The sequence below is a fragment of the Lacinutrix neustonica genome (assembly GCF_026625145.1).
GTDB classification, from domain to species: Bacteria; Bacteroidota; Bacteroidia; order Flavobacteriales; family Flavobacteriaceae; genus Lacinutrix; species Lacinutrix neustonica.
This window is the reverse complement of the sequence record NZ_CP113088.1, coordinates 3,601,347-3,645,000: the sequence shown is the minus strand read 5'-3', so window position 1 is coordinate 3,645,000 and position 43,654 is coordinate 3,601,347. Positions and strand designations below refer to the sequence as shown.

Below are 43,654 nucleotides of genomic sequence, written 5' to 3'. Positions count from 1 at the left end.
GGAGTTAGCCGATCCTTATTCTTACAGTACCGTCAAGCTCGGACACGTCCGAGTGTTTCTTCCTGTATAAAAGCAGTTTACAACCCATAGGGCAGTCATCCTGCACGCGGCATGGCTGGATCAGAGTTGCCTCCATTGTCCAATATTCCTCACTGCTGCCTCCCGTAGGAGTCCGGTCCGTGTCTCAGTACCAGTGTGGGGGATCCCCCTCTCAGGGCCCCTATCTATCGTTGCCATGGTAAGCCGTTACCTTACCATCTAGCTAATAGAACGCATAGTCATCTTGTACCGTAATCTTTAATGAAATCTTGATGCCAAGGCTTCATACTATGAGGTGTTAATCTTCGTTTCCAAAGGCTATCCCTCAGTACAAGGTAGATTCTATACGCGTTACGCACCCGTGCGCCGGTCGTCGGCGGTGCAAGCACCCCGTTACCCCTCGACTTGCATGTGTTAGGCCTGCCGCTAGCGTTCATCCTGAGCCAGGATCAAACTCTTCATCGTTAAATTTTTAAGTGTTTCCACTAATATGCTTAACAACCAAAGAAATTAATTTTAGTACTCAAAATGGCTTATTCTCTTGTTTGAAAATTATCGTTTCCAATAACTTTCTTACGCTGTCAATTCAATATGTGTATGAACTTTTTTCTGTTTCTCTAAGACCTTTATTGCTTAGCGGGTGCAAATATATAACTTATTTCTAACCCCGCAATACTTTTTGAAAAAAAAATTAATCTTTTTTTTTAATCCGTATTTCAATAAATTTCTGTTGAACGTTTTGAAAAAACATTGCTGTTTTTTCGGATTGCAAACTTACAACCTTTTTTTGTTATCTCAATGCTTATTATTGTAAAAATTTAAATCTTTTTTATAAGCCTTTTAATGAACGTTGCTTTACTTCCCAAGTGTGTACCTGTTTCGCTTAGCGGGTGCAAATATAGATTCCTTTTTAGATATAACCATGACTTTTTTTGCCTTTTTTTAATCTTTTTTAATCCCCTCATCTTAGCCCTTTATTTTTAGGTACTTACAGCCGCAAAAACAACCCGTTTTTTTTGTCGCCTTGTCCTTAATATATACACGCTTTTTATCGCGCTTTAAAAAACACCTTAATCCCTAAACTGAAAAAGAACAGACCACATTACAATCTAATAAAAAACCTCTTGCTATTAACACGCCCCTTTTTGCCCGCATTAGGGATTAATCATCCCTATTCTGTAGAAAGAAATCGTGAATCCTTCGGAATTGCAGCGTCATCCTTTTGCTTTTTTTTGCGAAAAGAGATAGCGAAAACCACACCCGTTAGGGAACGCCCCTTTTCTTATTTTGAGATTTCATATATATGTATTGTCTGTGAATGGGTAAGGTATTATCTTTGCGTCTTTAATTATTATAATATATGATACAAATTACTTTACCCGATGGAAGTGTCAAGCCTTTTGAGGTTAATACAACTCCAATGGATGTGGCCAAAAGCATTAGTGAAGGCTTAGCTAGAAATGTTATTTCTGCTCGTTTTAATGATACAACCGTTGAAACCACGACCCCTTTAACCACTGACGGTAGTTTAATATTGTATACTTGGAATACAGACGAAGGCAAGACCGCCTTTTGGCATTCCAGTGCTCATGTTTTGGCTCAGGCTATTGAAGAATTGTATCCTAATGCTAAATTAACTATTGGTCCTGCCATCGAACGTGGTTTTTACTATGATGTTGATTTTGGAGACACGACCATCTCGGAAAGGGACTTCAAAGCCATTGAAGATAAAATGCTCGAAATCGCTCGTGGAAAACACAACTTTACCATGCGAAGCGCGTCTAAAGCTGAGGCTTTAGAATTATATAAAGACAACCCTTTTAAAACGGAACTCATTGAGAATTTAGAGGATGGCACCATTACTTTTTGTGACCACGCTACCTTTACTGATTTGTGTCGTGGTGGCCATATTCCAAATACTGGAATTATAAAAGCTGCTAAAGTTCTTTCTGTTGCAGGTGCTTACTGGCGGGGTGATGAAAACAAACCACAGTTAACACGCGTTTACGGCATTACCTTCCCTAAGCAAAAAGAACTGACGGAATATTTAGCCCTTTTAGAAGAAGCTAAAAAACGAGATCACAGAAAACTGGGCAAAGAATTAGAACTTTTTACATTTTCTCAAAAAGTTGGTGCTGGTTTGCCGCTATGGTTACCAAAAGGCACCGCGTTACGAGAACGTTTAGAGAATTTTTTAAAGGCCGCACAGAAAAAAGCTGGTTATGAAATGGTTATGACCCCACATATTGGGCAAAAGGAATTGTATGTTACTTCGGTCATTATGAGAAATATGGTGAAGACAGCTTTCAGTCTATAAAAACACCTAAAGAAGGGGAAGAGTTTTTATTGAAACCCATGAATTGCCCGCACCACTGTGAGATTTATAATGCAACACAATGGTCTTACAAAGATTTACCAAAACGTTTTGCTGAATTTGGAACGGTTTATAGATATGAACAAAGTGGTGAATTACATGGTTTAACCCGTGTTCGTGGTTTTACCCAAGATGATGCGCATATCTTTTGTACTCCGCGACCAGTTGGATGCCGAATTTAAAAATGTAATAGACTTAGTTCTATATGTCTTTGGCTCCTTAGGGTTCGAAAACTTTACTGCTCAAGTGTCACTAAGAGATCCTGAAAATCCGAGACAAATATATTGGAAGTGATGAAAATTGGGAAAAAGCTGAACAAGCGATTTTAAATGCCGCCATAGATAAAGGTTTAAATTATGTTGTAGAAACTGGCGAAGCTGCTTTTTACGGTCCGAAATTAGACTTTATGGTAAAAGACGCTTTGGGAAGACAATGGCAACTTGGAACGATTCAAGTAGACTACAACTTACCGTAACGTTTTGACCTTACCTATAAAGGCAGTGATAATGAATTGCACAGACCAGTAATGATTCACCGCGCTCCTTTTGGAAGTATGGAACGTTTTATTGCTATTTTGTTAGAGCATACGGGGGGTAATTTCCCGCTTTGGCTCATGCCAATTCAGGTTTCTATATTAACTCTTAGTGAGAAATATGAGAAATACGGTGAAAAAGTTTTAAATTTGCTAGAAAATCACGAAATTCGCGCTCTTGTAGATAACCGCAGTGAGACTATTGGCAAGAAAATTAGAGAGGCCGAAATGAACAAAACGCCTTATATGATTATCATTGGCGAGAATGAAGAGCAAGAAAACATGATATCTGTAAGACAACATGGCGGGGAAGATTTAGGCACGATTAGTGTAGAAGTCTTTTCAGAAATTGTTAAAACAGAGATAAATAAAACATTGAAACAATTTTAAAATTAACGTTTAACTAAAATACATAAGTCATAGCAATACGTAGAAAAAGATCGAAAGGGCCTTTAAGAGTCATTAAAGAAGACCAACACAGAATTAATTCAAAAATTAGGGCAGAAAAAGTGCGTCTAGTTGGAGAAAACATCGAAGTTGGTATTTACACCATTAAAGAAGCTTTAGGCTTTGCAGAAGAACAAGAGTTAGATCTTGTAGAAATCTCACCAAAAGCCGATCCGCCAGTATGTAAAGTCATGGACTATAAAAAGTTTCTTTACGAGCAGAAAAAGCGAGATAAGGCTTTAAAGTCTAAGGCTACTAAGGTAATAATTAAAGAAATTCGTTTTGGTCCTCAAACAGATGACCACGATTATGAATTCAAAAGAAAACATGCCGAGAAGTTTTTAAAGGATGGCGCCAAGCTTAAGGCTTTCGTTTTCTTTAAAGGACGTTCAATCGTGTTTAAAGAACAAGGTCAAATATTATTATTGCGTTTAGCGCAAGATCTTGAAGAACTTGGTAAGGTGGAGCAAATGCCAAGATTAGAAGGTAAACGTATGACGATGTTTATCGCTCCAAAAAAATAGATAATACTCCTTTTAAGGATTGAGATATTATAAGTGAAATCATTAAAAAACTAGGAAACAAGATGCCTAAAATGAAAACAAAATCTAGTGCTAAAAAGCGTTTTAAGCTTACAGGTACTGGGAAGATTAAAAGAAAGCACGCGTTTAAGAGTCACATCTTAACAAAGAAGTCTAAAAAACGTAAGCTTGCTCTAACGCATAGTACATTAGTACACCCTGCAGATGAGAATAATATTAAAATAATGATGCGTTTAAAGTAACATTATCTTAATAGGTTACAAATTATTTATAAACCCTGGAGTTAGGCAAACTCAGATTTAGCAAAGTGTCAAGAATGGACCGCCTACTACAAAACACAATTAAATTATGCCAAGATCAGTAAATTCTGTTGCCAAAAGAGCCAGGAAGAAAAAAAGTGCTTAAACAAGCCAAAGGTTACTTCGGACGTCGTAAAAACGTTTGGACAGTAGCAAAAAATGCGGTTGATAAAGCGATGCAATATTCGTATAGAGATCGTAGAGTAAAAAAGAGAACATTCCGTGCCTTATGGATTACGCGTATTAACGCAGGAGCCCGTTTACATGGTATGACTTACTCACAATTTATGGGAAAATTAAAAGCTAACAACATCGAATTAAACCGTAAGGTTTTAGCTGATTTAGCAATGAACAGCCCTGTAGCTTTTGAAGCTATTGTGAACAAAGTAAAATAAGGGCATTTTGCCAATTGAATAATATTATTTCACTTATATAATTAAAATCCGATTCACTTGAATCGGATTTTTTTGTTCTTAGTACTTTTATTTTAATAAGAGACCATCGAGAGGTGTTAAAAGGGAAACGGAACGTACGCCCTACGCTCTTTAAACAGAATGCTTTACTTTTAAACCCTAAACCTAATCACCTTTTGAAAGATATAAAATTAGTTGTAACCGATATGGATGGCACTTTATTAAACTCTAAAAATGAAGTAAGCTCGTCTTTTTTTGAGTTATATAGAACCTTAAAAAAGCTTGATGTAAAATTTGTTGCCGCCAGTGGCAGACAGCACAGCAGCATCATTAGTAAATTGCATGCTATAAAAGATGACATCACCATAGTTTCAGAAAATGGTGCGCTCATTCGTGAAGCTGAAAAGGAATTACTTTTTACTAAATTCCCCATGGAAGCTATTCGGAAACTGATTCCGACACTTAGAAAAATCCCAAATACACAAATCATTTTATGCGGAAAAGATGCGGCATATATAGACTCTAATGATGTTCATTTTAATTCTGTTTTCAAAGAATACTATAAAACTCATAAAAAAGTTTCGGATTTAACCACAATTGAAGCCGATGATTTTATGAAAATTGCCCTTTATCACCCTCTTAATTCAGAAAAATACATTTACCCTGCACTGCAACATTTAAAACAAGAGATTACCGTAAAAATATCCGGAACCCATTGGGTCGACTTATCTGTACCCACAGCCAATAAAGGTTATGCTTTAGATTTCCTTCAAAACAAATGGAATATCCAACCAAAACATACTATGGCATTTGGAGATTTTAATAACGATCTAGAAATGTTGGAATTGGCTGATTTTAGTTATGCTATGGCTAATGCGCATCCCAATGTTAAAGCGTTGGCCAATTTTTCAACGAAAAGCAATGATGATTTAGGGGTGGAACATATTTTAAAACAACTTATTGCCGCTAAATCTTAACGGTCATGTTCTGCTTATGGCAGAAATGTTGAGCGTTTCTTCTTTCCCTTTTAAACTTAAATCGCCTATGGCTTTCGTTTTGTATTTACTGGATAAACTTAATTGATTCAACAATTCATCAGAAATTAAGAACCATTCGTTGTATTTATTACACTCGCCTTGAATTCTAGCGGTGGTATTAATGACATCGCCATGGTAAGCAATCTCTTTTTTTACTGTACCAACTTCAGTTACTATAAGTTTACCACCATGGACACCCGCTTTAAATTTAGGCACTAAACCATACTTCTTCTTGTAAATTTTAGATTTTCGTTTGATGGTGTGCTGAAAATGATAATACAAATCGACACAATTATTATTGTGTAACCCTTTTTTAAAAGACCAACTTAATACGGCTTCATCGCCAACATACTGATAAATATCTGCATCATACCTCCTCACGATACGATTTAAATCATTGAAACATTCCTGTATTAAACTGCTGTATTGATAATGACCCAAATCTTCGGCTATTGTTGTGGAGGCTTGTAAATCTACAAACATAAAAATGCGCTTTTCTTCTGTAGGCTTTCGGTATTTTCCAATTAAAAAATTGAAGAAGACCCCTCGCCCAAATTTTTCGTTAGCAATTCTAATAAAAGAATAGATTAAAGAACAAATAATAAAATAACACACAAGGAGCCAGTAAAATCTTACTGTTCTTCCACCACCCTTCTTCCGTGGTAAGGTTTAGTTCTAGTGCAGCCTCAGCTAGTGTGAAAATATAATTTACCGATAAAATGATCCCTAAAAAGTAAATAACAAATTTCTCTATTAAGACTAAGCCCAATGATAAATTCTTAGATAACAATTTATCAAACAGAAATTCAATGATGGCGAACAAGGTTCCTATAAATAACCCCAACAAAACACCATAGTATAAAATTTCGGAAATCGAATAATCGGTAACGATAATTCCCTCTTCTGCACCAATGGCATAGTAACGTATAAAAATAAAAACACAAAAAGCGAGTGACCAAAAAATACAAGTAGAAAGTAAAAGTCGGATAAATTGGAGTGTAGTTGTTTTCAATGTTAAGGATTAAATTAGATATTTAGAAACCGTCTCCGGAGGGACTCTTTTACTCATTACAACAGTTAATTACCGACTACTCTTTATTAAAAATATATAGAAGCGATGTAATGGCGTTGACAATTATAATTAGGTATTGGTATTTAATCTGGGTTGTTTTTCTATATGCCATTAAAATGTATTATGCACTAAGTTAAGAAAAAAGAAATAACTTTTAGTTACATCAAACGAAGTACTAGTACGTGACAGACCTACTGCTTTAAATATAATAATACCCTGTTCTAATTAATTAAAGGGTAATATGATATGTATTCATACTTCTAAATTACTCCTAGTAGTTCCAGTAAACAACAACATTTATGTCTTTTGTTTTTTCTTTTTAGCAGCAGGAAATAAAACATTATTCAAAATAAGTCTATACCCCGGAGACGTTGGATGTAAATCCAGTTCCGTTTTAGGGTCGCCTACTTTGTGTGTATAATCTTCCGGATCGTGACCACCGTAAAAGGTAAAAAACCCTTTGCCCTTGATTCCATGAATATACTTCGCTTCTCCATTGGTTCTGTTTTCTCCCAAAACGAGCACATTACTTTTAATTTGTTCTCTCGTAAAGGATGTGGTTTGGCCCATAAATCCTTTCACAAGTGCTGTATGATTTTGACACAGCATCGTAGGAATTGGATCCCATTTGGCAGAAAAATCCATGAGTGTGAAATAATCTGTTTGTTTTGGTATTTGTCGTTTGGGTGTCATGTCTATACTAGAAAACTCATAAACTAAAGGACTTCGCTCCAAAGTAAAGGCTTTAAATGCAAAAGTTTTGTCAAAGTTGATTTGTGATTGATAATTAGCATCGCTTGCATCTCCATCAAACATGGGTTCACAGATATCAACATTTTCAGCAGATAATGCAATATCAAAACTATCGGTAGCACTACACATGGCGAACATGAACCCCCCGCCTACAACATAATCTCTAATTTTAAGAGCTACGGCTCTTTTCTCTTCAGAAACTTTGGAGAATCCCAGTTTGGTAGCCAAAGCTTCTGCCTCTTTTTTCTCTTCAATATACCACGACGCAGTACGATAGCGGGCATAAAACTTACCATATTGACCTGTAAAATCTTCATGATGTAGGTGTAACCAGTCGTATAATACCAGTTCATCTTTTAAAACATTTTCGTCGTAAATGGTTTCGTATGGAATTTCAGCATAAGTTAACACCATGGTAACCGCGTCATCCCAAGGGAGCTTCCCTTTTGGAGTATACACGGCGATTTTTGGAGCCTTTTCAAGCACAATGGCCTCCATGTTTTTACTTGGGCTGCTAATCTCTTCTAAAATACTTTCTGTTTTACTATCACTGAGCACCTCAAAACTAACGCCTCTAATTTGACATTCTCGCCGTATTCTTTCGGTATCCGGTACTAAGAAGGAGCCGCCTTTATAATTAAGCAGCCATTTCACTTTGGTTCCCTTTTCCGAAGCCAATAGGTTATTCCGTAAGCTTTTAAGTGATTTTTTTGTGCTTCAGCATCCATCGGAATAATAATATACGATGCAAAAGCTTGTGCAAAACACAAAAATAATATAACGGTGATAAGACACTTTTTCAAAAGGATACGATTTAGAAACTAGATTGAAAGATAATCAAAAATTGTTCCTTTTTTAATTCCTTAAGCAATAATATTAGGCAGAAATGACCTTTGCAATGCCGCGAGTACTATCAAATTGTTCGAAAATAATTTTTAGAAAGACGGTAATTGGGATAGCCATGACTAAACCAGACACCCCCCAAATAAAACCCCAAAACATAAGCATCACTAAAACGGTTATGACATTAATAGAAAATGATTTTCCCATAAAAATAGGTTCCAGAATACTGCCGTATAAAATTTGAGTTCCAGTTATGGCAATAATAAAAAACAGTAAAGTGCTTGACGTCTCCAATTCTACAAAAGCGAAAATAGATAACAAAATAACGGTTACAAAAGAACCTACCATTTGAACGAAGTTAATTAAAAAGGCAAATAATCCCCAAAATACAGGAAAGCTTACATCGAATAAATAACAGGCTAATCCAGTAAATACACCTGTTAGAAAACTAACCAAAAATTTAACCTTAATAAAAGTAATCAAGTCATTTTCAATTTTAATAAAAGTTCGAATTGACTGGTGACGTTTCTTTAATATGGTTTTATTAAGAACGTTTTCGATATTAATAGATTCGGCGAGCCAAAGCACAACAAAAAAAACAGTCATTAAAACAGCCGTCAATGTTTTACTTATAAAACTTAACGTGCTTCCAAAATTTTTAAATAGGGCCTCCTTATTTAAAAAGCGTGATAATTTTGTGTTTTCCGGATTTGCATTTTTAATACCAAATATAGATTCGACTTCATAAACCAAGTCATTAATCTTTGACTCCGCTTGTAAAAAAAGTTCGGAATCATTTTCCATGATTTGTTTACTCGAGAGTTTCACTAACTCTATCCCTAATTTAATACCTAAAAAGATAATTAAAATAACGATAAAAATACTAATGATTTTATGGACGCCTCTTCTTTTCAAAAATCGCATCAAAGGTAAAAACAACAATGCAATAAACATTGAAAATACCAATGGAATAAAGATAAAAGACAGTATTTTAAGCAAATAAAAGACTATCGGAATGACAATAATTAGCAATAAATAATTCGTAGTACGGATTTTATCCATTAGAGCATAATTTATAGGGTACAAAAGTAAACTATCGTTGCGTTTCTATGAAGAAGTTTAACAAGAGATTGATTAAAACGGCACGTCATCATCTTCTCGTGCATCAAAGGCATCTTGTGGAGACGCTGTAAAACCGTCTGATTTTAAGGTGTCGTCATTGGCAGAAGCATTCATTTTAGAATGAAATTCTTGACCAAACGGCGTATCAAAATCATCTAGATTGTCAAATTTACCTAAGTTTCCAATAAATTTTAAACGAATGTTTTCCGAGACCTCCATTTCTATGTTTTGCAACAATAAATTCTGCTTGTCCCGCTGTAGGTGAGTGTTCATCATCATCCCACTCGTCAATTTTATAATATTCAGGACGGTAGATAAAGGAAACAATATCGGCATCTTGCTCAATGGCTCCGGATTCACGTAAATCTGAAAGTAATGGTCTTTTACTTCCTCCACGCGTTTCTACAGCACGCGATAATTGAGAAAGCGCTATCACGGGTACCGATAATTCTTTGGCTAATGCTTTTAAGTTACGAGAAATAGTGGAAATTTCCTGTTCACGATTTCCTCCGAACCTGCGGCAGTCATTAACTGTAAATAATCAATAATGATCATTTTAATGCCGTGTTGTGAAGCCAAACGTCTTGCTTTTGCCCGTAAGTCGAAAATAGAAAGCGAAGGGGTATCATCGATAAACAATGGGGCTTTCTCTAAAGCTTTTACTTTTACATTAAGCTGTTCCCATTCGTGTTTTTCTAATTTACCTGTTCTCAATTTTTCAGAAGACAATCCGGTTTCACTTGAAATAAGACGGGTAATCAATTGAACAGACGCCATCTCCAAAGAGAAAAAAGCTACAGGAATGTTGTGATTCACTGCAATATTTCGAGCCATTGATAAGGTTAAAGCCGTTTTACCCATACCAGGACGTGCAGCAACAATTATTAAATCACTTTCCTGCCACCCGCAGGTTAATTTGTCAAGTTTATCAAAACCGAAGGAATCCCACTCATGCCTTCTTTCTTAGAAATTTCTTCTATCTTCTTTTTGGCCTGGATGACTAAATCCTGGGCCGTTTCACTGGATTTTTTAATATTCCCTTGTGTAACTTCGTATAATTTAGATTCTGCTCTGTCTAATAAATCGAAAACATCTTGAGTTTCATCATAAGAATCTTCAATAATTTCACTAGATATTTTGATTAAACTACGCTGAATGAATTTTTGAAGTATAATACGCGCATGAAACTCAATATGTGCAGAAGAAGAGACTTTTTGTGTTAAAGAAATAAGATAAAAATCACCGCCTGCTAAATCTAGCTTCGCATTGGTTTTTAATTGTGTGGAAACAGTTAATAAGTCAATAGGTTGGCTCTCTTGAAACAACATAAAGATAGCTTCAAAGATGTGTTGGTGTGATTCTTTATAGAAAGCATCTGGGCTTAAAATATCGATTACTTCATCAACTCCTTTTTTATCAATCATCATCGCGCCAAGCACAACTTCTTCTAAATCAATAGCTTGTGGTGGTATCTTACCTCTTTCAAGGTTGATGATAGTACTTTTATCGACTTTATAGCCTTGTATTTGGTTGGGTTGTTTCATCTATGACGAAAGTAAAAAATTTGTGGAAAAAAAGCGCTGAATAAAGATACTCAATCTTAACACTTCATCAACAATTTAACTGTTAATAACTTCATTTTATTGTTAATAAGCATAAAAAAAACTGAAAGCGATACTTTCAGTTTTAAGGACATGCTTCTTAATCGCTGCTAACCTTTAAAAACTCCCATTTGAGAATATTTATCCATTCGCATATCGACTAATTCTTTTGGTGATAAGTTTTTAAACTCATCAAAAGATTTCAATATCGCTTCTCGAACTATTGAAAATGTTTTTTCACGATCGGTATGTGCGCCACCTAATGGTTCTTTTACAATTTCATCTACTAATTTCATTCTTTTCATATCGCTGGCTGTTAGTTTTAAAGCTTCTGCAGCTTGTTCTTTAAACTCCCAACTGCGCCATAAAATAGACGAGCATGATTCAGGTGAAATTACCGAATACCAAGTGTTTTCAAGCATTAGCACTTTATCTCCTACTCCAATACCCAAAGCACCTCCTGAGGCACCCTCTCCAATGACCACGGTTATTATAGGTACTTTTAAGCGCGTCATCTCTAAAATATTTCTAGCGATGGCTTCCCCTTGTCCGCGTTCTTCTGCTTCCAAACCAGGATACGCTCCTGGAGTATCTAATAAGGTAATCACAGGAATTCCAAATTTTTCTGCTGACTTCATTAAACGTAACGCTTTGCGATAGCCTTCAGGATTGGCCATCCCAAAATTTCTATATTGTCCGGTTTTGGTATTGTACCCTTTTTGCTGGCCAATAATCATAAAACTTTGATCACCAATTTTCCCCAAACCGCCAATCATAGCTTTGTCATCTTTAAAATTGCGATCACCATGTAACTCTAAAAACGAATCTCCACATATGGATTTGATGTAATCTAAAGTGTAAGGTCTATTGGGGTGACGTGACAATTGTACCCGTTGCCACGGCGTCAAATTTTTATAAATTTCCTTTTTAGTAGCAATTAATTTTTTTTCGATTTGCTTACAAGTTTCAGTGACATCGACATCACTTTCTTCTCCAATAACCTGACACTTGTCTAGCTGATCTTCCAGTTCTTTAATAGGTAATTCAAATTCTAAATATTCCATAGGGAATGTTTTTATAATATTTAGTTAGCGTACAAAATTACACTTTTTTTTGGTTTTGATTTTGCCATTTAACACTAAATCCAAAATTCTATGGTGTTGTCTTTTTTAAACGTTTTAGTTTGAACGCTTTTCGGTTTTTTAAAACCCCATTTAAAAGGACTGTGCCTAAAATTATAAAAGCCCCATAGTAAAAATTCGGAGCCATTTTTTCTGATTCCGGAAAAATTATAAGCGCCAATATGATACCATAGATTGGCTCTAGATTATACGTTAACACCACCGTATACGGGCTTATATGCCGCATCACATATATAGAAGCAATAAAGGCGTAGGTGGTACAGACAGACGCTAAAATAAAAAGGTAACCAAAGTCACTACCACTTAGATTGAAAAAATTTTCAGAAAAACCATTTCCAAAAAGCGCAATGAAGAGTGAAATGAAAATGACGCCACTTAAAAATTCGTAAAAAGAAATCTTGGTTGCTGAATGTTTTTCTAGAAATTTTCCATTAAGCACTGCGAATAGTGAAGAAAAAAACGCAGATGAAATTCCTAAAAGAATGCCGTAAATGTATTTCATTTCACTTTGAAGAATAATATAAATCCCAGCAATAACGATAACGCCGAAAATAATTTCGTACCAAATGATCTTCCGCTTATAAATAATGGGCTCTATTAAAGAGGCAAAAAACGCACCGGTGGAAAACATTGCTAAAGCAATGGAAACGTTAGACACATCTATAGACCCAAAGAACGTGATCCAATGCAAAGCAATTATGACACCGGCAGCTGCAAACCTACTCAGGGATTTCCGATCAACTGAAATATTTATCTTGGCTATTTTAATGTAGATAAACATTAAAAATGAAGCGATTAGCATTCGGTACCGAGACCAGGGCTACGGCATCGATACTAATAAGCTTCCCCAATATAGCGGTGAAACCCGCAATAAAAACTAAAATATGTAAGTGAAAATAGTTTTTAAGTTTATCGTTTAGCATGATATAAAAGAATGATAGCTAAAATACCAAATATAAAATTAGGAAACCAAACAGCGATTAAAGGTGAAAAATCAGACTGTGATGCCAACGTACCAAAAATCTTATCAAAAAACACGAAAATCATGGCCGTACATATCCCAAAAGCAAGATTTACCCCCATCCCACCACGTCTTTTAATGGAAGAAACAGCAACCGCGATAATGGTCAAAATGAACACGGAAACAGGCAAACTCCATTTACGATACAATTCTAATTTGTAGCGCCCTATATTAGAAGACCCCCTTTTTTCTTCTTTCTTTATAAAGTTTCTTAATTCCAAATAAGGTAAGGTCTCTGCAATATATTCATCAGGCACTAAATCTTCCAAGTCGAATGCAAATAGTGTATCTTTCTTACGCTCGTTAATGATAACATCATGAGTATCTGTAATGTATCTTTTTTCATAATTACGTAGGCTATACACAGAATCTTCTTCAATATAGCTTATACTACTAGCACTTATTTTATAAGACATTTTATCGTCTTCAAAGTGCTCTAAAGTAAAGTTAAACCCTTGGCTTCGTTTAACATCAAAGCTACTTACATAAATAATATCGTTATCATTAATTTGTTTAAGCAACTTTTGATTACCGGTATTCTTCCTTCCCTTTAAATATTTATACTGAAAATCATTAAAACCTTCACTCGCCTTTGGTGCTAAGTATAAGCCTAAAACAATAGAAACGATACCAACAATTACAGCTCCTATAATATAGGGTCTTAAAAATCTTGAAAAGGATACTCCTGAACTTAAAAAAGCAACAATCTCTGTATTGTTAGCTAATTTAGAAGTAAACCATATGACCGATAGAAACAAAAATAGAGGAAATAATAAGTGCGCAAAATAGATCGTAAAATCTAAAAGATAGAGCATCACTTCATTAAACGGAACTTCTTTCTCTAGAATTTTTCCAATTTTTTCAGCGAGATGTACTGTTATCCCAATAGGAATAAACAGTAAAATCATCATCAAAAAAGTGAGGAGATAGCGCTTTAATATATACCAATCGAGAATTTTCACTAGTTATAATCTGTTATCCATTTGTTTAACCATTTTATCTTTCCACGTTCTAAAATCTCCTGCTATAATGTGCTTTCTAGCTTCACGAACCAACCATAAATAAAACCCTAAATTATGTATGGTTGCAATTTGTTTGCCGAGTAGTTCATTGACAGAAAACAGGTGACGCAAATACGCTTTTGAATATTCTGTATCCACCCAAGTCATAGCCATCTCGTCTATAGGCGAAAAATCGTCACGCCATTTCAGGTTTTTAATATTTATGCTACCGTATGCAGTAAATAACATGCCATTACGTGCATTACGTGTAGGCATAACACAATCGAACATATCGACACCTAATGCAATGTTTTCTAAAATATTTATGGGTGTTCCAACGCCCATTAAATATCGCGGCTTATCTTCCTGGTAAAATATCTGTAACCACTTCTGTCATGGCATACATTTCTTCAGCGGGTTCTCCAACGGAAAGTCCTCCTATGGCATTACCCTGTGCTCCTGCATTGGCAATATACTCCGCAGATTGTTTACGTAAATCTTTATATGTGCTACCTTGAACAATAGGAAAAAATGTTTGTTCATAATCGTACATAAACGGTGTCTTGTCTAGATGGGTCAAACATCGCTCTAACCAACGGTGCGTCATATGCATAGAACGTCTCGCATAGTTGTAATCGCAGGGGTATGGTGTACATTCGTCGAAAGCCATAATGATATCTGCGCCAATACTGCGCTGAATTTCCATGACATTTTCCGGTGTAAACACGTGATAACTCCCATCAATGTGCGATTTGAATTTCACCCCTTCTTCTTTAATTTTTCGTCTTGAAGACAAAGAATAAACTTGGTAGCCTCCAGAATCGGTTAAAATATTACGATCCCAATTCATGAACTTATGTAATCCACCCGCTTTTTCCAATACATCTATTTGTGGTCTTAAGTAGAGGTGGTAGGTGTTTCCTAATATAATATCTCGGGTTTATTTCTTCTTTTAACTCTCGTTGGTGTACCCCTTTTACCGTTCCAACGGTTCCAACAGGCATGAAAATTGGTGTTTCAATAACACCATGATCTGTAGTTAATACTCCTGCTCTAGCGTTACTTTGGGTGTCTTTAGCTTTTATGTCGAATGTCATTCTTACTTATAAATTCAGTGCGTAAAGATAAATAACAAAATCACAATGGTTCTTAAACATTTAATAAAATTGAAAGGATTCTAAATATTGTTAGTAAATCATGGTAATTCGTTAATAAGTGAAGCCCTATGCGTTTTGCAGATGCACCTCAAAAAGTTACTTTTGATGCGATATAAATCAAGCTAAATACAATGGCAAACACACAACAACTAGAAAATATTACAACACAAGTTCGTAGAGATATTTTACGAATGGTACACAAAGTAAATTCGGGGCATCCTGGTGGTTCTTTAGGCTGTGCAGAATTCTTTGTAACCCTGTACAATGAGATTATGGATAGAAAAGAGGGCTTTGATATGGATGGTATTGGAGAAGATCTATTTTTTCTTTCAAACGGTCATATCTCACCTGTATATTATAGTGTTTTGGCTAGAGTTGGTTATTTCCCTGTAGAAGAATTAAATACGTTTCGTTTAATAAATTCCGGATTACAAGGGCATCCAACGACGCACGAAGGTTTACCAGGTATTCGTATAGCCTCCGGCTCTTTAGGTCAAGGCATGAGTGTTGCTCTTGGTGCAGCTCAAGCTAAAAAACTAAATGGTTGTAAGCATTTAATTTACAGTTTACATGGTGATGGTGAATTACAAGAAGGTCAAAATTGGGAAGCTATCATGTATGCCGCTGGAAAAAAAGTTGATAATATCATCTCAACTATAGATTTAAACGGACAGCAAATTGATGGTTCTACAGATACTGTTTTACCAATGGGAGATATTAAACTAAAATTTGAAGCTTTTGGCTGGACTGTTATCGATATTGAAGAAGGGAATAATATAGAGGCTATTTTAAAAGGTATGGCTAAGGCCAAAGCTGAAACCGGTAAAGGAAAACCCGTTTGTGTATTATTAAATACAGTTATGGGTAATGGCGTCGATTTTATGATGCATACGCACGCCTGGCATGGTAAGGCTCCTAATGATGAACAATTAGCAATAGGCTTGGCGCAAAATCCTGAAACTTTAGGAGACTATTAACCCTTCAATTAAAACAAGAGATGAAAACATACACATATACAGAAAAAAAAGATACCCGTTCAGGCTTTGGAGATGGTTTGACAGCATTGGGAAGAACGAACCCCAACGTGGTTGCCCTTTGTGCCGATTTAATTGGTTCTTTAAAAATGGATCAGTTTATTAAAGAAAATCCGAACGCTTTTTTCAAATTGGAATTGCTGAAGCCAACATGATGGGAATAGCAGCAGGTTTAACTATTGGAGGCAAGATTCCGTTTACGGGTACTTTTGCGAACTTCTCTACGGGTCGTGTTTATGATCAAATACGACAAAGTATTGCTTATTCAGACAAGAATGTAAAAATTTGCGCGTCACACGCCGGTTTAACATTAGGAGAAGATGGTGCAACCCACCAAATACTTGAAGACATTGGATTGATGAAAATGCTACCTGGCATGACCGTTATAAACCCTTGTGATTATAATCAAACGAAAGCAGCAACTATAGCCATTGCAGAACATGTTGGTCCGGTGTATTTACGCTTTGGACGCCCTTCGGTTCCAATTTTCACTCCTGACAACCAAAAATTTGAAATCGGGAAAGCCATTCATTTTACTGAAGGCAGCGATGTTACGATTGTGGCAACGGGACACTTAGTCCGGGAAGCTTTAGAAGCTTCAAAAGCCTTGTATGAAAAAGGGATAACTGCTGAAGTAATAAATATTCATACCATAAAACCTTTAGATGCCAAAGCCATTATAGATTCGGTAAGCAAAACCAAATGTATTGTTACTGCTGAAGAACACAACCATTTAGGTGGTCTTGGGGAAAGTGTTGCCCGCGTTTTGTCGCAGCATCAACCAACTCCTCAGGAATTTGTTGCTACTAATGACACTTTTGGCGAATCCGGAACTCCAGCACAGCTAATGGAGAAGTACGGCTTAAATAGCGCCTCTATCGTTAAAGCCTGTGAAAGGGTTATTAAACGGAAATAGTACGTTTATAAATGTAGTTAAAAGGATGAAAAGCTAAATGCTTTCCATCCTTTTTTTGCTTATAACATATTTTGAATCAAGAGTTAAAAAATATATGCCCATTATTTTCGTTTGATAGTACAAAACCATTAAATCGAATAATTATGAGCATTTTACTACATTTTCATCGCGGCTTAGATTATAAAAGTGACGTGAGTAAACACTTCTGTTTTTCATTACTATTTATAATTTCTATAGTCTCATTAACTATGGCACAGGATGGTAGTGGCCTAGGTATTAAAGGAGGTATAAACTATAATGGTAATGGCGATTATTTTAATTCCATTTCTAATACTAGCGAAGACCCTATGCGGGCTGTAGGATATCACTTTGGTCTATTTGGTAAAATTGGAAACATACTGTATTTGAAGCCGGAATTAATATACACCAAAACTAAAAGTGACTATAGTCGGGGTGAGTTAAACTTACAGCGTATTGATGCCCCTATATTATTAGGTCTTAAGGTTTTGGGGCCTTTTAGTGTTTTTGCTGGCCCAGCGTTTCAGTACATTTTAGATTCAGAATTAGTAGGAGCTAATCTTGAGTCGATAGAAAACGATTTTACTATTGGTCTTAATTTTGGGATTGGATTTAATTTAAATAACATAGGCATTGACTTAAGATATGAGCGTAGTTTTAATGAGAACGAAGCTAAGATTGTAACCACTAACAATTCTATAGCTATAGGAAGACTAGATATCCGACCAGAACAATTAATATTAAGTTTTTCTGTAAAACTATAGTGCAAATAAAAAGCCCAACTTAGATTAAGTTGGGCTTTTAAAACTATAATTTTAAATCAATTATTCTAAAACAGTAGTGATATTAGAATTTAAATAGTTAGAAACCAATACTCCATCAACCAGCGTTTGTGGTATCACAGTTGTGTGTAGGGTATACGTTCCATCTAATTTTAATTCCGTTCTTATAAATAATTCATTTTCTCCGTTATTAGCAATATTAGCATCGTAATAGGCTACAGCCTCTGCTTTAGTCATGAACGCATTAGCACCATCATCTTCATACTCTTTTTGTTTCACCTCATCCTCAGTTAATACACCGTCCCCATCATCATCACTGTCAACAAAATTAACAAAAGAATCCCCATCAGTATCGTCATCAGATCCGGAATAGTCACCATCTGGATGCTCCATATGAGAAGGTATTCCGTCTTCGTCCCAATCTGTGTTACTCCTAGAGACCACTCTTAATGTAAAAATTAATGGTGAATATTGAGGTATAACAGTAGATGGTGGTACAGCAAAATAACCCAATCCTGAAGGTATAAAGACAGCACCAATGCCGTGATCGTCGTAAGTAATTTCATTATTTCCATTTTCGGTAAAACCGGTAGAAGCGTTAAACTCAACAATACCTTCTCTAAATCCTGAAACTACCCCAAAAGTAGACCCTACTGTAGTCAAATTTAACGGCTGTCCGGCTCCAATGGTAACCGCACTATCAAAAGATGCGCCTTCAGGAATAGTCCCATTGTATAACACGGCTGCTCTATCTAAGGCGTTTACAGGTTTCCCCAATCCTTGTCTCACCTTTAAAAAATATAATTTATAGTCTACGTCATCCTCCGTAACCGTTTTGAAATCTACTTGATCCATCAATGGTGTTTTATCACTGTTAACTCCCGAAATGGTATCGAAAACGATACTGAAGGTGTCATTCGCTTGAGAATAAGGATCTGCAAAATCAAAGGCCTCATAGTTATAAAAATGAGTTTCTAAATAAGTTTCTATTTCTACAAGATTCTCATCATATACTTCTTGTCTATCACGCAATGCAGGAGCTTCAATAGGAGCATCATCATCTTTTTTACAAGATAAAACTACAAGGCATAGTGATAAAATTGGAAGGATTAACTTTCTTAAATTCATTTTTGCTTATTTTTGGGTGCAAGATAACTTATAATCTAATATTGCACAATATCATTAACGTAGATTTTACAATTATATGCGAATAGACAAGTACTTATGGTGTACCCGATATTTTAAAACTAGAAATATAGCAACTACTGCTTGTAAAAAAGGACACATTAAAGTTAATGATCAAGTCGTTAAACCGAGCAGAGAAGTCTATGCAACAGATAAAATTAGTGTGCGTAAAGATCAAGTAAATTACAGCTTAACCATTTTAGATATCCCTCCCAATAGAATTGGTGCCAAGTTAGTCGACATCTATCGGGTGGATACCACCCCAAAATCTGCGTTTGAAGCGCAGGAATTATTAAAATATTCTAAAGATTATTACCGAAAAAAGGGTACAGGAAGACCAACGAAAAAAGACCGAAGGGATATAGATGATATCTATTTAGAAAATGAAATATAACTTATGACTCCACCAAAAAACAGCATTCTTACGCACGACGAAATAAAACATAAAATTAAGCGTATTGCGTATCAGATTTATGAAAGTAATAGTGATGAAAATGAAGTGATTTTAGCTGGAATTGATAGTAATGGATACTTATTAGCTAAAAAACTAAAAACTATTCTGACCAAAATCTCACCTATTAAACCCATTCTTTGTAAGGTTTCTATAAATAAGAAAAACCCGAGAGCACCAATTACAACCTCTTTAACCGTTGAAGAATACACCAATAAGTCTATTGTTTTAATTGATGATGTATTAAATTCTGGAACCACCTTAGTGTATGGTGTGAAACACTTTTTAGATGTGCCCCTGAAACAGTTTAAAACAGCCGTTTTAGTGAATAGAAACCATAAGAAATATCCCGTAAAAGCCGATTTTAAGGGCATTTCATTGTCGACCTCCTTGCACGAGCACGTCGATGTGGTGTTAGAAGGACATACCTTTGAAGCTTTTTTAAAATAACTTGGCAACAATGTCTTCTAAAATGATATCTGCTGGCTGGTTAGCATCGATGACATAATGCGCTTTATTATAAAAATAAGAGCGCTCAAAGAGGTGTTTACTTACAAACTCTACTAGGGCTTCCTCTGTGACTAAATGTGCAATTAAGGGGCGCTTAGCCGTCTCCTTAGTTACTCTTTTTATTATTTCTTTTATAGATACTTTTAAATACAAGGTTTCTACTGCGCGGTTATTAACTAATTCGTCCATGGTGTCATAGTAACAAGGTGTTCCTCCCCCTAAAGCGATCACTACCTTTTCATCGCGACTTAAAAGCGTGGCTAAGTATTTTTTTTCTGCTTTTCTAAAATACAACTCACCTTTTTCGTCAAACAACTGCTTTACAGTCTTTTGCTCCTTTTTTTCAACATAAGCGTCCAAATCAATAAAATTATAAGATATTCTTTTTGCTAATTTTTTACCAATAAAAGACTTCCCGGAAGCCATGTATCCTAATAAAATTAAATTTTTCATTACTGTTAATGTTTGATTATTAAACGCCTACGTGAAAGCAAGACAAAAAAACAAAAATTTTTTCAAAAACATGCTTGTATTATTAATAAAAGGAATTATATTTGCACCCGCAATAAGACATGACCTGGTAGCTCAGTTGGTAGAGCATCTCCCTTTTAAGGAGAGGGTCCTGGGTTCGAGCCCCAGCCCGGTCACTAAAAAAAAGTTAAGCTATGAATGCTTAACTTTTTTTTTTATCTTTACTTTAAATGCGCACGTGGCGAAATTGGTAGACGCGCTGGCTTGAGGGGCCAGTGACCGCTTTAGGTCGTGGAAGTTCGAGTCTTCTCGTGCGCACTTTTATTAATTATATTAGCTTCTTCAATTTTAATACTTTGTTAAAATTTCAGTTATTAATATTTGTTTAACTATTTTAGCAGAATAATGAACAATATTAAAACGAAATTTAGCATTAGAGATCTTGAAAACCTATCGGGTATCAAGGCGCATACTATTAGGATATGGGAAAAAAGATACAATCTCTTTGAGCCCAATAGGACAGACACCAATATTAGATATTATAGTCTTTCTAGTCTTCAAAAACTTTTAAACATTTCCTTTTTAAATAAAAACGGATATAAAGTCTCCAAGATCGCCAGTCTTGAAAGCCAAGAAATTCCAACTTTAGTCAAGGAAATAGCTTTGAACAAAGATTCTAGTAATCATGCCATTAATTTGTTTAAAGTGGCCATGCTTAATTTCGATAAAGGATTATTCTTAAGTACTTTTAATAATTTAGTACAGAGTAAAAGCATTAGTGAGATATTTTATACCGTCTTTGTGCCTTTGTTAGAAGATATAGGGATTTTATGGCAGACAGACACCATTACTCCTGCCCATGAACACTTTATTTTTGAACTTATAAAGCAGAAAATTCTAGTACATACCGATAACATTTCGAATGCTTCACAAGATAAACATACTGGTGACATTTATGTTTTATTTCTTCCTGATAATGAAATCCATGAATTGGGTCTGCTTTTCATAAATTACGAACTTACATTGAGAGGTCTACATAGTATTTATTTAGGCCAAAGTGTCCCCATAGATAGTTTAAAATATATCACTGATTACTACAATAAAATTATTTATATCTCTTCATTCACCATAAAACCGGAGAAAGAAATTATTAATGACTATTTAATTGAGTTTTCGGAAAAAATTCTTCAAGACTCAAATCATTCATTACATATCTCTCGGTAGGCAAACCACTCATATAGAAATAGCACCTCTCGATGACCGAATACTAATACTAAACTCAGTAAAAGAGATCATGGAAAATCTTGACAATGATAAACAACATGTAGATTACAATGAATAAAAAAATAGCCATTATAGGTTCCGGGTTTTCAGCACTAGCCGCTTCTTGTTATTTAGCAAAGGACGGAAACCAGGTTACTATTTATGAAAAAAACGATACTATAGGAGGACGGGCAAGACAATTAAAAAAGCAGGGCTTTACTTTTGATATCGGACCAACATGGTATTGGATGCCTGATGTTTTTGAACGTTTTTTTGCTGATTTTAATAAAACACCGTCAGACTTCTATACGCTTGAAAAATTAAACCCTGCCTACTCGGTTTACTTTGGTAAAGATGACTACATTACTATTGAAGATACCATTGATAAAATTTATGCTGCTTTTGAAGCCGAAGAACCAGGAAGTTCGGAAAGTTTGAAAACATTCATCGATAATGCAAAGAACAATTATGATGTCGCCATAAAAGATCTGGTGTATAGACCAGGTGTCTCACCATTAGAACTAATCACTCCAGTAACCATAAAAAAGATTAATCAATTTTTAAGTACCATAAAACGGGATGTGAGGAAAGCTTTTAAAAATGACCGGTTGGCTCAGATTTTAGAGTTTCCAGTCCTATTCCTAGGTGCCAAACCCAGCAACACCCCTTCTTTTTATAGTTTTATGAATTATGCCGATTTTGGTATTGGTACCTTTCATCCAAAACAAGGGATGTACGAGGTGATACTGGCCATAGAAAACCTAGCGCTATCTCCGGGAGTTGAAATAAAAACAAATGCTGCTGTAAAGAAAATTAACGTTGATACTAAAGGGACCGCCACCAATTTGCTTATTAATGGAGAATCTGTGCCCTGTGACATTATTTTAAGTGGAGCAGACTACCACCACAGTGAAACGCTTTTAGATATAAAACACAGACAATATTCTGAAAAATACTGGAGTAAAAAGACTTTTGCCCCCTCCTCCTTGCTCTTTTATGTTGGTTTTGATAAAAAATTAAAAAATGTAAATCATCACACATTATTTTTTGATGTCGATTTTGAGGCGCATGCGAAGGACATTTACGATAACCCACAGTGGCCGGAAAACCCATTATTTTACGCGAGTTTCCCAAGTATAACGGATGATAGTGCGGCGCCCTCAGGAAAAGAAGCGGGTATTTTTTTAATACCTTTAGCTCCAGGTATAGAAGATACCGAGGAAATAAGAGTGCAATACTTTGAAAAAATTATTAAGAGATTTGAAAATTTAACCTCACAAAATGTTGAAGAATCTATTATCTTTAAAGAGTCTTTTTGTGTCAACGATTTCATTAAGGATTATAATTCTTATAAAGGCAACGCTTATGGTATGGCTAATACCTTACTGCAAACGGCTTTTTTAAGACCAAAACTAAAAAGTAAAAAAGTAGAAAATTTGTATTTTACAGGACAATTAACTGTTCCTGGCCCTGGTGTTCCGCCAGCGTTAATATCAGGAAAACTAGTCGCAGGATTAATAAAAAAACACCATAGTAACTAATGAAGGCATTATTTGATTCGGTTTCTTATAATTGTAGTAAGCTTGTAACACAATCTTATAGCACCTCTTTTTCAATGGCAACTAAAATGCTAGCGGAAACCATTAGACAGGACATCTATAATATTTATGGATTTGTACGTTTTGCAGATGAGATTGTTGACTCCTTTCATGACTATAATAAAAAAGAATTATTTGAAGCTTTTGAAAAAGATTTAGAATTTGCATTAGAACAAAAAATTAGCTTAAACCCTATTCTAAACTCATTTCAGCACACCTACCATAAGTACCATTTAGAAAAACATATGGTTACCGCGTTTATGAAAAGCATGCGATTAGACCTTCATAAAACGACGTATTTAACCGAGACTGAATATAAAGATTATATTTATGGCTCGGCAGACGTTGTAGGTCTGATGTGCTTAAAGGTCTTTGTTAAAGGAGATCAAGTTAAATATGATGCTTTAAAAGCGTCTGCTATGTCATTAGGATCTGCATTTCAAAAAGTAAATTTTCTAAGAGATTTGAAAGCAGACTTCGACGAATTAGAACGTACCTATTTTCCAAATACAGATTTAAATAATCTAAATGAAGAAGCTAAACAACTCATTATTCAAGACATTGAACATGATTTTGCTGAAGGCTTAAAAGGAATTAAATTACTACCTATAGAAGCCAAATTTGGTGTTTTTATGGCGTATAGATATTATAGTCAGCTACTTAAAAAGCTTAAAAAGACACCCGCTTTAGATATTAAGTCTACTAGAATTAGGGTCCCTAATTATAAAAAAGTAGAACTCTTAACCGAAGCTACGTAAAATATCAACTTAACTTATTATAATGCAAACGATATACTGGATTTTTGTTTTTTTAGGCACGTTCTCCATTATGGAGTTCATGGCCTGGTTCACTCACAAATATGTAATGCATGGTTTTTTATGGTCACTACATAAAGATCACCATCATAAAGATCATGATAGTTGGTTTGAACGCAATGATGCCTTTTTTATATTTTACGCTGTGGTAAGCATGACTTGTTTTTATTTATGGAGCTACGAAGGTGTGTGGTATTGTTTACCAATTGGTTTAGGCATTATGGCTTACGGTGCTGCCTATTTTATAGTACATGATATTTTTATACACCAACGTTTTAAAATTTTTCGCAATGCTAATAATTGGTATGCAAAAGGGGTTAGACGTGCACACAAAATACACCACAAACATTTAGGTAAAGGCGATGGCGAATGCTTTGGAATGTTATTCGTCCCTTTTAAATACTTTAAACGCTCATAAATTTCTTAAAAAGAAATGGTCCTAAATTCACATTTCGATTACATTATTATAGGAAATGGATTGGCAGGATTTCAATTGGCCTTGGCTCTAGCTGAAGACCCTTATTTTGATACCAAACAAATTGCCCTCATCGACAAAGATGATAAAACTCATAATGACAAAACTTGGAGTTTTTGGGAAAGAGGGTCGGGAAAATGGGATAACATCGTTAATCACGTTTGGACGAAGGCCTTATTTTATTCTTCAAATAAAAAATGTGAACTAGACTTAAAGCCTTACACTTATAAGTCTATTCATGCTATTGATTTTTATAATGAAGCCAAAAGACAACTAGCCGCGCAATCCAATATTCATTTTATTTTAGAGGAAGTCCTTTCTGTTGAGGATTGTGGCAATCCTGTAGTGAGAACGGAGACTCGTGAGCTCACTTCAAATCATGTTTTTGACAGTAGGATTGCGCCTGAATTCTACTCGGAAATGGATAACTACACCGGAGTCATTCAACACTTTAAAGGTTGGATTATTGAAACGGATAGCCCTACTTTTAATACAGAAGAATTCACTATGATGGATTATCGATTAAAAGATGGAAATCAAACCACGTTCACCTATGTTCTGCCTTTTTCTCAAACCAAAGCTTTAGTGGAATTTACTTATTTTACACCACATGCGGTTGTAGAATTGGTTTATGATCATTATATCGAGCGGTATATTAAAGAGGTGCTAAAACTCTCTAACTATCGTATTTCCGAAACAGAAAAAGGAAGTATCCCCATGACTAATTTTCCGTTTCAGCAGTATTCTACTAAAAACATTACAAAAATAGGGACTGCTGGCGGTTGGGTTAAAGGAAGTACTGGCTATTCCTTTAAGCATACCGAAAAAAAGGTTGCAAAAATTCTTTTAAATTTAAAACAGAATAAACCCCCTTCAAAAGACCTGTTCAAAACTAAATATGCTTTTTATGACAAAATATTTCTAAAGGTACTCCATGACGAAAATGCCAAAGGAGAATGGATTTTTGAGCAATTCTACACCAAAAATTCTGCCGAAAGCATGTTTAAATTTTTAGACGAAACCTCCTCGTTGAAGGAAGAACTACAAATCATGGGCTCTCTTTTTTCGACCGCTTTTATAAAAGCTTTTTTTAAAACATTATAGTTTTAATAATTGATCTATGGTGGTCCTAACCTTTTCACTATTCCAGTTTGCTGCACCAGATTCGTCTATAATAATATTCCCTAGTTTATCCAATAAAAACGTTCTCGGAATACTGTTCACTTGAAAGGTTTGGGGCGCCTGTGTTTTAGGGGTATAAACTTTCAAATTATAATTTTTCTTCTTCAAAAAGGCCGCAATAATCTCAGGATTTTCATTAGACACTAAAACAATGGATATTTTACCATCATAATCGTTACTTAAAGCTTGAATAGAAGGCATTTCAGCAATACAAGGTGGGCACCAGGTGGCCCGTGAGGTTTATTAAAGTAACTTTACCTTTACTATTATTAAAATCAAAAGAATGGCCCTCTAAATCGGTAAGCATCCAATTGTAATCGCTTACCTTTTCTAAACGATCATCCTTCTCAATACTAGGACTGAACAAAGCAACTCCTTTATGGAGAACAATTTGTATTTGCTGTCTGCTTTGGGGAATCATTAAGAGCACAATGACAAGTAACAGAATACTATTTTTTACAGATAGTCTTTTCATAACAATTTAAAATGAGGATGCGCCAATAAAATAATTGACACTTCAAATCTAATAAAAACAATGGATACGACTCTGCTTCTATAGTCTAATTATTTGGGGCATCTATTCCTTTTAAAAAATTACAGCTTCAGTTTATTAAAAGGAATGCAAATTTACAAGACCAAAAACGCCATAGACCGCAATGAACAAGCATAAAAAAACTCCTGATCATTATATCAGGAGTTCTTCATTTATAGAATAAAAAGTATGTGTTATGCGTTTTCTTTTTTAATCAAATTCAACGCCGATCCTTCGTTATACCAGTCAATTTGAGCCTGATTATAAGTGTGATTCAATGTAATAACGTCTTTACTACCATCTGCATGTACCAGTTCAAGAGTCAATGGCTTATCCGGGGCAAACGCATTTAAATCTAAGAAATTAAAGGTATCATCTTCCTGAATTAAATCGTAATCACTTTCGTTGGCAAAAGTCAACCCTAACATCCCTTGCTTTTTCAAGTTTGTTTCATGAATACGCGCAAATGATTTTACAATGACTGCGGCCACCCCCAAATGTCTTGGTTCCATTGCTGCGTGTTCTCTAGACGAGCCTTCTCCATAGTTATGATCACCAACGACCACTGTTTTAACGCCAGCGGCTTTGTAAGCTCTTGCGGTATCCGGCACCCCTCCAAACTCACCATTTAATTGGTTTTTAACAAAATTAGTCTTCTTTCCAAAGGCATTGACAGCCCCAATTAAACAGTTATTAGAGATGTTATCTAAATGTCCACGGAAACGCAGCCAAGGTCCAGCCATAGAAATATGATCTGTAGTACATTTTCCAAAGGCTTTAATCAATAATTTAGCGCCTTTAATATCACTTCCAATAGGTTCGAAAGGTGTTAATAATTGAATGCGTTCAGAATCTTCATTTACCACGACACTTACACCTGTACCATCTTCAATAGGCTCAACATAACCAGCATCTTCTACCTCAAAGCCTTTAGGTGGCAATTCCCATCCTGTTGGCTCATCGAACATGACCTCTTCTCCATTTTCATTAAGTAAGGTATCTGTCATCGGATTGAAATCTAAGCGACCTGCAATAGCAATTGCTGCAGTAATTTCCGGAGACGCTACAAAAGCATGCGTATTTGGGTTTCCATCTGCGCGCTTGGCGAAGTTTCTATTAAATGAATGCACGATACTGTTTTTTGGCGCATTTTTAGGATCACTATATCTTGCCCATTGCCCAATACATGGTCCACAAGCGTTGGTGAATAGTTTCGCATTTAAATTTTCAAAAATTTGCAACAAACCATCTCGTTCTGCTGTGTAACGTACTTGTTCAGAACCTGGATTAATACCCAATTCAGATTTCATTTTTAAGCCTTTATCAATAGCCTGTTGTGCAATAGATGAGGCGCGTGATAAATCTTCATAAGACGAGTTTGTACAAGACCCTATTAACCCCCATTCTACTTGAATTGGCCACTCATTAGCTTTCGCTTTTTCTGTCATTTTCGCACCAACTGGTGTCGATAAATCGGCGTGAAAGGCCCATTTAACAAAGGTCCCAATTCTGATAGGTTTATTTCTATGACTTGATCGAAATACTCTTCCGGATTAGCATAAACCTCTGCATCACCAGTTAAATATTCCTTTACTTTATTTGCTGCATCTGCAACGTCTGCCCTATCCGTCGCGCGTAAATACCGTTCCATAGATTCGTCGTAACCAAACGTTGAAGTTGTTGCTCCAATTTCGGCTCCCATATTACAAATCGTACCTTTTCCTGTACACGACATTGCGGTTGCTCCAGGACCAAAATATTCAACAATAGCTCCTGTTCCTCCCTTAACGGTCAAAATATCTGCTACTTTTAAAATCACATCTTTAGGAGCTGTCCAACCCGATAATTTTCCTGTTAATTTGACACCAATTAATTTAGGGAATTTCAATTCCCAAGCCATACCAGCCATAACATCTACCGCATCTGCTCCACCAACTCCAATAGCGACCATTCCCAATCCACCAGCATTTACTGTATGAGAATCTGTCCCTATCATCATTCCACCTGGAAAGGCATAATTTTCTAAAACCACTTGATGAATAATACCCGCTCCTGGTTTCCAAAATCCAATACCATATTTATTTGATACAGAGGCCAAGAAGTCGAACACTTCGCTACTCACATCATTGGCACGTTTTAAGTCTGTTGATGCCCCATCTTTTGCTTGAATCAAGTGATCACAGTGCACTGTTGTTGGGACAGCTACTTTGCTTTTACCTGCTTGCATAAATTGCAATAAAGCCATTTGTGCTGTAGCATCCTGACAAGCGATACGATCTGGTGCAAAATCAACATAATCTTTACCTCTAGTAAACGCTTTGGTTGCTTTTCCATCCCAAAGGTGATTATAAAGAATTTTCTCTGAAAGTGTTAATGGTTTACCAACGACTTCACGAGCTGTATCCACGCGTTCTGCCATTTGTGCATAAACCTTTTTGATCATATCAATATCGAATGCCATAAATAATAGTTTAAGGTTGTGTGTTTAATTTAAGTTTTTACCGAAGTTTCGGTCTGCAAATTTACAAAATTCCGAAGTACTTTAAAAATATATAGAGAATGTCTGTAATCTTTGAATTATACTCATTAAAACAACACTAATTCATTTGCAATTTATTAAAATGATAATTTAAATATTGAAAAAACAGTAAATTAACAAGTGATTATGCTCCGTAATAGTTTAAAACTGAAAAAACAAAATAGAATTATCATTAAAAACGATAGCGTTTGCGCAGAAATACGCTAATATCTTAAACTTTTATTTTCTTGCTTATCAAGCTTCAAAAGAAAGATAATAGATACCACAATTGCTAAGTATTGAAACAACATTCCAACAGACCAATGTTGAATTTTTAAAAGTGCTCCAACTATAGTTGCTCTAAACAAATTAGAATTAAAATGAGTGGAATGCCTTAGTTTTGCATTTTTATTCAGAACAGTGATGCGATAATTTGCTCTTCTGTTACGCCTTCTGCTTCAGCCTTATAATTTTTAATAATTCGATGTCTAAGAATGCTTGTTGCTACCGCTTGTACATTCTCTATATCTCGGTGAGAATTTCCCGTTTATGGCCGCATGTGTTTTAGCGGCTAGAATTAAGTTTTGTGACGCTCTTGGTCCCGCGCCCCAATCGATATATTTGTTAACCAGGATCTGCAGCGGCATCTGTATTTGGTCTCGTTTTAGACACTATTGTCACCGCGTATTCAATAACATTATCTGCCACTGGAATTCTTCTAATGAGGTGTTGAAACTCTATAATTTCCTGAGCCGAAAATAACACATTTACAGAAGCCATAACATCTGTCGTTGTTGCTTTAACCACTTGTACTTCTTCATCAAAAGTTGGGTAATCTAAATTAATAGCAAACATAAATCGGTCGAGTTGGGCTTCAGGCAACGGATAAGTACCTTCTTGTTCAATGGGATTTTGGGTTGCTAAAACAAAATAAGGCAAGTCTAATTTATAATGGTGTCCAGCCACCGTCACTGCTCTTTCTTGCATGGCTTCTAATAATGCCGCTTGAGTTTTTGGAGGCGTACGATTGATTTCATCTGCTAAAATAATGTTGGCAAAAATGGGTCCCTTAATAAACTTAAAATTTCGGCTTTCATCGAGAATTTCACTCCCTAAAATATCGCTAGGCATTAAATCCGGTGTAAATTGAATGCGTTTAAAATTTAATCCTAACGTTTGTGCTATGGTATTTACCATTAAGGTCTTTGCCAACCCTGGGACACCTATTAACAAAGCATGTCCGCCGGAAAATATAGAAATCAATATTTGGTTAACGACTTCATCCTGACCAACAATAACTTTAGCTATTTCTTGCCTTAATGCTTTATACTTAGTTACCAGTTGGTTGATAGCGTTTACGTCTGACATGCTTTAAACTATATTATTTTTTTAACCAATTACTATTGAAATCGCAATCTTTGTAGACATCACTAATTTTAATGTAAGTATCCATTATTTTTTCTTCTTGCCATTTTGCAATAACATCAAGTCGTTTTTCACTTAAAGCCAATTCTTTAACTTTCAAATAATCTCTTGAATAATTTGCTTCGTGCTCATCAATCCTGTCGGTAACTGTCATAATTTTAAATTTGACATTTCCTGTTCTATCACGGTCTACAATGATTTCAGAAATCTCATTATTCTCTAAATTTTGCAGATGACCGTATAGTTCCGGATCTATTTTGGTTAACTCAAAATTATAGTCTTGAGTCGCTGGGTTTATTAACTGCCCCCCTTGAAACTTGGTTTCCAATTCATCACTGGATTCTCTTGCCGCCTCTGCAAAAGTAATATGTCCTTCTTCAATATTCTTCTTAACGGCTTCTATGCGGTCTTTAGCGCTCTTTACTGCTTCTTGAGAGACCTCCGGAATTAAGAGAATGTGTCTTACATCGTACTCTTGGCCTCTAATTTTTTCCGGATAAAGAATATGATATCCAAAGTCAGTTTTAAAAGGTTCAGAGATTTCGCCTTCCTGCATAGAAAAAGCAACTTCTCTAAACTCCTTAACCATTTGCGGTTTTTTCCTGTTTAACGTGTATAAGCCTCCATTCTTTTTTGAAGCCATATCGTCTGTATACAATACCACTTTAGAACGAAAATTCGCTCCATTCTCTTGAACATCGCGTTTAAAATCCTTAAGCTGATTAATGACTTTCTGTATGCCTTCCTCTGCCACTTCAGGCTCGATAACAATTTGCGCCACTTTTAATTCTGTACCAAAAGTAGGACGCTGCTCTTTAGTGATTTTATTAAAAAACTGACGCACTTCTTCAGGAGTCACTTCGACATCTTCTATTATTTTCTTTTGCATTTCTGCAGCTAATTTGTTCGCTTTGTTAATTTCGAACATTTCATCCTTAAGGCTTTGTTCGTTCTCTTTTTTATAAAATGTGAGGACTTCTTCTAACGAACCATTAAATTCTTGTTTAAATTGTTCCACCTGTTGATTAACATACGAGCGAATTTCAGCATCGTTAATAACGATACTATCTTGTATGGCATGATGGGCATACAATTTATCTTCTAAAAGTCTTCCAAATAATTCACATCTTGTATAAGTTTCAGCATCTATCCCTTGAGATTTTAATAATCTTGATGTTTTTTCAATATCAGATTCTAAAATAATGTAGTCTCCAATGACTGCAGACACACCATCAATTTTTACATTTACCAATGGCATAACAGAGTCCTTTTCTACTACTTTTGGTGTTTCGTCTATAATTTCTTGCGCTAACATTCCGGTAGCTACAAAAAGTATTAAGCATACTGCTATTAAGTGTTTCAAATTAATTATAAGTTTCAAATTGTTTATTTTTAATTGCATCTGTTGTGATGTCTTTTTCTAATTGTCTTATGAGCTCCAGTTTTCTTTTGTTGATCACGATTTGATCAATTGTGGGCTTTACATACTCTAAAGGCGCTGTTTCGTTTCTTAAAAGCACCTCGTTAATTTGCATCAAATATAGTCCTAATGAATCTTTACGTTGTATAAAATTAGATTTTTTTAACAGTTCATTTTTGTTCTCTGCCGTAATTACAGGAATTTTATTAACCGCTTGGCCTAATCGTATCCATACAGAGTCTTTAAGTGAGTAAGACTTAAACTGAATAGCTATAGAGTCTAACTCATGCTTGTCCTGTGCGGAGTAACGTTTAAATTTCATGGTGATATCCTCTAAATCCGGACGGTTTTCATCCACGTTAATATATCTGAATTTAATTAACTCTTCATTCAATTTAAAGGCTTCCTTATTCTCTTCATAATAAGCAGATGCCTCTTCAAGTGAGACCAAAGTATCTAAACTTTTATACACCAAAGCCTCCAAGTACGTTTTGCTATATAGATCGCTTTTATATTGCTCGACTAATCTGTCGAATTCTTCCTGCGTAGATTCTTCTAAATTTAACTCGGCACCTTGAACTAACAATTGTCGCGTAGCCCAGCGATTTATATAATCGTTTACTAAAATAGTACTATCGGCTTTTGTATAATTTTCCGGAAGAATTTTCAGGATGTCGGCTTCGTACAAATACGTTTCATTGACTCTTGCAACAGCGGCTTCGTCTTGAGCCGGACGAAAATAATCGCATGAAACAAAACTAATAAGCAATAGGATATATAAACTTAAATACTTCACCATTAGTTAAGCCTTCTTTTTACTGATTCTAAAACCTCTTGATTTACTTTAACAGCATATTTAGAAGCCAATTCTTTTAACCAATGCGCTTCTTTATATTCCTGATAATCACTAATAACCTTTCCTTTAGCTTCTTTAAATGTTTTTTGTGTTTTTGGAAGCACCTCCTCCACCTTAACTACAACATAAGCGTCATTGTGCTTATATATTTTAGACATCCCTGGCTTAAACGCTACAGCATCCGGGAGGGCCTGATGAGACGCTTCCATTTCACCTGTGGTAAAACTAACATGTATAATATTGTTGGTGTTTATTACATTTTTTATCTCTTCTATACTTTTATTTTCATCAAAAAGTTTGATTACTTTTTTAAGCGCTCCTTTTTTTGCTGAGGAAGCCACAATGGCCTTCACACGTTCTTTAAAAAAATAATTCGTCTCATGAGCGTGAAAAAAATCTTCTAACGCTAGGCTGTCTTTTTTGGCGGCATTCCAAATTTCACTTTCCATTAAATCAAATATTAGCAAACCATCTCTATACTCCTCAACAATTTGAGAAAATGCTTTATTCTCTATGATTAAGTTATCTTCTTGATATCTCAATAATTCATTATCTAAAAACGCCTTATATTCATTCTCAACTATAGCATCCACTGTATTTGCTGAATTGTTATTGCGCTGACTTTTCATTAAATAATTACCAAAATCTTCATAATACAATTGTTTGTCTTGGATTTTTACTAAGGGTTTTTTAGCTTCAAAACCTGAAGGCAAATTCCATCGCCTATTTAAATAATCTAAAGTCACAATGGTCTTAAAATAATTCAAGCCTTCACTATTTTCAACAATGGAGTAACGCGCTTTCAAATCATTTACTCGAGAATCATTTATAATTTTTGAACGTGAATCTCTTTTAATTTTGGATTCTAATTCTGCCCTCATATCTTTATAAGTCGGCATCGGTTTTTTGTCTATTAATTTAATAATGTGCCATCCAAAATTTGTCTTAAAAGGCTTTGAAATGGCACCAATTGCATTTAAACCAAAGGCCATCTCTTCAAATTCCAATGAACTTAACTCTCCGCCTGAAAAGGGTTTTAGCATTCCCCCCTTGGCAGATGAACTTTTATCTTGGGAAAACTGTTTAGCCAAAGCATCAAAAGCCTCTCCTTGTTTTAAACGTTGGTAAATTTCGTTTATTTTTATTTCGTCATTTGCATCGCTAGATGGGTTGTCTTTTAGCATGATATGGGCTACAGAAACTTCACCTCTCGAGGCTCTCTTGTCTATAACTTTAACAACATGGTATCCAAACCGCGTTCTAAACGGCATTGAAACTTCACCTATTTCTGTGTTATAGGCTGCGTTCTCGAATGGATACACCATTTTAAATGCAGTAAAATAACCCAGGTTTTCTGCAAAAAGGGTTTTACCGTTATGAACATCTTGTTGGACGGCTTCATAACCTTCTTCTAAAACGCGCTTTCTTAATTTCAAGATTTCATTATAAGCCGCTAAAGTATCTTTTGCCATCGCATTTTCATCAACTCTCACTAAAATATGGTCCGCATTTACTTCTAGCTTTAACCTTTCGTAAGCTTCCCTAATCAAAGTATCTGTTACTTTGCTGTCTGTTAAATAATTTTTAGACAATTGCTTTTTATAACTTTCCAGCTCTCTAATATAAGACTGCTTTTGATCTAACTTCATTCGCCTTGCCTCTGTTAGTTTGAGCTTATAATTTATAAACAGTTTTAGATAAGCATCCATCTCTTTTTGGGAGTCGTCCTTTACTAGGTCTAAATTCTTATTATAAACACGGAGAAATTCGTTGGCATAAACGGGTACGTTCTCAACGGTAAATAACACTTGATCTTCCTGGGCTTGCGTAATAAAAAACAGCCCGAAAAATAATGTAAAAAGGAATCCTTTCAATTGCAAATTCATAGATATCTCTCTGTTTAGTCAACATGCTGACCTTAAATAATCATGTATTTCATGTGATTACATGGTTAACATCTTGTTTATAGTGAATTATTTTTCAATGATGCAAAAATAACAATATTAGTCTAGAATACAAGTGTTATGCCAAACGATAAATAATACATTTTATTACTCAAATAATTCCTAAAGGACCGTCTTTATCACTTAATAAAAAAGAAAAGGAAACCACACCACATAACGTTTAATACATTTGGTCCCTAAATAGTGAAAAAACAATTGTTTATTGAAGTCGAGAAAGCTAAAGGTTATTCTCAATTACCCTGGAACTGTTGGAGATCAATTATTAAAAAAGAAGAACAAATTTATAGTGTATCTCTTTTTTTATATATTGCAAAAAAGCGATTATTTCATGAAATACACCTTAGAGATATTAGTTGAAATTCCATTACATGAATTTATTAAAAAATTTGATAATCACACCAACATGAAATATTGGCAACGTGGCTTAGAAAGTTTTGAACATTTACATGGAAATCCAGGACAAGTAGGCGCTCAAATGATTTTGAATTATAAATTTGGAAATCGCAAAATTGCTTTAACCGAAACTATTACTAAATCTAAATTTCCAAATGTGTTTCACGTTAATTATGATACTAAAGGTCTTCACAACATACAGCGAAATTATTTTAAAACAACGCCGGAAAATCATACGCAATGGATTAGTGAAAATGAATTTATACCCATAAGCTTTGCGATGCGTATGATGACCTTAATTATGCCTAGTGCCTTTAAAAAACAGTCCATGACCTATTTAACCGATTTTAAAAACTTTGCCGAGAAAGGCATTACCGTAAAGCATGCGTAAAATTAAACTGATTTGGGATTTTCGCGGGCCGGATGCCCTAAAAATTGCGGAGCATCATGACATTCACTTAAAACAATTTGTTGCAAGTCAAAATCTTGCAGTAGCTATCACTGGCTTTGAGATCATTAACGAACACCACGCCATTGCTTATCTCGTGGTAGAGGAAGCCGAAATGAAGTCTGTTAGAGACATTTTAAAACCTCACAGAGGCACCGTTTATCTTGATTCTTGAAGTACTATTCAACCTGTGTTTTTTAACCATTAAATTTACTTTTTATCGGTTTAATTTGCCTTTTGAAGAAAATTTTGACAAAACAGGTCTTTTATTTTGTTAATCATCCTAAATTAATGTATTTTTAACGAGCTATTTAAACCTAAATCTCATGAACAATTTCATTACACTACCACTTGCTGTATTGTACAGTTTAAGCATTAGTTTTCAGGCAGAATCTAATATTCGTTTAGAAAACAGCTCTTCTTTTGATGATATCAGCATTAATACTACCATCGACATTCCCGTTTGTGTAGAATCTTTTACCGACCCTGTAATTATTCATAATGCCGATATCGGTATTTTTCCAGGAGAATCTAATTCAGGAAAAACGTTTATACCAAGGACTAGAATAAGCCCAATTGCAATTCAGGAAAACATGGTTGTGACTGGTATAAAAGCTGCCGATGATGGTAAGCAGATACTAATCTATGCTAACCAAGGAAACATTATATTATTACCAAATAATTTAAATTCTTCTTTTGGCAATAGGATAGAGCAACATTCAAACATGATAATACAACGTGGTCAAGTGTTTGAACTCACCTATCGTGCCTCGATGAATAAGTGGGTAATAACTAACGATAATTTCTAAAAATATTTTAAACCTATAAAGTAAAAAAAATCAAGCTTAACGCTTGATTTTTTTTTTGCCGTATTTTTGGTTGGACTTTAATTTAACAGAATGTAATTGATAGATTAGAAAGCGCGTCCGCTCTAGACTTAATTATTAGCGTCCTTTCCTAATTATAGGTTCTCTAAATTAAAATGCATGCCCTGTGGGTAGCAATATAAATAAAATAGTGTCAACCTGCGCTAATATAATTACAGAAATCACCCCACAGAAAACACGCTTATCTGATAGTGAATTAATAATTTTATTATATACCCTTATACGCATTCTAATTGTCAATGACGCCGAGTTACCCCAAACAAAAAGAGAGAATAGTGAGATAATACTTTTAATATAAATTATACCCAAGCAGTAATAAATTGTTTAGCGTCATACCATTGATTTTTATTTTATTCTATTCATTCCATGAATACAACGACTTCAAATAAAGTGAACTGCGACCACCATGTGCGCTCCAATGAATGACATTTGATGAGCATTAATTATAAATTCATGCGACACTAAGTTCCTGCTATTTGCAATAAAACAGTAGTGTAAAACAGCGTCCAGATATAAACAGATAAACAATAATCTATAGGTAACTATGTATTAAATTTAAGGAATAATTAATGAGGAAAGTGCTTTATTAAAAACAGGGGTTTCATGCATATACACCAATAAAATTTAGTGTTTCAAATACTCATGAGCCTTAGAAACTCATATCTGATTCTAAACTAATTAAATATGTTTTAAAATGGTTTCGACAAAAACCAATTCATCATAGGGTTTTATAATAATATCACAAATTGTAGAATTTTGAATCGTGTCGCGCATTTCTTCAATTTCTACAGCTGTTAAAGCTATCACAGGAATAGTCGAATTAAACTGTCTTATGGCCTCTGTAGCTTCCAAACCATTCATTCCTGGCATATTGATGTCCATTAAAATTAAATCAATTTTTTCTTTCTTTACTATTTCAATAGCACTTTCACCACTTTCAGCCACTAAAGGTTTTGCCTTATATTTCTCAAGCATTTTTCGGGTAACAATTCTATTTATTCGATTATCGTCTACCACCAAAATAGTCTTGCTATTAATAGAGATTCTAGGTTGAAGCACCATCTCTTTAATAGATTTATAATTATCTTCGGAAATATCGTAGGTAAGCGAAAAACTCACCTGTGTCCCTTTGCCTTCCTCACTATTTAAAAAGATTTCAGAATCGTGTAACTCAATAAGTTTTTTAACAATTGACAAACCTAAACCTGTTCCATGATATTCCCCATCATTTGAAACTTGTGTAAACTCATCAAATATTACTTTTTGCTTGCTTACTGGAATCCCTATACCTGTGTCTATAATTTTAAAATTAAGTTGAGCACAATCACCTTCAACACTACTGGAGTCTATGTCTAAAGTTATGGTGCCGTTTTCGGTGAACTTACAAGCATTTCCTATTAAGTTGATTAGAATTTGAGATAATTTAACATCATCACCAATAATTATATTTGGAGTGTTTTTTGAAATATTCACCTTAAAGGTATTCGTGTTTTGAACCTTTAAAAACTCAAAAGATTTCATGATACCCAAAACAAGATCCTTTAGATTAAAAGTCACTTTGTTTAAGCTGTTTTCTCTTTTAGCATCGAGTTTACTTATTTGTAACACATCATTAATTAATGACAACAAATAATCGGCTGAAAATTTTAGAGATTTAACATCTTCCTTATGTTTATATAAGTCCTCATCATCCATTAATATTGATGATAATCCTATGATACCATAAAGCGGCGTTCGTAATTCATGACTAATATTTGTAAAGAATAAACTCTTAGCATTGGCTAATTCTTCACTTTTCTCTTTAGCTATTAAATATTTAACATTTTCTGATTTTAAATCATTCAATAGTTTCTTTCTTTTAAAGTAAGACACTAACAAAGACATTAAAAGTAAAATTAACGCACTGGACCCAATGAGCACCCACATTAATATCTTTTCATTCTTTACCGCTTCCTGTTCAATTAACAGCGTTTGTAGCTCGCCTGCTTTTAACTCCTGTTTATATTGTTCAATATTAAATTTAGCTGTTACCGTTTCTACCGCTTCAATCTTATCTATGTCGTATTTTTCTGTCTTGTATTGGTCTAGGTCTTGTTGAAGATCAAAAGCCTTCTTATAGTTTCCTAATTTATACTCAGACAGAGCATAATAAGTATACGCCTCTATTAATCCGTCTGTATAGTTAATTTTTGCAGAAATCTCAATCGCTTTTTTAAGATGGTCGATCGCCAATTCCGGTTTGTTTTTGAGATATAAAAAGCGTCCGTAAATTTGCTCATAACCCGCTCTATAGGGTTCTGCCTTCAGAGTCTGAACGTATATTCCAGTTTCTGATACATGTTGTTCTGCTTTATCAACCGACTCTTTATCTAAGTACAATTCTGAGATATTATAATTTAAAATAAATAATCTTATGGTATCTTTTAATTTTTTAGCATAGGGTATAACTGTTTTGTATGATGAAATAGCCCTGTCATAATCTTCTTGATAGATATAAACATTCGCTAAGTCAATACTAGCACCTAAATAACTTGACGAGTCTTTTCGGATTCGAGATTGATACAGTTGTTTTATAAATATTTTTTTTGCAGCTACTGTATCATTTATTTCAAGAAAGGCATTTCCTAAAATACTTGATATGCTTGCAATACCCGAGTAATATTGTATTTGTTCTGCTTTTTTTATAAGGGCATTACCTTCATCAATCGTTGTCGCATAATCTTTTGCGTAATAACTCTTTCGCAAAACATGTTTTATAAGAGAATCAATTGATACCGGACTCACGTTGGTTTCAATTTCAGCAAATTGTTTTGTTTTTGAATATTCGTAATCCGTTTGGGCGAAATAAATAACAAACTGAAAAATTAGCGATATTGTCAGTACAGTTCTTTTACTCAAGGTAATTGGTTTATAAGTAGGTTAGCGATTACAATAATAAAAATATATTTCGTAACTAACTAAAAATTAAGCGTCTAAATAACAAAATTTATTGTTGTTTTTTGAATGCACCTTTACTAAACCATTTTAGTACATGTCTGATATACAGTATTATATTTTTTAAATACCCGATATTTTTACCATAACAAAAGTCTTTTACAGAGTTTCAGCATCTTTAACTCAAGAGCCTTAAAGTGGTTTAATTTATCACTTCAGAGAGATTTAGTGTGATGCTTTTAAAAGCCAGCAAATTTTTAACCCACTAAACGTTACTCTAAAAATCTCCGGAAATTACAGGGGTCTTTTCATCGTTTATAAAGTAAAGTAAGGACCATTTATAAAACAGGGCTCAATAGAAGCTAAAAAACAACTGCTTTAGACAAACAAAACAATTAGAAAGACTTATATCTACCGCTCATATACACTTTTATTTAGACATTCTTTACCAGTACAAAAAAAAGGATGTTATATAGCCCTTCGTGGCACAGGTTGCGACCTTATATCCCATTGAGGAGGTAGCTACTATTTAATACCAAAGTATCTATTTACAGCTTGATTCCTGCATATAGTTTTACTATGTATGTTAAATTATTTTGCTAAATAGTTAAATAGTTTCCCAAGTGACACTGATTTATTAAATTATGGACGATGAGACTCATACTAACACTATATTTATTAATGACAACTACTGCCTACACACAAAACAAAATCCCGAATCTATAGAAAATGAAGTGAAAATCGCACTTTCATACTATCCCGAATTGGAAAATACAACAATACGTTTTGAATTTAAGAAGGAGATTAAAAAGTCGACTATGCAGGCACAACCAGCATTTAGTAGTTTTTTTAAAAGAAAAAACAAACGTAAATACAACATTTTCATTAGTGAAACAGTTAAAATATCCGGCGAAACGTACCTAACTAAAAAGCTACCTACCGAGGTGCTAATAGGCTGGTTAGGCCATGAATTAGGCCACATCATGGATTATAGAAACCGTAGTAATTTGAACTTAGTCTGGTTTGGAATTAAATATTTATTTTCAAAAAACCACATCATTGAAGCCGAAAGAGCAGCAGACACTTTTGCTGTTAAATGCGGAATGGAGCATTATATTTTAAAAACCAAAGACTTTATACTAAACCAATCTGATATAGATGAAAAATATATTGCCCGCATTAAAAAATTCTATTTGTCACCGGAGGAAATAATGGAAATAATTAAGCAACGGGATTTAAAATTAGCTAAAGTTTTGAATTAACAAAATCTTCCCACGCTTTAAATTTATCTTCCCCCATAACGCGTTCCATTTTAACTTGTCCTCCTTTTTTCTTGTTGGCTCCGTTCCAATCGTAGAAAATAGCAGGTGTTATCACAGTTACTTTAACGCCTTCTAATGCTTTCCCTCTTGCTACTTTATAATTTTTATTAGCGCTTTTTAGAAAATCATCTAAAGCCGCAACAAGCCTGTCATTACTTACTTTTAAATCCTCTGAACCTAAGTACCAAGTATGATAGAACCCATCGTCAAAACGTTTGGCGCAAAGGGTATACTCCGGAATGGTCGTATTAAATTGTTCCTCCGGATGCCGAATGGCTTCATCTAGTTTGTTAACCGATAATTGTGAACCCACCGTATTTAAAAAGAATTTTGTTCTCCCAGTAATCTTGATTTCGGCACGTGCAACATCGGTAAACTCAATAGTGTCTCCTATTAAATAACGCCAGGCACCACTAACTGTACTAATAATAAGCACATAGTCTTGATTTAATTGAACGTCCTTAAGTGTTATACTAGGCGCATCAGGAATTAACGAACCGTCTTGATTAATATACTCTGGTTTAAAAGGCACAAATTCGAAATAAATGCCACCATCTGTAACCAATTTCATCGCGTCAGTTTCTCGGTCTGCTTTGAAAGGCTATAAAGCCTTCAGACGCTAAATACGTATCGATAACAGTCACTGGTTTTCCTAAAAGCGCATTAAAACTCTTTTCATAGGGACCAAATGCCACGCCTCCCGACGTATACACTTGCAAATTAGGCCATACGTCATGAATATGATCTACTTTATGATAACTTATAACTGCTTTGAGCATTAATTCCATCCAAGAAGGAATTCCGCTTAGGGCGCCAATATCCCACTCTTTTGCGCGCTTCGCAATGGTTGCCACGCGTTCATCCCAATCTCCAATTCTAGCAATATCTTCACCAGGCTTGTAAAACCCTTTAAACCAAAAAGGAATGTTGCTAGCCGTTATTCCGCTAATTTCACCTTCTAAATGATCATCCTTCTCTATTAAATCTGTAGAACTCCCCAACATCATGGCTTCTTTACTGAAAAAATCGGCGGGTAAATCAAAATTACTAAGCGCTGTAACCTGGCTTATTCCCGCTTCCTTAATAGCAGCGATCATGGCATCCGTAACAGGAATACGCTTACTCGTCTTTCCTGTTGTTCCGGAACTCAAGGCAAAGTAAGACGGACTTCCTGGCCACGTGACGTCTGTTGCTCCTCGATGTAGCTTGCTCCACCATTTCTCGTTAATTTCATTATAATCAAAATAGGGTATCCGCTTTGCGAATGCCTCTGATGGAATCTCTGATTCGAGTAGTGCTGAAAAGTCATACGCTTCGCCAAATTTTGTGTTTTTAGCTGTTTCTAATAACGTCAATAACAGCTTTTCTTGAGCCTCTACAGGATTGACTTACGGTGTTAAAGTGTCTTTTAGATTAATTGCGCCTTTAATTATATTTCCTAATATTTCCATTTCAATATTTTTTTTGCTCTAAAAATAATAAGTCTTAACTTCTCTGCCTTAAAGCCTATATTTGATGAGACGTCATAAATATAACAATAAAAATAGTAACCAATGAAATTAAAATTAATATTACAAATCTTTGGATTGATAACAGTCATTTTAACGTTGTTACCCATTATAGATCTAGATTACTGGTTTATTAGAATGTTGGATTTCCCGCATGTTCAACTCACATTTTTAACATTAATTTCTGCTATTTTATTTTATATAAAATTCGAAGTAAAAGATTATCGTGATACTCTTTTTCTAATAACTCTTGTTTGTTGTTTTATATTTCAAGCCTACAAAATACACCCTTTTACACCTTTAGTTAAAACCGAATTATTAGAATATTCTAAAACGGGTAAAGACTCTTTGACCCTATTTACGGCGAATTTATTGCAGAAAAATGAAAATGCCAATAAAATTAAGAATGCCATTAAAACCATAGATGCCGATGTCCTCGTTTTTACTGAAGCCAATGCCCGTTGGAAAAATAATCTTGAAAGCGTCACCCTAACTAAGTATCCGTATAAAGTTGAAATCCCATTACCAAATACTTATGGCATGTTATTTTACTCTAAACATGAGTTAAGAGATTCGCAGGTTAAGTATTTAGTAGACGACAGTATTCCCTCAATACATACCAAACTAGTGCTTCCAAATCAAGATATTGTGCAGTTTTATGCCATACACCCCACACCGCCAATGCCTCAGGAAAACCCGATGTCTACAGATCGTGATGCGGAATTAATGCTAGTCGCTAAATTGGCTAAAGAATCGAAATACCCCGTGATTGTATTAGGTGACTTAAATGATGTGGCTTGGTCTGAAACGTCTAATCTCTTCAAGAGTGTCAGTGGCCTTTTAGATGCTCGAGTTGGGAGAGGCTTTTTTAATACCTACAACGCCGAAAAATATCTATTGCGCTGGCCGTTAGACCATATCTTTGTTTCTGAGGAATTCAGATATAAAGACATGAGGCTTTGCGACGCTATAGATTCCGATCATTTTCCCTTATTCATGTCCTTAAGCTACGAACCTAACATTGCTAAAGAACAAGAGAAAAACCCACCTACAAAAGAGGAGATGGAGAATGCCAATCAGCAAATAGAAAATTTTTACGAAAGTAAAACTACCTCGAATAATTAGGGGATTCTTTGGTAATGGTGACATCATGCGGATGACTTTCATTAATTCCGAAGCCGTGATTTTCACAAAGCGTCCGGTTTCTTTTAAAGTCGGGATATCTTTTGCACCGCAATAGCCCATACCTGCTCTTAAGCCTCCAATAAACTGGTGAATGCTTTCGTACAACTCTCCTTTATAGGGCACACGACCAACAATACCTTCGGGCACTAATTTTTTGATATCGTCTT

At 34.9% G+C, this 43,654-nt stretch carries 29 protein-coding genes, 2 tRNA genes, 1 rRNA gene and 12 pseudogenes (2 of these 44 only partly in view); 22 read left to right on the top strand and 22 right to left on the bottom strand.

The window, feature by feature from the left end:
• Positions 1-504 (bottom strand): 16S ribosomal RNA (locus N7U66_RS19745); it reaches 1,014 nt to the left of the window's first position.
• Positions 505-1,399: 895 nt separating this feature from the next.
• Between N7U66_RS19745 and thrS the strand changes: the two are divergent.
• The 5 genes and pseudogenes from thrS (at position 1,400) to N7U66_RS19720 (ending at position 5,623) form a co-directional block, all read left to right on the top strand.
• Positions 1,400-3,335 (top strand): annotated as a pseudogene (thrS, locus tag N7U66_RS19740) (threonine--tRNA ligase).
• 71 nt (positions 3,336-3,406) lie between these two features.
• A complete protein-coding gene (gene infC / locus N7U66_RS19735; protein ID WP_255350649.1) occupies positions 3,407-3,916 on the top strand; it encodes a translation initiation factor IF-3 in 510 nt (169 codons plus the stop codon).
• Between the two features lie 62 nt (positions 3,917-3,978).
• Positions 3,979-4,176, top strand: coding sequence for a 50S ribosomal protein L35 (gene rpmI, locus N7U66_RS19730; protein ID WP_267676619.1), 198 nt, complete (start codon positions 3,979-3,981; stop codon positions 4,174-4,176).
• Between the two features lie 106 nt (positions 4,177-4,282).
• Positions 4,283-4,628 (top strand): annotated as a pseudogene (rplT, locus tag N7U66_RS19725) (50S ribosomal protein L20).
• Positions 4,629-4,822: 194 nt separating this feature from the next.
• Complete coding sequence (locus tag N7U66_RS19720; protein ID WP_267676618.1) at positions 4,823-5,623, top strand: HAD family hydrolase; 801 nt, start codon at positions 4,823-4,825, stop codon at positions 5,621-5,623.
• 3 nt (positions 5,624-5,626) lie between these two features.
• Here the strand turns inward: N7U66_RS19720 and N7U66_RS19715 are convergent, their stop codons facing one another.
• The 9 genes and pseudogenes from N7U66_RS19715 to tgt form a co-directional block, all read right to left on the bottom strand.
• Positions 5,627-6,166, bottom strand: a complete 540-nt coding sequence (locus tag N7U66_RS19715) for an adenylate/guanylate cyclase domain-containing protein (protein ID WP_267676617.1) — start codon at positions 6,164-6,166, stop codon at positions 5,627-5,629.
• Positions 6,167-6,254: 88 nt separating this feature from the next.
• Complete coding sequence (locus N7U66_RS19710) at positions 6,255-6,695, bottom strand: hypothetical protein (protein WP_267676616.1); 441 nt, start codon at positions 6,693-6,695, stop codon at positions 6,255-6,257.
• 357 nt (positions 6,696-7,052) lie between these two features.
• Positions 7,053-8,236 (bottom strand): annotated as a pseudogene (locus tag N7U66_RS19705) (asparagine synthetase B).
• Between the two features lie 148 nt (positions 8,237-8,384).
• The gene (locus N7U66_RS19700) at positions 8,385-9,413 is read right to left on the bottom strand and encodes an AI-2E family transporter (protein WP_267676615.1); all 1,029 of its coding nucleotides are present in this window, start codon (positions 9,411-9,413) and stop codon (positions 8,385-8,387) included.
• 72 nt (positions 9,414-9,485) lie between these two features.
• Positions 9,486-11,017, bottom strand: a pseudogene (gene dnaB / locus N7U66_RS19695) (replicative DNA helicase).
• A gap of 167 nt (positions 11,018-11,184) precedes the next feature.
• The gene (locus N7U66_RS19690; RefSeq protein ID WP_267676614.1) at positions 11,185-12,138 is read right to left on the bottom strand and encodes an acetyl-CoA carboxylase carboxyltransferase subunit alpha; all 954 of its coding nucleotides are present in this window, start codon (positions 12,136-12,138) and stop codon (positions 11,185-11,187) included.
• A gap of 88 nt (positions 12,139-12,226) precedes the next feature.
• Positions 12,227-13,139, bottom strand: a pseudogene (locus N7U66_RS19685) (DMT family transporter).
• Positions 13,126-14,199, bottom strand: coding sequence for an LptF/LptG family permease (locus N7U66_RS19680; RefSeq protein ID WP_267676613.1), 1,074 nt, complete (start codon positions 14,197-14,199; stop codon positions 13,126-13,128). Before N7U66_RS19680 ends, N7U66_RS19685 begins: the two are co-directional and overlap by 14 nt.
• A gap of 3 nt (positions 14,200-14,202) precedes the next feature.
• Positions 14,203-15,335, bottom strand: a pseudogene (tgt, locus tag N7U66_RS19675) (tRNA guanosine(34) transglycosylase Tgt).
• Positions 15,336-15,526: 191 nt separating this feature from the next.
• On the opposite strand from tgt, the gene N7U66_RS19670 reads away from it, so the two are divergent.
• The 3 genes and pseudogenes from N7U66_RS19670 to N7U66_RS19660 all read left to right on the top strand — a co-directional run bounded on the left by N7U66_RS19670 (position 15,527) and on the right by N7U66_RS19660 (position 18,127).
• The gene (locus N7U66_RS19670) at positions 15,527-16,372 is read left to right on the top strand and encodes a transketolase (protein ID WP_267676612.1); all 846 of its coding nucleotides are present in this window, start codon (positions 15,527-15,529) and stop codon (positions 16,370-16,372) included.
• 20 nt (positions 16,373-16,392) lie between these two features.
• Positions 16,393-17,345, top strand: a pseudogene (locus N7U66_RS19665) (transketolase family protein).
• A 143-nt stretch (positions 17,346-17,488) separates the two neighbouring features.
• Positions 17,489-18,127 (top strand): outer membrane beta-barrel protein, encoded by a 639-nt coding sequence (locus N7U66_RS19660; RefSeq protein ID WP_267676611.1) that lies wholly within the window; start codon positions 17,489-17,491, stop codon positions 18,125-18,127.
• A gap of 60 nt (positions 18,128-18,187) precedes the next feature.
• Here the strand turns inward: N7U66_RS19660 and N7U66_RS19655 are convergent, their stop codons facing one another.
• Positions 18,188-19,273: an FKBP-type peptidyl-prolyl cis-trans isomerase gene (locus tag N7U66_RS19655; protein ID WP_267676610.1), complete on the bottom strand. Its 1,086-nt coding sequence runs from the start codon at positions 19,271-19,273 to the stop codon at positions 18,188-18,190.
• A 76-nt stretch (positions 19,274-19,349) separates the two neighbouring features.
• Between N7U66_RS19655 and N7U66_RS19650 the strand changes: the two genes are divergently transcribed.
• The gene (locus N7U66_RS19650; protein WP_267676609.1) at positions 19,350-19,724 is read left to right on the top strand and encodes an RNA-binding S4 domain-containing protein; all 375 of its coding nucleotides are present in this window, start codon (positions 19,350-19,352) and stop codon (positions 19,722-19,724) included.
• A 3-nt stretch (positions 19,725-19,727) separates the two neighbouring features.
• Positions 19,728-20,231, top strand: coding sequence for a phosphoribosyltransferase family protein (locus N7U66_RS19645; protein WP_267676608.1), 504 nt, complete (start codon positions 19,728-19,730; stop codon positions 20,229-20,231).
• Here N7U66_RS19645 and N7U66_RS19640 read toward each other — a convergent pair.
• Positions 20,223-20,744, bottom strand: coding sequence for a shikimate kinase (locus N7U66_RS19640; RefSeq protein ID WP_267676607.1), 522 nt, complete (start codon positions 20,742-20,744; stop codon positions 20,223-20,225). The genes N7U66_RS19645 and N7U66_RS19640 overlap by 9 nt on opposite strands.
• Before the next feature lie 121 nt (positions 20,745-20,865).
• Between N7U66_RS19640 and N7U66_RS19635 the strand changes: the two genes are divergently transcribed.
• The 7 genes and pseudogenes from N7U66_RS19635 (at position 20,866) to N7U66_RS19605 (ending at position 26,017) form a co-directional block, all read left to right on the top strand.
• Positions 20,866-20,938, top strand: a tRNA-Lys gene (locus tag N7U66_RS19635).
• A gap of 56 nt (positions 20,939-20,994) precedes the next feature.
• Positions 20,995-21,080: transfer RNA gene (locus N7U66_RS19630), tRNA-Leu, on the top strand.
• Between the two features lie 87 nt (positions 21,081-21,167).
• Entirely contained in the window at positions 21,168-21,986 is an 819-nt protein-coding gene (locus N7U66_RS19625) for a MerR family transcriptional regulator (RefSeq protein WP_267676606.1), read from the top strand.
• Between the two features lie 110 nt (positions 21,987-22,096).
• Positions 22,097-23,566, top strand: a complete 1,470-nt coding sequence (locus N7U66_RS19620; protein ID WP_267676605.1) for a phytoene desaturase family protein — start codon at positions 22,097-22,099, stop codon at positions 23,564-23,566.
• Positions 23,566-24,404: pseudogene (locus tag N7U66_RS19615) on the top strand (phytoene/squalene synthase family protein). The gene N7U66_RS19620 and the pseudogene N7U66_RS19615 overlap by 1 nt, the downstream one beginning before the upstream one ends.
• Positions 24,404-24,856, top strand: a complete 453-nt coding sequence (locus N7U66_RS19610; RefSeq protein ID WP_267676604.1) for a sterol desaturase family protein — start codon at positions 24,404-24,406, stop codon at positions 24,854-24,856. The pseudogene N7U66_RS19615 and the gene N7U66_RS19610 overlap by 1 nt, the downstream one beginning before the upstream one ends.
• Before the next feature lie 15 nt (positions 24,857-24,871).
• The gene (locus tag N7U66_RS19605) at positions 24,872-26,017 is read left to right on the top strand and encodes a lycopene cyclase family protein (RefSeq protein WP_267676603.1); all 1,146 of its coding nucleotides are present in this window, start codon (positions 24,872-24,874) and stop codon (positions 26,015-26,017) included.
• Here the strand turns inward: N7U66_RS19605 and N7U66_RS19600 are convergent.
• From N7U66_RS19600 to N7U66_RS19570, 7 genes and pseudogenes are all read right to left on the bottom strand, one after another.
• Positions 26,012-26,296: a TlpA family protein disulfide reductase gene (locus tag N7U66_RS19600; protein ID WP_267676602.1), complete on the bottom strand. Its 285-nt coding sequence runs from the start codon at positions 26,294-26,296 to the stop codon at positions 26,012-26,014. The genes N7U66_RS19605 and N7U66_RS19600 overlap by 6 nt on opposite strands.
• 1 nt (position 26,297) lies before the next feature.
• Positions 26,298-26,570: a hypothetical protein gene (locus N7U66_RS19595; protein ID WP_267676601.1), complete on the bottom strand. Its 273-nt coding sequence runs from the start codon at positions 26,568-26,570 to the stop codon at positions 26,298-26,300.
• A 251-nt stretch (positions 26,571-26,821) separates the two neighbouring features.
• Positions 26,822-29,088: pseudogene (locus N7U66_RS19590) on the bottom strand (aconitate hydratase).
• Between the two features lie 469 nt (positions 29,089-29,557).
• Positions 29,558-30,513, bottom strand: a pseudogene (locus N7U66_RS19585) (AAA family ATPase).
• A 13-nt stretch (positions 30,514-30,526) separates the two neighbouring features.
• Positions 30,527-31,951 carry a peptidylprolyl isomerase gene (locus tag N7U66_RS19580; RefSeq protein ID WP_313791318.1) on the bottom strand — a complete coding sequence of 475 codons (1,425 nt, stop codon included), beginning with the start codon at positions 31,949-31,951 and terminating at the stop codon, positions 30,527-30,529.
• Entirely contained in the window at positions 31,935-32,789 is an 855-nt protein-coding gene (locus N7U66_RS19575; protein ID WP_267676599.1) for a peptidyl-prolyl cis-trans isomerase, read from the bottom strand. Before N7U66_RS19575 ends, N7U66_RS19580 begins: the two co-directional genes overlap by 17 nt.
• Positions 32,789-34,732: a peptidylprolyl isomerase gene (locus N7U66_RS19570; protein ID WP_267676598.1), complete on the bottom strand. Its 1,944-nt coding sequence runs from the start codon at positions 34,730-34,732 to the stop codon at positions 32,789-32,791. The genes N7U66_RS19575 and N7U66_RS19570 overlap by 1 nt, the downstream gene beginning before the upstream one ends.
• Positions 34,733-35,012: 280 nt before the next feature.
• On the opposite strand from N7U66_RS19570, the gene N7U66_RS19565 reads away from it, so the two are divergent.
• From N7U66_RS19565 to N7U66_RS19555, 3 genes are all read left to right on the top strand, one after another.
• Positions 35,013-35,594 (top strand): SRPBCC family protein, encoded by a 582-nt coding sequence (locus N7U66_RS19565; RefSeq protein ID WP_267676597.1) that lies wholly within the window; start codon positions 35,013-35,015, stop codon positions 35,592-35,594.
• Positions 35,587-35,826, top strand: a complete 240-nt coding sequence (locus N7U66_RS19560) for a hypothetical protein (RefSeq protein ID WP_267676596.1) — start codon at positions 35,587-35,589, stop codon at positions 35,824-35,826. The genes N7U66_RS19565 and N7U66_RS19560 overlap by 8 nt, the downstream gene beginning before the upstream one ends.
• A 151-nt stretch (positions 35,827-35,977) precedes the next feature.
• Positions 35,978-36,460: a hypothetical protein gene (locus N7U66_RS19555; protein WP_267676595.1), complete on the top strand. Its 483-nt coding sequence runs from the start codon at positions 35,978-35,980 to the stop codon at positions 36,458-36,460.
• Between the two features lie 756 nt (positions 36,461-37,216).
• Here the strand turns inward: N7U66_RS19555 and N7U66_RS19550 are convergent.
• Entirely contained in the window at positions 37,217-39,436 is a 2,220-nt protein-coding gene (locus N7U66_RS19550) for a tetratricopeptide repeat-containing hybrid sensor histidine kinase/response regulator (RefSeq protein ID WP_267676594.1), read from the bottom strand.
• Between the two features lie 680 nt (positions 39,437-40,116).
• Between N7U66_RS19550 and N7U66_RS19545 the strand changes: the two genes are divergently transcribed.
• The gene (locus tag N7U66_RS19545; RefSeq protein ID WP_267676593.1) at positions 40,117-40,734 is read left to right on the top strand and encodes a hypothetical protein; all 618 of its coding nucleotides are present in this window, start codon (positions 40,117-40,119) and stop codon (positions 40,732-40,734) included.
• Here N7U66_RS19545 and N7U66_RS19540 read toward each other — a convergent pair.
• Positions 40,718-42,245, bottom strand: a pseudogene (locus N7U66_RS19540) (GH3 family domain-containing protein). The gene N7U66_RS19545 and the pseudogene N7U66_RS19540 sit on opposite strands and share 17 nt — an antisense overlap.
• Positions 42,246-42,347: 102 nt before the next feature.
• Here N7U66_RS19540 and N7U66_RS19535 point away from each other — a divergent pair.
• Positions 42,348-43,427 (top strand): endonuclease/exonuclease/phosphatase family protein, encoded by a 1,080-nt coding sequence (locus N7U66_RS19535; RefSeq protein ID WP_313791317.1) that lies wholly within the window; start codon positions 42,348-42,350, stop codon positions 43,425-43,427.
• Here the strand turns inward: N7U66_RS19535 and guaB are convergent.
• Positions 43,411-43,654: pseudogene (gene guaB / locus N7U66_RS19530) on the bottom strand (IMP dehydrogenase); it runs 1,225 nt beyond the window's last position. The gene N7U66_RS19535 and the pseudogene guaB sit on opposite strands and share 17 nt — an antisense overlap.

Coding starts and splice junctions, on each gene's coding strand:
- N7U66_RS19600 (WP_267676602.1), bottom strand. CDS start 26,296: ATGCCTTCTATTCAAGCTTTAAGTAACGATTATGATGGTAAAATATCC.
- N7U66_RS19545 (WP_267676593.1), top strand. CDS start 40,117: ATGGACGATGAGACTCATACTAACACTATATTTATTAATGACAACTAC.
- N7U66_RS19620 (WP_267676605.1), top strand. CDS start 22,097: ATGAATAAAAAAATAGCCATTATAGGTTCCGGGTTTTCAGCACTAGCC.
- N7U66_RS19595 (WP_267676601.1), bottom strand. CDS start 26,570: ATGAAAAGACTATCTGTAAAAAATAGTATTCTGTTACTTGTCATTGTG.
- N7U66_RS19625 (WP_267676606.1), top strand. CDS start 21,168: ATGAACAATATTAAAACGAAATTTAGCATTAGAGATCTTGAAAACCTA.
- N7U66_RS19640 (WP_267676607.1), bottom strand. CDS start 20,744: ATGAAAAATTTAATTTTATTAGGATACATGGCTTCCGGGAAGTCTTTT.
- N7U66_RS19660 (WP_267676611.1), top strand. CDS start 17,489: ATGAGCATTTTACTACATTTTCATCGCGGCTTAGATTATAAAAGTGAC.
- N7U66_RS19570 (WP_267676598.1), bottom strand. CDS start 34,732: ATGAATTTGCAATTGAAAGGATTCCTTTTTACATTATTTTTCGGGCTG.
- N7U66_RS19700 (WP_267676615.1), bottom strand. CDS start 9,413: ATGGATAAAATCCGTACTACGAATTATTTATTGCTAATTATTGTCATT.
- N7U66_RS19610 (WP_267676604.1), top strand. CDS start 24,404: ATGCAAACGATATACTGGATTTTTGTTTTTTTAGGCACGTTCTCCATT.
- N7U66_RS19555 (WP_267676595.1), top strand. CDS start 35,978: ATGAACAATTTCATTACACTACCACTTGCTGTATTGTACAGTTTAAGC.
- N7U66_RS19560 (WP_267676596.1), top strand. CDS start 35,587: ATGCGTAAAATTAAACTGATTTGGGATTTTCGCGGGCCGGATGCCCTA.
- N7U66_RS19645 (WP_267676608.1), top strand. CDS start 19,728: ATGACTCCACCAAAAAACAGCATTCTTACGCACGACGAAATAAAACAT.
- N7U66_RS19690 (WP_267676614.1), bottom strand. CDS start 12,138: ATGGAATATTTAGAATTTGAATTACCTATTAAAGAACTGGAAGATCAG.
- N7U66_RS19650 (WP_267676609.1), top strand. CDS start 19,350: ATGCGAATAGACAAGTACTTATGGTGTACCCGATATTTTAAAACTAGA.
- N7U66_RS19670 (WP_267676612.1), top strand. CDS start 15,527: ATGGCAAACACACAACAACTAGAAAATATTACAACACAAGTTCGTAGA.
- N7U66_RS19575 (WP_267676599.1), bottom strand. CDS start 32,789: ATGGTGAAGTATTTAAGTTTATATATCCTATTGCTTATTAGTTTTGTT.
- rpmI (WP_267676619.1), top strand. CDS start 3,979: ATGCCTAAAATGAAAACAAAATCTAGTGCTAAAAAGCGTTTTAAGCTT.
- N7U66_RS19605 (WP_267676603.1), top strand. CDS start 24,872: ATGGTCCTAAATTCACATTTCGATTACATTATTATAGGAAATGGATTG.
- N7U66_RS19715 (WP_267676617.1), bottom strand. CDS start 6,166: ATGTTTGTAGATTTACAAGCCTCCACAACAATAGCCGAAGATTTGGGT.
- N7U66_RS19535 (WP_313791317.1), top strand. CDS start 42,348: ATGAAATTAAAATTAATATTACAAATCTTTGGATTGATAACAGTCATT.
- N7U66_RS19655 (WP_267676610.1), bottom strand. CDS start 19,273: ATGAATTTAAGAAAGTTAATCCTTCCAATTTTATCACTATGCCTTGTA.